Origin of the sequence: Novosphingobium sp. CCH12-A3 (assembly GCF_001556015.1) — a bacterium.
Classification (GTDB): domain Bacteria; phylum Pseudomonadota; class Alphaproteobacteria; order Sphingomonadales; family Sphingomonadaceae; genus Novosphingobium; species Novosphingobium subterraneum.
On sequence record NZ_LSIA01000285.1, the window covers coordinates 1 to 44,705 of the forward strand.

Here is a 44,705-nt window from a genome sequence, read left to right on the forward strand (position 1 = left end):
AGCAAGATCAACTATCCATGATAGCACTCCTTAATTTCCGCCGTTACGGCGCACCGTTGAACACGGTGAAGCGTTTGAGGAACGGCACCGCGCGGGCTTCGCCGCCGGTCTGGCGCGCGCGTTCCTTCTCGGCTTCGGGGGTGAAGCGGTCGGCATAGACAACCCTTGTCCCGCGCTCGCCTTTCCTGACATTGCCGCCCGCCTCCAAGGCTTGGCGGAAGGTCAGCCACGATTGCGACGGATAGCCGTTCTCGATCACTGCTCCCCACAGGATCAGGACATTGACGCCGCTGTAATTGCGGCTGGTGAGCCCGTTGCGCGGGAGGCCGGGGGCGGCGGAGAAGCCTTGACCATTGGGGCGGCCCCAAGGCTGGACCCAAGGGAAGCGGCCCGCCTCAAGTTCGGAAACAATGCGGCCCGTCACCTCGTCGTAAAGATTGGCGCGCTCCGCCGGGGGCTGGCGTTTGCTGCCCTCTGCGCGCGCGCGTTGGCTGCCGGTCTGGTGCATGGCTATCCTCCAATGCCGCCCCAAAAACCCCAGGGCCTCCCCCGGAGCGGGGGTGGGCGGCGAATTGCGACCTGCCGGGCGCGGCCAGGAGGCGGTCCGCACCCGCAGGGCCGAAATGCAATGGAGGAGCCGGACCCGAGCGCAGTCGAAGGCCGGCTTGCGGGACGCCGGGCCGGGCCCAGAAGGGAGCGCCGCCCACCCGCGCGACGAGGGGAAGGCCCAACGAAAAATGCCGCCGCGCCGGTCAGGCGCGGCGACGACAGGCCGGAGCAAGGCTCCGGCATCCCGCCAGTCCGATCGTCACCTTTGGCCGGGACGCGCGAAGCGTGGCCCGGTGGAGCTTGGCGAACGGATGTGAGCCTAGCGGAATAGAGCGGCGGTCGCGCCGCAGGCGCGAGGCGCCTGAAAACCCGGATGCGTCAGGTCAGACCCTGCCGTCTTGAAGCACTCTCGTCGTGGTCGCCATGCGCGCGGTGACACGAGGAGCGAGCACTCGGCCCACTGGCCCCAACAGATCAACCGTGCAGCGGGGATCCGTTCGAACCGGTGCAAGCGGTCATCGCGGGCAACAGGCTCATCATGGCGGCACCGGCGATGATGATCGCGCCGACCGCCGCGGCGATGCCGGTCGCGGTCGGCCCCGCACCGCCGAGCTGCATCAGGCTGGAGACGACACTGCCGCCGGCGATCCCGGCGGGCACGGCGAAGAGAAGCGCGATCGCTCCGCGAAGCGGAACGGGCAACCGCGACGCGATGAGCATGCGTCCGATCAGCAAGACCGCGACGCCGACGACGAGGCCGAGAAGCAGACCGAGCAACGGCCCCAGTTCGCCACCCCCCGCCCACAGAAATGCGGCCGCACCGAGCCCGACCGGGAGTGCGAAGACGGCGAGCCGGAACATCGCCCAGGCGAAGAGGACGATGCCGGTGGCGGACAGGATCAGACCGAGCAACATCACGACCAACTCCATAGGCTCGGAACATAGCAGAAACACGATTCGGCATGAAGCCCCGATCGGCTCGCACTATGGGCGGTCTGGCGCGTTCTTCTCGGGCGACGTCGATCGCAGCGCGACGAACAGCGTGGCCGCACCGGCTTCGCTCCGGCCGGCAGGGGGCCGGTCGCCGATCGCGAAGAAGATGGCATTGACGGTACGCGGCGTTGCACTGGCGGCCGTGACAGCCGACCGGGAATTGACGGGCACTCCGGCGACGCTCGCGAGATAGGCGCGGGTCTCACCGGGCAGCGCGCGGCCGGTCCGCACGTGCTCGGCATAGCGTGCCGGTCCCGCGTTATAGGCTGCGAACAGTCCGGGATAACCGAAGCGGTCATACATCAGACGAAGATAGAGCGTCCCCGCCAATATGTTGTCGCGCGGGCTATGGGGATCACGTCCGAGCCCGAGCCGCGCGCGCATTTCGGACCAGGTGCCGGGCATGAGCTGCATCAGTCCCATCGCGCCGGCGTGGCTGGTAATCGGGCGCCCGTCCAGCACCGTGCGCCCGCCGCTCTCGGCGCGCATGACGCGCTCGATCCATTCTACCGGCACGCCGAAACGCGCCGAGGCTGCCTCGATATAGGGCCGCCAGTGAACGACCGACTGCGCGTCAGCCGGTGCCGCCGCCAGCAGCGCCAGGGCGGTGATGGCGACCCTCAGCCCAGCCACAGCAGTCGCACCTCGCCGATGACGTCGCCGCGCGATGTCGGTCCGAAATAACGCCCATCGAACGAATCCGGGCTGTCCATCAGCAGGAACAATGCGCCCGAACGCAACATCACGCAGCCATTCCACCACGGCATCGGACGGTCGCGGCCATCGGCTTCGCGGCGTTCGGCCACCGGGTGGCCGTTGACATAGATCTCCCGCCCGCGCGCACAGACGCGATCGCCGGGCGCGGCCGCGACGCGCTTGACCAGCGGGATATTGATCGGAATGTAGCGCCGCTCGGCGGCGAGCCGGCGCCAGCGGTCGGGCACCCGGACCAGCACCATGTCGCCCGATGCGATGTCCTGCCGTCCGCTGACGGCATAGAGACCGATCGGCGCGCTGGCCGATGCGTTCCAGACCAGCCACGGCGTTGGCGGCAGCGCGATCGTGGTCGCCAGCGCGGCCGCGCCGAGACCGATCAGCGCGGTGGGTTTAGCCGGCAGACGGGAGGGTAGCAGCCTAGCCATTGCCTCCCTCCCGCATGTTCGCGCGCGACCAGGCCTCGATATCGTCGATATGGTAGCGCCAGACGGTGCCATGCTTTCGGCACGGCGGGCCGCGCCGCTCCCGGCGCATCTTCTTGAGCGTGTCCCCCGCGAGACCGAGATGGAACGCGGCCTGCTTGGTTGTCAGAAACGGGCAATGCTCGCGTGCCCGCCGAGCGCGCTCCGCGGCCGACGACGCCGTGGCTCCACCGTCCACAGCGGATGAATCCGCCTCGATCCGTGTTCGCGCGCCGCCGCCTGCTTCGGGGTTTGGATCGTGTGTCATGAGTGCAGCGCCCGGTCCGACGAACCCGCGTTACCCGCCGATCAGGCCCGCACGCGCGGCTTCCTGTTCGGCGACATAGGCATCCAGCATGTCGGCCTGGCCGGGGAGCAGCGCGTCGATCGCAGGGAGGCCGTCGATATCGTCCCGGTGAAGCAGCACGGACGGGCACTGGCCTTCGACATTGCCGAGATTGGGGCGATGCTGGGCATAGCCGATGAGCGCGGCCAGATCGGGATCGAACGCTCGAGCGATGGCGGGCGGATAGACGAGATACTGATTCTCGAACGTCCGCAGCCATCCGAGGCAATAGGAGGTGATGACCGCGCGGCGCACATGATCGGACTGGTTAGCGCCGGCACCATGCAGGATCGATCCGAGGAACAGCAGCGCGGAGCCGGGTGGCATTTCGGCGGCGACCGGACGTGCATCGCCCGGTTGCGATGCCGCATCGTGATGGCTGCCCGGCCAGACCAGCGTCGCGCCACTCTCCAGCGTGAACGGATCGATCGGCCAGATGACGTTGATCTGATAGTGCATCCCGGTCTTGACGCCGCCCCAGAGATCCTGGTCGCGGTGCGGCACCTGCGCGAGCGCGCCGGGATGGATTTCGATCGCCTGGGTGAGGTTGAGAACGATACGATCGCACCATTCCCCGAGCACCGTTTCGGCGATACCGCGGATGATCGGGTGCAGCACAAGGCCGGCGATATGCCGTGAACGCCGCAACAACGCGCCAAAGCGCTTGGTGCGGGCTCCGTAGAATCCGCCTTCGCAAAAGGGCGTGGCGACGAAGCGCGGTGCGAGTTCGGCTTCGAGCGCGGTGATTAGCTCGGTCGGCACGGCGTTATCGACAATGACATAACCGTCGGCGAGCAGCATCGCGGCGAGGCGGGCGGGGTCGTGCATCGCCATTCCCTTCACGCGGCTCTTGCCGCCGCATCGGGAGTGATCGCACCCGGTACATAGATGCCGTTCGACGCCAGCAGCGCAGGCGTACCGGCGCAGATCTCGATGCGGAACGCTCCAAGGAACGCGCCATCGATGCGGCGCGCGGGGCCGAGCGGCGCTGCGCGCCAGCCCATCGCCAAAACCTCCTCGCGAAAAGCAGCGGTCACGACGCCGGTTAGCATGGTGATTCCGCTGCCGAGCGCATGATCGACCATCGCCGAGATGAGCCGGTTGCGGACACGCAGGCGTCCGGGGGCGCCCAATCGTTGCGGCAGGCAAAGTCGCGTAATCTCGCGAACCTGCTCCCCCCGGGGCGCATCGCACTCGCAGAGCGACGCGAAACGATCGGCGAGAAGATGTGCGCCCTCTGTCGATAGCAGCCGCATCGACCCCTGGTGAATGCAGCCATCGTCGGTGGCGATCAGATAGACCGCCTTGTCGCCGTCATAGCTGTCGATTTCATAGCGGCCGCCGACGACCGGAACATCCCAGCCCAGCAGATCGACGAACAGGGTCTTGCGGTCCTCGAACATCGAGGCGGCGCGCGCATCGGTAAGCGAGCACCCTTTGACAATATGGATCATGGCAGTAGCTCCCGTTCAAATTGAACAGTCGCGAAGGGAGCAGAGATGAAGGGCTCAAACAGTCGTCAATATTGAGGATGCGGCGATCCCGCTCAGAACCGCGGGACGATCTCCTCGATGCAGACGATTCCGCAGGCGAGCGCGATCGCCGGGAGCTGCGCGCGGGAATAGATTCCGAAATGTTCGCGCAGGTCACGCATGTAGGTGCGCACTGTCGTCGGGGCGATGTTCATCATGATCCCGATCTCGACGTCGCTCTTGCCCATCGCCGCCAAGCGAAAGCATTCGAGCCGCTTTGGGCTGAGATGGGGTAATTTCAGCGGGCGCGCCGGAAAGCCGTGCAAGCGCCGCGCCTCGGTAAACGCCTCGCTCGCCATCAGCGTCGCGATCCGGCAGATATGCGATGGCGGCAATTGCCCGTCGCGCGTTGCGAACGTACAGCATCCGGGCGGCTCGCCGGCGACGCCAATCGGAACGGTGAGGCCGTTGCGCAGGCCATGACGCGCGGCTTCGCGCACGATGCGCGCCTGTCGCCGCGTGAAGCCGCCCAGCAGTCGCTCCATTTCGTGCCAGCAGAACGCCCGGCTTGTCGAGCGCGCCGCGAGCAAGGCGGGATCGTCGCGGTAATAGCCTTCGGCGACGAAAACGTCGCCCCAGCTCTGGAAATTGTCCATGCGGAAATATCGCCCACCGGGCTGAAAGAAGGCCATGCTCTGGACGATCGCGAGCCATGGGAGGCCGAGCTGGCGTGCGGCGGCCTCGCTGCAACTGAACAGCTCGCGATCACTGTTCGCGCGCCTGGCCTGCTTAATATAGGCATCGAGGTCGCGAAACGGCACCGAGGGGCACTCCTTTCGACGCGCGCGTTGCGGGCGCGTCTATCGGGCGCGTGGTTCCAGCCCACGCGCGTGCAGCCCCCGATGATTTACTTGGTCTTGCTCGGCCGCCCCGTCGGCTTGTGCGGATGGCGCCGGAGCGTCACCGCCGGGCGCGCCAGTATCGCGCCGATTTCCAGTTCGTCGTCCGAAACGATCGAGATCGATATCCGGCCGGACAAGAGATAGACGGCATTAACGCCGAGTGCCTTCGCGAGCCGCTCCATTGCTTTCAGCGTCGGGCTCGACCGGCCATTTTCGATCGCACTCAGATAAGAGCTGCTCGTGCCCGCATCATGGGCGAGCGCTTCTTGCGTGATGCGCATCGCAAGCCGCAATTTCCTGAGATTCAAACTGAAGGACTTCGACGCATCCATAAGGGCGTAAGTTCACGCCCTGCGACCATTACTCCACACTGGATACAGGTTGGAGTTATTATCTATATTATTACGTTTTTACAAATATTTAAATGAGATTCCCGAACAACGCGCACTCAACTCTGATGCGGATTCTCAGGCGCGCCAAAAGACCGCATTCGGACGGTCGAATCGGTCGATGACCGAAGCCCTCACGCCAGGACATTGGCCGTGGACGCCGCAGTGGAAATCCCATCGGCGTCGTCACATCCGGGGCGAGCATTGATTTCAAGCGCCGAGCGAATCACGATGCGAACAACGTCCCGTGGACACGTCCGCAATCGCCGTTCCGGCGTGGCGTACAGGAATCATCGGATAGTTTGACGTGCCTGTGTGTCGTTGTCTCCTTTGATTTGAATGCAGCGCAGCGAAGCGGAGCGTCGCATTGGTTCATAGTTATGAAATCACCGTTCGTGTCGGGCCGCTGGCCGCCCACCATGCCAACCGACTACTCGCAACAGTCGGTTCTGGCGGTAATCCCGCAGCGGTCCGGTTTGCTCCAGCCCCGCCGAATTGTACTCGGATCTTCATGATGCAGCGGGATCGGTCCGGGGATCGGTAGTGACGAGCCCGAAAAACGTGGCGCCGGCATTGCCTGGAGGATATTGTCGATCTCCCGATAGACGCCTCGCGCTGCCATATGAGGATGGCGCGCCGCTTCGTCCGGATCAAGCACGGGGGCAAAGCAGGCATCGCTGCCTTCCAGCAGTGTGCGCCATTCTTCCCGTGTCCGCATGGCGAATATCTCGCTAAAACGCTGCTTGAGCTCGGGCCAGGCATCACGATCATAGCCGTCGTCAAAACTGCTATCGCCGGCCAACCCCAGCTTTTTGCAAAGCAGCGCATAGAACTTGGGCTCGAGTGATCCGACTGAGATGAAATTCCCGTCGGCGCACCGATAGGTCGAGTACCAGTGAGGGCCGTCAAGGATGCTGCAGCCGCGTATGCTGGCAACCTGGCCGGCGGCCTTCAGGCTCAGGAGCAAGTTCATCATGTGAGCGCTCCCATCGACGATCGCGGCGTCAACCACTTGCCCATTCCCGGTATCCCGCGCGTGCATTGCCGCTGCGAGGACGCCGATGGCCAAATAGAGCGCTCCACCCCCAATATCGCCTACCAGGCTTGGCGGCGCCATTGGCGGTTCACCGGGATGCCCAGCATACCAAAGGGCTCCTGACAGCGCGATATAGTTGATGTCATGGCCGGCCGCTTGGGCGAGAGGTCCCTGCTGCCCCCAACCCGTCATGCGACCGAATACAAGGCGGGGGTTACGCGCTAGGCAAACCTCGGGACCAAGGCCGAGCCTCTCCATCACCCCAGGCCGCATGCCTTCGATCAGTACATCGCCCCTTTGGACGAGATCCAGGACATGCGCGACGCCTTCGGGGGACTTCAGATCCAAGGCAATTACACGTTTCCCGCGGTTCACAATGGCGCCGCTGCCAAGATCGATATTTTCGGAGTTAGGGCTTACGCGTTCAATGACGACGACATCGGCGCCAAGGTCGGCCAACAGCATTCCGCAAAACGGCGCCGGGCCGATGCCCGCAATTTCGAGTATTTTGAGGCCTGCAAGCGGACCAGTTTTCGTCATTCAGGCATACCTGCGTCTGAGACCTTGGCGCTTTGATCCAGGCCGTTTCGCCGCTCCAGATTTCGAGACGGGTTGCAGTCGTGCTGGGCGGCAGTGTCGAAAGTAAGATTGGCAAAATGACCTTGATTCGCCTAATTCATTCTCTGGAGCAATTATTCCTGTGGGGCATGTCCATGCTCGATTCTCGCCTCAAGCATGCCGTCGCGGTTGGTCAGCTTCGTTCCTTCTCCAGGGCAGCGGATGCGGTTGGTGTCACGCAGTCGGCGGTGACCAAGAGTGTCGCTGAACTCGAACGGCATCTTGGCTATTCCCTTTTCCATCGGACCTCACGGGGCGCGATGCCGACAGAGGAGGGACGCGAATTTATTGATCGCGCAGCGCGCTTGCTTGCCGACGCAGCTGAACTACTCGGAGATACAGCCCGCCGCGCCGACGCCTATGCGGGCCCGCTTCGAATCGGACTGTTCCCAGGGTCAATCGACTGGTTGCTCACCCAACCTCTGGTTTCTTTGCTGCGGCGCCATCCGGCAGTGCGCGTCGAAGTCGTTTCGGGCAACAGCGAAAGGGGCGTGCGACTCCTGTCGCGCGGCGATATCGATGTCGCCTTTGGACTTGAAGCGGCCTTTGCACGCTGGCCGGAATTCAAGTGCGAGCGGGTCGCCTCGATCGAAATACTGCCTTTTGTGCGGAACAATCATCCCATTCTGGGGATAAACCCGACCAGCAAGGAGCCGCTGGTCCAGTTCGAATTCGTAGTGCCCTCATCTTCCGAACCCTACACATCGATCATTCAGCAGATGTACGAAAAAAGCGGTAAGCGTCCCGCTGACTGGATCCACATGACAGACTATTTTCAATTGGTTCGACGGATCGTTGCCACATCCGATGCTATCGGGATGGTTGCAAAACAGTTCACCGAGAACTCATGGTTTCGCGCCAATTTCGTGGCCTTGGAGGGAATCGGTTTATTCGATCCATTGACGCTTTGTTATGCTGTGCGTAGCCGCTGGCAGGTAAAACCGGCTGGCCGTGCGCTCGTCAGCCTTGTTCGTCAGGCATGGCGCACCGCATCATCGGATTAACGGCAAGGGGGCGGGGTGCGATCGGAAATCCGCTGCATCCGTCGCGATCAGCTAGAGCATTTCGCGCAGAAGTGGGAACCGGCTTTCCGGCAGGAAATGCTCTAGCAAATTGATCTTGGGCATTTTCCGAGTTGGCGGGTGATTCCACTCGCCTCGAAAATGGCCTAGAAGCTAATCGCCACTTCTCCGCCGATGACGCGCCCCCTGTTTAGCGGTGAAAGGCTTGCACCCGTGCCCCCGAAGGCCGCCGGCAAAGGTGTATCGCCGCCAATCGTCACCTCATTCAGGAGGTTTCGGCCATAGATGGAGAAGCGCCAGTGCTTGTTGTCGGTCGCCAATGTGAGGCTCGCATCGAGCATATCGGCGCCCTGAAGGAAGCCGACGTTGTTGTCGGTGAATGCCGCCTTGTCGCGATGCGTGAAGCTGACACGCGCCGTTGCTGTCCCCAATTCGCCAAGCTGCTGATCATAAGTCAGCCCCACGCCATAGGTCCATGGCGACAGCCTTGGCAATTTGAGCGCACGATCCACATCGTTGATGACGCCATCACCGCTGAGGTCGAACTGGACGTTGCGATACTGGCCATTCACGTAGCCGAGCTGACCCGAAATCACGAGGTTGGACAAAAGAAAAAACTGCCCCTCGGCCTCGACGCCTTTGATTGTGGCGTCGGCGGTGTTCCGTATGACCTGGCTGACGCCAAGCGGTCCGGGCAGGTTGATCTCGCGCTGCAGGTCCTTCATGCGATTGTAGAAGGCCGCCAGGTTGATCCGGTGGCGCCCGAATTGCTTCTTGGCGCCGAGTTCGAAACTGTCCTGGGTCTCTTGATTGAATGGCCCCGGCGGCACAGCGGGATCGGTGTTGCGCAAATTATATCCGCCGCTGCGGAACCCGCGCGTGTAAAGGCCATAAATCTGCGTGTCGTCATCCGGCTTCCACTGAAGGCCGATTTTCGGCGTAAACCCTCGCCATTTTGCCGCGTCGGCGAAATTGGTTGCACAGATCAGCGTGTCTAGATTGCAACCATTTGCGCGTAAGGCCGAGACCCGAACGGCTTTGCGTTCCCAACTATACCGCGCGCCGAGATTCAAGGTCAGCGTATCGGTGAAATGCCAGTCGGTCGAAGCAAAAATGCCCCATGTTGTCTGGTCTTGCGTACCCCCACCGGAAACGATCCGAGCACCGCCCAAAAGATTCCGCAGCTCGGCGTAACGAAGATCCTGGGAAAAATAGTATAGACCGGTTGTCAATTCGACGTCACCGAACCTTCCGGCATAACGAAGTTCGTCGCTGAGTTGATCCTGGTCGATTTCGAAAAAGGCATGAAAGAAGGACTGTGGTGTTCCATCGATATCAGCGCCCGCGGAGGATCGGAATTTCCGATAGCCAGCGATGTTGGTGAAGACGCCTTCGCCCAGACCAACATCGATGTTGGTTTCCACGATCGCCTGGTCCCATTTGGCATCATAGAAACCTGGGAAATTGATCGAAAACCTGAAGCTGTCGCGGGGAAACAGCGCGTGACTCTGGACAGGGGCTCCATCGCTTTCGACATCGCCATGCTCATAGCGGAGATCCATTCGGAAGCGGTCGCCACCCTTGAGCGAAAGTGCCGGGCGAATGATAAGGTCATGTGATTTACCGAAGCTGCGATTGTCGAAGCGGTTGCGAAACCAGCCATTGTCGTCGCTGTAGTAGACGGCCAATTTGGCAGCCAAAACGTCATCGACGATAGGTCCGGTAACCGTGCCGCTTACGGTCTTTTTCAGTCCCGTTTCAATGGATAGCTTGGCTTTGGCTCCAAAATCGAAGCTGGGCCGCGTGGTCCGCACAACCACGGCACCGCCGGTAACGTTGCGACCGAAAAGCAAGCCTTGCGGTCCACGCAGAACTTCGATCCCCTCAAGGTCGAAGTTGTCCAGCACGACACCAGCGTTGATGCCGAGGTAAATACCGTCAGTGAAAACGCCTACGGTGGGGTCGATCGATGGGATCGTGCTGTTGATGCCGAGGCCCCGGATAGTGAAATTGGCATAGCCCGGTGCCGTACCCACATCCTCGAGCTGGACGTTGGGAACGTCGTAGCTCAGACTTTGAAGATTCTGGACGAACTTGGCATCCAGCTGCGCTTCACCAAAAGCCGTGACCGCCATCGGTACTTTCTGCACGCTTTCGCCATAGCCCTTTTTGGTGGCGGTAACGACAATGTCCTCAGCCAGCGCTTCCGTGGCGCTCCCGGTTTGGTCGTTCGCCTAGGGCGTTGCTTCCTGGGCAAATGCTGTTCCCGAGCACAACAACGCGGCAGAAGCCAATAGACATCCTCTCATGGCTGATCCTCTCTTCCCAGGAGATATTGTGTAGTTCATGCCGTTTGGCGGCATTTGAGGGCCGTCGTCCAATTCAATTCGCTGCAGAACTATTCCTGCTGCTCATCGATATCTGGCGGCAGCACGACGCCATCGGCAGCCCGACGGCCGCTCAAAAATATCATGGTAATTCATCGGGTTGATTACGCTCTCAGCGCCCGTTCTACCGCCTCAAGGCTGTCATTCAGCCCGAGCGGGTGCTCGGCATCCGTGAAGTCGACAATTCTACCCCAGTGCCGGGCGACATCATCGAGCGTGAACGCCCTGTCCGCTCCGAAGGCGTGCCCAAGCGCGCGCTCCCACCTAAGCTTGGCGATATAGCCGGCTCCAACTTCAAAAAGCCCTTTGGTTTCGCTGCAATTCTCGTGCGCAAGCCAACCGACCAATGGACTGATCGCTTCCGCTCTGAGATTGGCGAGAAACTCTTGTGGAAAGGCAGTCGCGGTCATACGCGATGCGGCGATTGGGGCGATCGTATTAACCTGGATGTTTCTGGACCGCCCCTCCTCCGCCAGCGCGTTCGCAAGCCCCAATATTCCGAGCTTGGCTGCGGCATAGTTGGCCTGACCGAAGTTGCCGTAGATTGCGGCTGCAGACGTGGTCATGACGATGCGGCCATAGCCCTTGTCGCGCAGTATCGGCCATGCTGCCTGCGTCACTGCCCGCGTCCCATTCAGATGGACCCGCTGAAGCAGTGTCCAGTCTTCGTCGGTCATTTTGTGGAAGCTCACATCGCGCAGGATGCCGGCATTGTTGATGACGACGTCAACGGTTCCGAAGTTGTCAACCGCGGCTTGGATGATCAGCGCGCCCTCCTCGACCGACGCATAATTTGCCACCGCCTGACCGCCCGTGGCTCGAATTTCGTCGACCACATTGTCAGCGGCTGTGGAGCAGCTGCCGCTCCCTTTCTCGTCGCCACCCAGATCATTCACCACCACCTTGGCTCCGCGCCCGCCAAACATCAGCGCGTACTGGCGCCCAAGTCCGCCTCCGGCTCCGGTCACAACCACTACCCTGCCATCGAAACGAAGCTCTTCGTCCATCGCTTGTCTGCCTCTTTTACCTGAGCGACGCATCTGCGCATTTGATCCTGTGCGAGTCAGGCACGCGGCTCCATTTCCGTCGACGCTGTCGTTTTCGTCTGAGCCTTACCGAAAGGCTTGAATGCCGGTCAGGGCGCGCGAAACAACAAGCTTTTGAATCTCCGTCGTGCCATCGGGGATGGGGCAAATGATCGCCTCACGCACCAGCCGCTCAACGATGAATTCGCGGGTGACGCCGTTGCCGCCATGGATCTGAAGCGCATCGCGCGTCGCTTCGATCGCCATTTCGGTGGCGTACCACTTGGCCATCGAGCATTCCGTCTCTGCGCGCGTGCCCGCCTGGACGAGGGATATTGCCCGGTGCGTCAACAGACGGGCTGCGTCGATCTTGGTCGCCATGATGGCGATCTTGTCGGCGATCAGCTGATGGCCGGCGATCTTCTTGCCATGCTGCGCGCGATCGCGAGCGTACGCGATCGCCTCATCCATTGCTCGCCGTGCGATGCCGATACTCCACATCGCCATATGGCAGCGGGCAATCTCGAACACTTGCAACGTATTGCGCAATCCATCGCCGACCCGGCCGATCGTGTTTGCCACCGGTACGCGGCAATCGGACAGGAATATCTGTGCAGTCGATTGGCCGTTGAGCGCCATCTTCTGGATATCGCGCACCTCATACTCACTCTCGTCACGATCGACCAGGATGTGAGTGACTTCATTTTCGCCAGTCTTGCACGTACAGATGAAGATGTCCGAGTAGGCTCCGTTGGTGATCCAGGTCTTTTCGCCATTGATGACCCAGAAATCGCCGTCTCGTACGGCGCGTGTCTTGATGGCGGCGACGTCCGAGCCGACATCGGGCTCCGAGATGCCGAGCGAAACGAACTTCTCGGCCGCGACGAGGTCGGCAAGATAGCGTTGCTTGATCGTCTCCGGGGCGAAGCGGCGGATGAGTTCTGCGCCAACCGCGTTGATGAAGCCGGGTATGGCCACATCGAGCGAGGAATAGGCGATCTCCTCGAAAATGAGCAGATGAGTGAGCCATCCCATATCAAGCCCGCCCCATTGCTCCTGATGCGGTGCGGTAATATGGCCATAGCCGGTCAGTGCTTGAGTCCATTCCTTCATGAGCGGTTTGGGGATGAATCGCTCCCCATGCCGGCGGATTTCCGGCTCAAGCTTGTTGTCGAGAAAGCGGCGGACGGTTTCCACCGCCATGCGTTGTTCATCGGACAGCTCAAAGTTCATATCGTGACCCCGTGTTTCCCTAGGCGCGCTCTGACAACTACCGGCCCAGGATCGTGACGGCGACCACCGCCTCTTCCACCCCGATGACACCTCCGCCGTTCTGCGCGATCGCGAACCGGGCATTCGGAACCTGTCGATCTTCCGCCTCGCCGCGCAATTGCAGCGCAAGCTCGTAGATTTGGCCGAGCCCGGTGGCGCCGATCGGATGTCCCTTGCATTCAAGCCCGCCCGACGTGTTTACCGGAATACGCCCACCCAGCGCCGTCTCACCGCGCTCTGCCGCGAGTCCGCCCTCGCCAGGCGGCGTCAGGCCGAGCGCCTCGATTTCAATGATCTCGCCAACCGCCGTGGCGTCATGCACCTCCGCGACGCCAATATCTTCTGGCCCCACGCCGGCCATCGCATAGGCCCGGTTCGCCGCAAGGCGGCTGACATGGTGGTCATAATCAAAGGGATCGCGCGCGGCGCCGGTTTGCAGCACAGACGCCAGGATTCTTAGCGCCCTGTCCGGGGCTGCCGACAGTTTGCGCCGACCGGCTTCGCTGCAGATGATCGCAGCGGCGGCGCCGTCGCTGATCGGGGAGCACATCGGCAGTGTGAACGGGTAAACGATCGGAGGCGCAGCGAGTACACTTTCGACGGTATATGGGAGGCGATACTGGGCAAGCAGATTGCGCGTCGAATGCATGTGATTTTTCGCCGAGACGGCCGCGATTTGCGCTTGCGTCGAGCCGTAGGTCTTCATGTGCGCGCGTGCCATCGCGGCGTATACATCCATGAAAACGCTGTAAGGCTGACTCGATGTCGTTCCTTCCGGAACATCGACGCCATTGCCCATGGCCAGCAGCTGCGCGCGGCCCGACTCGGTTTCATGCACGTCCCAAGCGCCATCGAATGCACTGAACATGAGCGCCTTGTCGGGCGAGTACATCTTCTCCGCGCCGAGCGCGAGTACGACATCCGCTGCCCCCGATCGAACATAGGCGGCGGCCATGTGCAAGGCCGTGGAAGCCGTCGCACATGCGTTTTCGACATTCACCACGGGAACGCTTGAGATGCCCATCGCTCGCGCCACGATTTCGCCGCGGATCATGTCCTGGCCCTCCATATGCCCCTGGACGCAATTGCCGAAGAAGATGGCTTCGACATCGCCGGCGGTGCATCCTGCGTCGGAAAAGGCCTGCGACGAAGCTTCGGCGCAGAGCATTTTCAGGCTCTTGTCGAACTGTTTTCCGAACGGGGTCATCCCAACCCCCATGACGAATATGTCGGTCATTCGTTGATCCATTCTTCCAATGTGTTCCGCATCCGATCAGGTCTCACCGGTCGGAAAAATCGGGCTTCCGCTTCTCCCGGAATGCCGCCAGTCCTTCGACAATGTCGTTGGACAAGGCGTAAGCAGCCATGGTTTCGAGTTCCTGACGCAGCCCGACTTCGAGCGAGCTATCCTGCGCAGCGCGGACTAGCTGCTTCATGTAGGCGAGCCCTGGCCGGCTCTTTTCTGCAAGAGATTCTACCAGCGCTTGCGCTGCCGCAATGAGATCCTCGGGAGCAACCAGTTGGGTCACGAGTCCGGCTTCCTTCATCTCGGCAGCCGAGATGGTCCCGCCGGTCATCATCAGATGTTTCGCACGCGCTTCGCCGATCTTCCTAGGGAGTCGAACCGACCCTCCACCGCCGGGCAACAGGCCGTAATTTGCATGGGCGTCGCCAAATCTGGCCGGGTGCGCGGCAATGACGAGATCACAGCACAACACCAGTTCCAAGCCGCCGGCGAGCGTAAGGCCGTTGACCGCCGCAATTATCGGAAGGCGCGACGTCTCGATCCTGTTAAAAGCCTGACCGAGCGGCGGCAGAAACAGATTTAAGCGTTCGGCGAGAGTTTGTCCGCCTGTTCCATCGCCAATTGCGAGCAGATCCGCGCCAGCGCAAAACGCCCGTCCGGCGCCGGTAAGAATGCAAGCGCGCACCGTCGCATCTGCTTCCGCTGCCTCGATCGCTGCGGCGAGTTCCTCGGCCAAAGCCAACGACAGACTGTTCAACGCTGCCGGCCGGTTGAGGGTCACCCAAAGCGCTGGGCCGCGTTGCTCAACCAGGATGTATTCATAGTCCATTGCAGTCTCCCGCGCGCCGGCAGGCGGTCACCGGAATAGAGGATGTGGCTAGGATGGCTGCGTCGGTCATGCCCCCGAAATGCGCCGGTCCTGGCCCGCCCAATAGGGCTCTCGAAGCTTTGAACGAAGCACCTTTCCGACATTGCTCAACGGCAGTGGCTCGGCGGTAAAAACGACCTTGCTTGGCTTTTTTGCGGAGCCCAGACGCTGGCGCACCAAATCTATTATCTCGGTCTCCGTGATTTGTGCTCCGGGCTTGACACGCACCATTGCAAGCGGCGTTTCACCCCATTTTTCATGGGGCACGCCAAAGACCGCGACCTCGAGTACACCGGGATGGTCGGCAATTACGTTTTCGATTTCGGTGGGATAGATATTGAAGCCGCCTGACACGATCATGTCGTTGTTGCGATCGAGCAGATACAAAAATCCGTTTGTGTCGATCATGCCGACATCGCCGGTTTTGACCCAGCCATCTTCCATGCGCCGGGCGGTTTCCTCCGGATCGTTCCAGAATTCCTCCATCTGGCCATTTTCGAACCGTGCGACGATCTCGCCGGGCTCGTTTGGTCCCAGCACCTTTCCGTCCTCGTTACGGATTTCGATATCGGCGCCACTCATGGGACGTCCGACCGCCCGAATTGGGGCAGAACCTTCAAATTCGCCGAACCACTCGTTGGGCCCCATAGACGCGATGGGCAGGATTTCGGTCTGTCCATAGCCCGAATGAAGAACATGATTCCCGAATATCTGGCACGACTTGCGAAGCGTCGGCTCGGAGATCGGCGCTGAAGCACTCAGCAGAAACTTCAAATTCGGAAAGTGGCGGCCATATGCCCCGTCGTGATGCACTATGGCATTGAGCATGGTGGGGGCTACAAAGGCATGGCTGATCCGTTCCTGCTCGAGAGTGTCAAGAAAGGACGCTGGATCGAAGCCGTCCATCATCACGTTGCGGGCGCCGCAATACCAGGCCGGCACGAACAGGAAGCCCGATGCATGGGACAACGGGCCGACATGCAGAATGGCATCCCCTGGGGCCACTTGGGGGCCGATGCTGAAAAATGCGGCGGAGATCGTCATCCATGAACGGTGCCGATAGGCAACGCCCTTGGGTTTGCCCGTCGTGCCGCCGGTGTGGCGGATGACACAATAGTCCTCCGGCGCGACGACGGGATCAGGATCCCGGTCCGAGGCTGTCGCCAACCAATTCTCATAGTTGTGATCGCGGATAATGATCCGCTCAAGCGTCGGAGCTTGGGCATCCAGCCCCGCCAACTCCGAAGCCAATGCCTCATCGACCAGCGCCAACCGAGATCCGGTACTCGCGATCATATGGGCGTGCGCTTCACATCGGTTGCGCGCATAGAGAGGAACACGCGTATAGTTTCCAATGGCAGCCGCCAGTATGATGTCGGCGGCCTCGATGGAGTTCTTCTCCAGCGTAGCAATCCGGTCACCCGGTTGAAGGCCGCACTCCGCAAGAGCATTTGCGAGCTTCACGCCGCGCAACCAGGCTTCCGAGAAAGTCAACCGCCTGTGGCCGTGAACGAGAGCCTCTTGCTGGGCGAAATAACGTGCGGCGCGACGTATTTGCGTACGGACGTCCATCAGCCGCGCTCCTCTAAGGCGCTCGCCCACAATGGCGCAGTCGACACATAATAAACTGACATGCGATAGGCCTCTCCGGACTTCTTTTCGTAAGCATCTGTGTCTGCAGCATTGATCCAATCGTCCAATTCAATATTCTGCGATGCTATTCTTGCTGCTCATATTATCGTGCCGGATCATGTCGGCGGCTTTCTCGCCGATCATGATGCAGGTTGCATTGGTGTTGCCGTTGACGATTGATGGCATGATCGAGGCATCGGCCACGCGGATATTTGCGAGGCCGTGAACGCGCAGGCGGTTGTCGACCACCGCCATCTCGTCGGTGCCCATCTTGCATGTTCCCACCGGATGATAAGCATGATTGGCTTCTGCCCGGATATAGGCGTCGATCTCTTCATCAGTTTCAAGGTAGCGGTCAGGATAGAGAGGCCGTTTCATCATCGCCTTCATGCGATCCGAATGCAGGATCTCCTGCACGACACGGAAGGCATTGCGCAACGTCTTGAGGTCGTCGGGATGACTCAAGAGATTGAGGTCCATCTTGGGATCGGATTCGGGGTTTGAGTCATGTAAGGCAACCCAGCCGCGGCTCTTTGGGCGCCCAATATTGAGAATGATCGTATAGCCCCATTTCGTCATCAGCTTGTAGTCGCGCGCATGGTCGCGATAGGCGAGCGGCACGACATGGACCTGGCAGTCCGCCCGGTTCTGCCCCGGCGCGGATCGCAAGAAACCGCCTGCAGCCGTGGGCGGCGATGCCAGCCAGCTTTTCCTTTGCGTGAGATACTGGAATAGGTCTCGCACGGTCTTGAGCGCGCCAACGACATTGAGTGCGATCCCGAGCCGCTTCTTCGACTGGTAGATCAGCATCAGGTCAGGATGGTCGTGAAGATTCTGGCCGACACCGGGAATATCATGAATCACTTCGATTCCATGCTTCTCCAACTCATCACGCGGTCCGATACCGGAAAGCATCAACAGTTGGGGCGAATTATAGGCGCCGCCGCTGACAATGACTTCCTTTTCGCACGGGATCGTCTTCAACTGCCCGTCCTGGGAATACTCGACTGCCACCGCGCGGTTGCCCTCAAACCTGATACGATGGACGCGGGCATGTACTTCGACGCGGAGGTTGCCGCGCCTGCCCATCACCGGATCAAGGTAACACGCCTTCACGCTGGCGCGCTTCCCGTCCTTCACGGTAAACTGATAGATGCCGACACCTTCCTGGCTGGCACCATTGAAGTCCGGATTGGCTTGATGGTCCAGTCCAGTCGCCGCCTCGATGAAAGCATCATAGACATCGAATTCGCGCTTGCCGTTGGATACGTGAAGCGGTCCCGACGAGCCGTGAAACTCATCCTCACCGCGCTCATTATTCTCAGCCTTGCGGAAATAGGACAGGACATCGTTGTAACCCCAGCCGTCGTTGCCGAGTTCGGCCCAGTGGTCGAAATCCGACCGGTCGCCGCGGATATAGACCATCCCGTTCATACCGCTCGATCCACCCAGCATCTTCCCGCGCGGATTGTAGAGGCGGCGGTCGTTGAGCGCCTTTGAAGGGTCGGTGTTGAACCGCCAGTTGAGCGTATTGATCCGATAGTCTTGGATCAGCGCCCCAAAAGCGCCGGGCGTGGACACAAGCGGCGAGGTGCCTGGGCCGCCTGCCTCGAGCAGGCAAACGGTGACATCGGGGTCCTCGGACAACCGGCTGGCGATAACGCCGCCCGACGACCCACCTCCAATAATTACATAGTCAGCCATTTGCTTCCCTTGTCATTCGACCCATGCTGGCGACCCGGCGTCATGCAACATGCCAGCATCAACCGCCGCAGCCACGTCAGAGGATCTTTTCGAAGATGTTGAGTAGTCCTTCGGTCTTGCTCGAATAGGGTGGCAGAAGTTGACCAAGCAGGCTGAGTTTCGGCTGAGAGAACACCGGCTTGTAATGAGTGAAGCGCTCGAAACTGGCGACGCCGGTATAGGCACCGATGCCGCTCTGTCCGATGCCACCGAAAGGCAGCCGGCGCTGGAAGACGTGCATGACCGTGCCGTTGAGAGTCACGCCGCCAGCGTGCGTTTCGGAAATGATCTTGCGCCGTTCCTCACTTTCGTCGCCAAAATAATAGAGCGCCAGCGGGCGCTCATGCCGGTTTACGTAGCGAATGAGCTCGTCTTCGGAGCGATATGGCATGATCGGCAGGATCGGTCCGAAAATCTCCTCCTGCATCATCGCCATGTCATCGGTAACGTCGAGAACCGCCAACGGCACGATCCGATGCCGTTCAGGAAGCGTTCCATCGCCGTTGTCCGAGAGGTTGAGCACCGTCGCGCCCTTGGCTTCGGCATCATCGAGCAAACCTTGGAGCCGCGCGAACTGTCGGTCATTGATGATACTGGTGAAATCGGGGTTGCTTGCCGCGTTGGGGTAGCATTTGGCAACCTGAGCGCGGAGTGCGGCGACGAAGCTTTCCATCTGATCGACATGGACGAAGGCATAGTCAGCGGCGATGCAGGTCTGGCCGGCGTTGAGCAGCTTGCCGAACACTAAGCTTTCACAGACTTGTGCAAGCGATGCACCCTTGCCCACGATGGCAGGGCATTTGCCGCCAAGTTCCAGAGTAACAGGTGTAAGGTTGGCAGCCGCCGCTTCATAGACTTTGCGGCCAACCGCGGGTGAACCGGTGAAGAGAATATGGTCGAAAGGTAGGGCCGTCATCGCCTGTGCCATGTCGGGCCCGCCCTGGACAATCGCGAATTCCTCTTCGGCGAAATACCGGCGCACAAGCCGCTCGCTGGCTTCGGCGGCGTTGGCGGAAACTTCGCTCGGCTTTGCGATCACGCGGTTGCCGGCCGCCAATGCACCGGCCGCGCCAACGAATATGGTGCCGAGCGGATAGTTCCACGTGCCGAGAACGCCCACCACACCTAGGGGCTGGGGGACCAGGCGCGATGAACCGGGAAGGCCGAAGATGTCAGTCTTCACCCGCCGCGGCCTCAGCCACGTCTTCAGATTGCGGCGCGCAAATTTAATTTCCGATATGCCAAGCATCAGGTCGAGCAGGATAGTCTCGTAGCGGGATCGAATGCCGAAATCGGCGGCAACGGCATCGACCAATTCGTCTCTGTGCTGCTCAAATATCCGGCCAAGGCGCCCGAGCAGGTCCATGCGTTCTTCGTAGCTGCGCGAAACCTGCTCACGCGTCCCTTCGCGTTGGGTCGCGAAAATTCGTTCCAGCTCAGTTCTGTTCCGAGACGCATCCACGTTAAATCGTCCGGAGGCGCGCTGGCCGCTCGGCGCTGCTCGCCTGGGCGGTGCTTTCAGCTGCGCCGATCTCAGTGATCACAGCGCGCTCGATTCTGTACGCCGTGCCGATGAATGAGGGACCGTTGCCGGTGGAACGTATCATGGATGCTCCTCGGTCTGAAAGTCAGGTCGAAAAAATCGGGGGCAGCGGGCGGGAGAGGATGCCCGCCGCCCCCGTCGCAGCAGCGATCAGAACTTGACTGTCGCTTCGACGCCATAAGTGCGCGGCATGCCGCGGTTCAGATAATCGTAGCCGAACACGTTGATGTTGAGGCCGTAGGTGTAGTAATATTTGTCGAACAGATTCTTCGCCCACAAGCTAACCGACATATTGTCGTGCGCATAGGTTAATCGCGCATTGGCGAGCCAGTAGCCCGGATTTGCGCATGTAATCGCCTTACCCGCGAGCGTTATGTTCGATCCCGCTGGGGGTGTATCGCACGGTGTCTGCCCATAATTCTTGAACGGATCAAAATAGTACTTGCCCATGTAGGACGCATCACCGCGCAAGGTCAGCTTGTTGGTGCCGTCATCGATCATATCCCAGTCGAATCCGGCCTGGAACGTAACCTCCGGCGCGTTCGGGAAGGGATTGCCGTTGACGTTCAATGTCGGGCTGGCCGGGTTTGCCGGATCGATCACATTGCCTTTGTACTTGCTGTTGAGATAGCCCAGCGAAGCATCGAAACGCAACGTATCGGCCACCTGCCAGGCGAGTTCGGCCTCGCCACCGAACAGGCGACCATTGGCGCTGCGCGTGAAGGTTGTAGCGCCGACCACCTGCGTTACTTGGTGATTCGAATACTCGTAGTAGAAGCCCGCGAGGTTAAGTTGGACGCGGCGATCGAACAGCCGGGTTTTGAGCCCCGCCTCATATGCATTCACCTTTTCAGGCTGGATATAATAGACTTGATTGACGCCCTGATAGGCAAGCCCGTTGAAGCTGCCGCTGCGGTAACCGCGACTGTACTGGAGATAGCCCATGATATCATCGGCGAACTCATAGCTGACATTGATACGGCCGGTTAGCCTGTTTGCCTTTTCGCGCTGCTCAAGCGGCGCGAGATTGGGGTTGTATGGATTGCTGTAGGGGATCAGGTTGACAACCGGCGTCGTACCGTCGAGCGCATAGAGGAAAGTGCTGCCGTTAAGGTAATTGACCTTATCCTGGGTGTAGCGTGCACCCACCGCCACGGTCAGCCGCTCGGTCGCTTTCCAGGTTACGTCGCCGTAGATCGCCTTCGAGGGGCGCGACACGTCAAAACGCTGTTCGCCGAGGATCGGGGTGAACGGAGGCGCGCCTGCCCCGGCGCAGCCCGCCGAAAAGCTACCCCCCATGCCGCCATTGCCCGTATTATTGATCGCGATGTCGGTCTGGAGTGCAATCAGCGAGCGTGCATCAAGGAAGCCGTTGGGATTGATCTCGATCGCGTCGCAGAATCCGGCATCGCCAGGCCCCAACGCCGGATTGGCGGCAAAGGCTGGGATATAGCGGATCGCGTCGGGCGTTCCGATTGCGGCGTTATTGTAGCTGCCCGGAAGACCGGCGCCAAGCAGCAGCGGCCTCAGCGCCCCGAAAAAGTCCGGGTAGTTGACCGTCTTGACCTTGTCCCTGCCATAATAAAGGCCGGCAATGATATCGAGGCGGTCGTTCGAATAGCTGAAACGCAGGTCCTGGTTGAAATTCTTGCTCGTCGACGTGAGGCCGATCGAGCAGAGATCGGCTGGGCCGCCATCGCAATCATCAGGATTGTTGATATAGTCGCCGGTGTCGTAGCCGGTAATCGAGGTGACGGAGAATTGGTCGCTGACATCCCATTTGATGTTGAGGGCTATCCCTTTCGACTTGCTGATGTTCTTACCTACCCGATCAACTGCGACCTCATTGTCACGCAGCAACCGCCCGCCTAGGAAAGGTTGCGGATCGTAACGCGAATAGCCGAGCGCATCCTGCCCGCCCGCGAGTTGACCACCTGCATAGGGCGCGGTGCCCCATGGATCGTCCTTCGCGGCATAGAGCTTCAAATTGATGTCGAGATCGGGATCGGGCCGGAAGCGGATCGAGATGCGACCGCCGATCGTATCGGTGGTCCCTAGGTCGCGCTCATTCCCAGGCAGTACATTGCGCTGCCAACCATCCCCTTTTGCAAAAGTACCGGCGACGCGGACGCCCAAGATGTCGGGAACCAGCGTCGCTTCAGCGGCGCCCTGCACCGTGAAAGTGTCGTAATTGGCATAGCCGGCGGTCAGATAGCCATTGGCCTCTCCCAGATCCGGCTTGCGCGTGAAGAAGCTGATCGCGCCACCCGTGGTGTTGCGACCGTAGAGTGTTCCTTGCGGTCCGCGCAGTACCTCGACCCGGTCGATGTCATAGAGTTGCAGGCCATGGCTCGCCCGGAAGCTCTGATAGACTTCATCGACATAGACGCCAACCGGCGACGCAGTGGAGGCGGAAAATTCGTTCGCCACTGAAATCCCGCGCAGCGAGAAATTCGGTTGGGTGCGACCATAGGGAGTGGTGACTTGCAGGCTGGGGATCGCGCCCATCAAGTCTGAGGTCTCCGTGATGCCGCGCGTGCGCAGCGTCTCGCCGCCTATGGCGGAAACGGCGGCTGGAACATCCTGCAAATTCTGTTCGCGCTTCTGCGCCGTGACGACGATTGTCTCAAGGCCACCTTCCTGCGCCTCGGGCTTTTCGCCCTGCGATGCAGCGTCCTGGGCATGTGCCGGCACTGCAAGCGCACACGCGATCGATAGCGCGGTGGCACAAAGCAAATTTGTCCTAAAGGCTGTGACCATGACTGTCCTCCCCACGGCATTTTTTGATTTGGCGCCATTTGCCGCGCCTTGGGGCTCATCGTCCAATTCAATTTGTTGGCGAACTATTCCTCCCACTCATTGATTAAGGACTGATGAGCCTGCACCGCTGACGCTTCGTGGCGACGCAAATAACCCCATATATTTCATTGAATTAGTCACGCTGAGCGCGTCCATCGGGACGGATGCGCGCGTTCTGCTCGCCCCAATCGAGCCCTTCCAGACGATGTATCGGCGTAATTGGCGGTCCCGGCGGTTTCCCTTGTCGAGTTGCAAGGGGAATCAGCTATGATGAGATGTAGTGAGATACGGTTTCTTGGAGTTCATTCTACTATTCGCGGATGCATCTAAGTAGCTGATATTTCTAACAACTATGGCAGAAAACCGCGCCTCTAAATCGGCGGTTCTGACTTTTGAGGCTCATCGCGAAGCCGCCCGAAGGGGGCGTTGCCAATACGGCTGTCTCTGGTCGCTTGGTGGCAGGTGCTGGATGGGAGCGGAACAGCGCATGAATTGTGAGAACTCGATAGGATTCTTCTCGACATTCGACACTGCGGTTGCCGCGTCGATCACGTCGGCCCAGTCTTGGAGCATCCGCCTTCGCGGTGTGAGATAGAGCGCACTGTTGTAAGCGCCGCGCACCTCATCCTCGTCCTCGTGAGCGAGCGCCATCTCGATCCAATCCGGCTTGTAGCGTTCGGCTTCGTTCGCCCAGGTCGAGCCGAGCCCCCTAAACCCATGTACCGTCTGCCGATGGAGATACCCCATCCGATAACAGGCATAGATCATGGTGTTCTCGGAAATAGACTTTCCAGGCTTGGCTCCGGGAAAGAGGAACGCATCGTTCGTCGCCTGCAAGCGGCGCTGAACGATCATTGCGGCCTGGCGGGACAGCGGAACAAGATGCTCACGTTCCATCTTCATGCGCTCCGGCGACAGACGCCATAGCGGGTTCGGTCCATAGAGATCCTCGAACTCGTCCCTGGCCGCGAAGCGGGTTTCGCTGGTTCGGACCCATGTGAGCAAGGTGAACAGCAGCGCGTCACGGGTGATCTCGCGGCGGCGCGGCGTGTCCTCGCCGTCATAGGCGAAGATCGCTCGCACCAGCTTCGGAAACTCCGCGAGCGGCACGCGCGCCATGTGCCTGACGGGCGGCTTGGGCTTGAGCGCATCGTTGAGGCCGAGCGTCGGATCGATGGTCGCCCAGCCGCTCGCGATCGCGAAGCGATAGATCTGGCTGACGTTCTGCTTGAGGCGACGGGCGATATCGAGGGCGCCGCGCGCTTCGACCGCGCGGATCATCTCGAGAATCTCGGGCGGGTCGATTTCCGTGATCGGACGCTTCCCGATGACCGGAAAGACGTCGCGCTCCATCCGGTTGATGACGCGCAGGGCATGGGCCGAGTCCAGCCCTTCAATACGATTGGCGTGCCAGGCCCGCGCAATCTCTTCGAACAGCTTGAGCGCGGCCCTCTGCTTCTTCGCCCGCTTCCTGGCCTCGGCGGGGTCCTCACCCTGATCGAGCAGCCGCTTGGCTTCGGTCCGCTTCTCGCGGGCGATCGCCAGCGTGACGGTCGGATATTTGCCGAAGCTCAGCAGTTTTTCCTTGCCGTCGAAGCGGTATTTCAGGCGCCAGAGCTTCGATCCGTTCGGCTGGACGAGCAGGTGCAGGCCTTCTCCATCGGACAGCTTGTAGGGGCGCTGCCGCTTGGTGGCGTATTTGACCTCAAGTTCTTTCAAAGCCATCTGGGGGTATCGCCTGTTTTGGGGACAGCCGAAAAATACCCCCAAAATACCCCCAATCCAAATCGCCGTGGGTGGCCGCAGCCGGTCGCACCGGGACGCCGGCGTACGCAACGGGACGCGAAAAATATTTGATTTTCCTCGAAAAATGTCTGCCAGTGGCCTCAGTGGGTCACTGGTGGACAATCCGGGTTGGTAGCGGAGGAGGGACTCGAACCCCCGACACGCGGATTATGATTCCGCTGCTCTAACCTGCTGAGCTACTCCGCCCCGGTGTGCGAAACTGAAGTCCGCTGGGCAGGTCGGGCCTCTAGCTGTGGCTGCCTGTCCGGTCAACCGGGTAAGCAGGATTTTTTACAGCCCTTGTGGCTGCGCTCCTCCGACCGGCGCCGACGTGGCTAAACCACTCCATTGCTGCCCGTTTGCGCATTGGCGCGCCGTGACTGCCACGCCTTGAACAGCGGTACGAAGGGGAAGACCCACTGCTCGCGGATAGACAGCCGCCTGCGATCATCCTGCCCGACCACACTGGCCTCGCCCTCCTTGTAGGTGCCGAACATCCGGTCGCACAGGATCAGCGAATTGCCATAGTTGCAGCGCGTGTCCTCGTAAGGCACCGAGTGGTGCAGGCTGTGGTGGCGGATCGTGGTGAAGAAGAACGAGTAGAACTTCGGCGGGTCCGACCGGACATTGGCGTGCGCAAAGGTGGAGATCACCCCCGTTGCGCCGAATGCGCCCAGCACTGCTGCCTGGGAGACGTCGAACAGCACGACGATGCTGAGGCTGATCAGCACCAGCTCGATCGGGTTGCCCACCGCGCCTTTCATTGCGTTGAGCTGCGTGATGTGGTGGTGCGGCGCATGGGTCAGCCAGAACGGCGTCGAATTGTGCATCAGGCGATGCATCCAGTACTGGCCAAACTCATAGACGAACAAGACCAGCGCCACTTGCGCCAGAAACGGCATCTCTGCCGCCCAAGGCGTCTCGATGCCCGCTGCCTTCTTGAAAGCCATCAGCGGGGCTTCGCCAACAAGCTGCGAAACCTTCGAGATCAGCGTGGCGTTCAACACCATGTAGAACAGGTCGGTGAAGAACTCCTGGCGATTCATCCGCCACCCGGCATGACGCTCGAACACCATCTCGAGTCCCAGCACCCATGTCGTCACAAGCGCGGTCATGATGATTGCGGTCCAGGTGTTTTCCACCCAGGCTTTCGGAGCAAGTCCCCAGAAGGAAACGACAATCGCCAGCGTCACCGGCGGCAGCATATCGACTGCAAATTTCCTGATGTTCATGTCGCTTGCCCGCAAAACCCCTGAACGAAGCAGATATAACGCACTTAGGCCCAACCCGCCAAACCGGGCGCTACGTCAATCGACGTATCCGCACTTTCGGCCGGGCGGGTATTACCAAAGCAGCTGATCGTAATACCAGGGACCAGCCGGTTCGGGGCTGCGACAACGCTTCACTCCATCAAGGGGAATGGCTGGTGCTACATGCCTTCGCGACGCGCTTGCGGACTCATATCGGAAAAGTCGGCAAGACCGCGCTGATCGGTGCGGCACTCGCCCTCGCCTCGTGCTCGGGCGGTGAGAAGGCCGCCGAAAAGCGCACCGAATTCAGCATCGGCTGGTCGATCTATGCGGGCTGGATGCCATGGCCCTATGCCCAGCAGGCCGGCATCGTGAAGAAGTGGGCCGACAAGTACCACATCAAGATCAACGTGGTGCAGGTGAACGACTACGTCGAGTCTGTGAACCAGTACACGGCCGGCAAGTTCGACGGCGTGACGGTTGCCAACATGGATGCGCTCACCATCCCCGCCGCCGGCGGCAAGGACACCAGCGCGATCATCGTCGGCGATTACTCCAACGGCAATGACGGCATCCTGCTCAAAGGCGCAAACGCTCTGGCCGCGATCAAGGGCCGCCAGGTCTACCTCGCCGAACTCTCTGTCTCGCATTACCTGCTCGCCCGCGCGCTCGGCAAAAACGGCATGGCGCTGACTGACGTCAAGACAATCAACACGTCCGATGCGGACATCGTTGCCGCCTTCGCTTCGCCCGATGCAACGGCCGCTGTCGCCTGGAACCCGCAGCTCTCGGTCATGGCCGCGCAGCCCGGCGTGTCGAAGGTCTTCACCTCGGCGGACATCCCGGGTGAGATCCTCGACCTCCTCGTCGTGGATACCGCAACGCTCAAGGCCAACCCCGATCTCGGCAAGGCCCTCGCCGGCATCTGGTACGATACGATGAAGGTGATGACTGCGCAGGATGAGCAGGGCAGGCAGGCCCGCGCCGCGATGGCAAAGCTCGCCGGGACGACGCCGGACGTCTTCGAAGCCCAGCTCAAGACCACTTACCTCTACGCCCAGGCCAAGGACGCGGTAGCCGCCACGCAGGACGCAAAGCTCATCGAGACGATGACCCGCGTGCGCGACTTCAGCTTCTCAAAGGGCCTCTTCCCCGGCGCATCCTCCGCCGATGCAGTGGGCATGGCCTTCCCCGGCGGCAAGACACTGGGCGATCCGGCTCGCGTCACCCTGCGCTTCGACGACAGCTTCATGAAGCTTGCCGCCGACGGAAAGCTCTGATCTCCTAGATAGTTCGGGACAACTCCTCATGCGCTGGGTAAACCGCGAACCGGACCGCAGACAGCGCCTCGCGCTCGGCGCCGTGCCGATCCTGCTGCTGGTCATCGTCTACCTCTTCGCTGCCTATGGCCGACATGCGGGGAACCCGGCAGACAAGATCCTGCCGCTGCCTTCGGGCATGGCGACGGCGCTCTGGGCGCAGATGACCAAGGTCGACGTGCTAACGGGCAGCGTGGTGTTCTGGGCCGATACCCTCGCCAGCCTCCAGCGTCTGGGCCTTGGCCTTGCCATCGCCACGCTCATGGCCCTGCTGGTCGGCCTTGTCCTGGGCGGGCTGCCCCCGGTGCGCGCCACCTTCGGACCACTCGTAACAGGCATTGCGGTGATCCCGCCGATCGCGCTCCTGCCCATCCTGTTCGTCGCGCTGGGCCTCGGTGAAACGGCCAAGGTCGCCCTGATCGTCATCGGCATCGCGCCGGTGATGATCCGCGATGTCGCCGGCCATGTCGGCACCCTCCCGCGCGAAATGCTGGCCAAGGCACAGACGTTGGGCGCAGGCTCATGGCAAATCCTCATCCGCGTCGCTCTGCCTCAGGCGATGCCGCGCCTAATCCTTGCGCTGCGCCTTGCACTCGGCCCGGCTTGGGTATTCCTGATCTCGGCAGAGGCCATCGCGTCCGATGTCGGCCTTGGCTACCGCATCTTCCTCGTCCGCCGCTACCTCGCGATGGACGTGATCATCCCCTACGTCGCATGGATTGCCCTGCTCGCCATCGCCATGGACTGGGGCCTCAAGACCCTGAGCCAGAAGGCGTTCCCGTGGGCACATGGAGCAAGCCATTGAGCGCGCTCCTTTCTCTCCGCAACGTCTGGGTCGAATACGGCGACCGGGTCGTCCTCGAAAAGGTCGATCTCGACGTCGCAGAAGGCTCGTTCGTCTCGGTCGTCGGTCCGTCCGGCGCGGGCAAGAGCACGTTCCTGCGCGTGGTTCTCGGCCAGGAAGTGCCCACTTCCGGCACGATCACCCTAGATGGACAGCCCCTCGCCCGCGAATGCGGCCCCGATCGCGGCGTGGTGTTCCAGCGCTACTCGGTCTTCCCGCACCTCACCGTCCTTCAGAACGTGATGTTCGGCCTCGAATGCACCAAGGCCCCGCTGCTCGCGCGTCTCTTCGGCGATGCAAAGAAGCGTGCCGCAGAGGAAGCCACGGCGATGCTGCAGGCGGTCGGCCTTGGCGACAGCCTGGACCTTTATCCCAGCCAGATGTCGGGCGGCATGCAGCAGCGCCTGGCCATCGCGCAGGCCCTGATCATGCGCCCGCGCATCCTCCTGCTCGATGAACCCTTCGGCGCGCTCGATCCCGGCATCCGTGCCGACATGCACGTGCTGATCCGCCAGCTCTGGAAGGACTTCGGCCTGACCATCATCATGGTCACGCACGACATCAAGGAAGCCTTCTCGCTCGGCACCCGCGTTCTCGCGCTAGACAAGCGCCGCCACGATCCCCATGCCCCGCACCGCTTCGGCGCGACGGCGGTCTACGATCTAGAACTGCGCAAGGACGAGCCTGCGCCTGAACCAGAACCGGAAGCGGCGTGATGTCCAGCGAACCCGCCAGCCTCGCCCGACTCAGCATGAGCCTGCCGGCCGACCTGTTCCGCAAGCTCGACATGATGGTCGAGGAGCGCCAACTCCCCTCGCGCTCGCAACTGATCGCCGAGCTGATCCGCCACGCCCTTGCCGCGCACGAGGCCCTGACCCGCCCGGACGAGATCCTCGCCGGCACCATCACCCTCGTCTACCGTGGCGACCGGGGCCGAGTCCGCCAGCAACTCGCAGGCACGCAGGCCGATTTCCAGACCGAAGTGATCTCCACCCAGCACGTCTTTCTCAAGGACGACCAGTCGCTGGAAGTCCTGTTGGTGCAAGGCCCCGCCGCCCGGCTCAAAGGTCTTGCCGATGCCTTGCGCCGTGTGCGCGGGGTCCAGCAACTCCAGCTTGTCACCACCACCGCCCTGCTGCCGCCTCTGTCCGAGGCCGGCCCCGGATCGAAGAAAGGAGCGGCCGCATGACCGACGCCCCAACCAGCACACTGGCAAACCCCAACGCCGCCCGCGATCACGCCCGCTCGATGGCGGGAACGGTCGTGGAAGCCATGCCGATCCTTCCCCCAATCGCGGCAGACCTTCCCGATGGCGTCAGCGATGACGACCTGCTCTGGGAAGAAACCGTTGCCCCCGGCGGGTACGCCACGCGCCGCATCGCTCGCGGCACCCGTCTGCGGCTGATCGACGTAAAGGGCGATGCCTGCGCCTCGCTCAACATCTTCAACGCCGAAATGCCGACGGAGCGGCTGAACTTCGCCGATACAGTGAAGGTGCAGTGGAATGCCTACCTTGGCACCGGCAAGCTTCTCCTGTCCGACATGGGGCGGGTGCTGATGAGCATCGAGGCGGATGATGCCGGCACGCATGATTGCTTCTGCGGCACCTCGAATGCCGCCACCAACGCCGCCAAATACGGCGAAGGCCGCAATAGCGGCAGCTATCCCAACGGGCGCGACCGTTTCCTGCTGGGCGCGGCCAAGCACGGCCTCGGCCGCCGTGATGTTCACCCCTGCGTCACCCTGTTCAAGGGCACCCGCATTGAGGATGACGGCACGATCACGCCGCAGGTTGGCCCCTATGCGCCCGGACGCAGCGTGGTTTTACGCGCAGAGATGGACATCATCGTTGTTGTCACGAACTGCCCGCATGTCCTTGATCCAAGGCCGGAATACAGTGTCACTCCGCTGCGTCTCACCGCATGGCGCGGACTTGTGACAACCCAGAGCGACCCCATCCGCAACGCGACGCCGGAGGGCCAGCGGGCCTTCCTCAATGTCGAAGACTACTACCGCCGCTGAAAAGGACAGGACCGATGACCGATCCCCACATCTCCGGCCTTTCCGGCAAGATCGTCCACGACGAGATCGTCCCCGCCCGCGCGCCGTGGGCGCACCACGTGAAGCAGGGCGAGACGCTGCGCATCGTCGATCTCGAAGGCAACCAGGCGGTCGACTTCCTGATCTACAGCGCCGCCGATGATTCCGAACGCTACAGCGCGCAGGATACTGTCGCCGCACAGGGGAACCTGTTCCTGCGCGAAGGCACCGTGCTGCTTTCCAACGAAGGCCGCCCGCTGATGACCATCACCGGCAGCGCGGTCGAGTATCACGACACAATCGGCGGCGCGTGTTCGTGCGAATCCAATACCTTGCGCTATGGACATCACACCAAGTCGCAACATGCCTGCGTCGAGAACTTTCTTGAGGCCAACCTCTGGGAAGGCCGCGGCAAGCGCGACATTGTCTCCAACATCAACTTCTTCATGAACGTGCCGGTCGAGGCGGATGGTGCGCTTGGCATCGTTGATGGCATTTCCGCCCCCGGCCTCACAGTGGACCTGCGCGCAGAGATGGACGTGATCGTCGTCGTTTCCAACTGCCCGCAGATCAACAACCCCTGCAACGCCTTCAACCCCACCCCCGTCCGCATGATCGTTGCAGCATGAGCATGGCCCCCGCATTCGACACGGTACTGATCGCCAATCGCGGCGCCATCGCCACACGCATCATCCGCACCTTGCGAAAGATGGGCCTGCGCTCGGTCGCGGTCTATTCCGAGGCCGACGAAGCCTCTCTCCACGTTGCGCAGGCCGATGAAGCCGTGGGCATTGGCGGTGCGCGGCCTTCGGAAAGCTACCTCAATATCGCCGCGATCATCGAAGCGGCCAAGCGCACCGGCGCCGGTGCAATCCATCCGGGCTACGGCTTCCTCTCCGAAAACACCGAGTTTGCCGCCGCCTGTGCCGAAGCCGGCATCGTCTTCATCGGCCCCACGCCCGACAACATCCGCACTTTCGGCCTAAAGCACAGCGCCCGCGAGCTTGCCGCTGCCCATGGCGTCCCCCTTGCGCCGGGCAGCGACCTGCTGACCAGCGAGGACGAAGCGCTCGCCGCAGCAGACGCCATCGGTTTCCCGATCATGCTCAAGGCCACGGCAGGCGGTGGCGGCATCGGCATGCGCGTGTGCGAAACCGCTGACGGCATCCGCGAAGGCTTTGCCGCCGTTGCCCGCCTCGGCCAAAGCAATTTTGGCGACGCCGGTGTCTTCCTCGAACGCTTCGTCCGCCGCGCGCGCCATGTCGAAGTTCAGATCTTCGGCGATGGCGAGGGCCGCGTTGTCGCCTTGGGCGAGCGTGACTGCTCGCTCCAGCGCCGCAACCAGAAGGTGGTCGAGGAAGCCCCCGCCCCGCTCCTGTCCGAAGAGGTCCGTCAGGCGCTTTACGCCGCCGCGATCCGCCTCGGCGAGGCCGCCCGATATCGTTCGGCGGGAACCGTAGAATTCCTCTACGATTCCGAGCGCAAGGAATTCTTTTTCCTCGAAATGAACACCCGGCTACAGGTCGAACACGGCGTGACCGAAATGGTCATGGGCGTCGATCTGGTGGAATGGATGATCCGCGGCGCGGCCGGGGACTACAGCTTCCTCGATAGCGCCCCCACCACCCCCAGCGGCCATTCGGTTCAGATCCGCCTCTACGCCGAAGACCCCGCGCTCGATTATCGCCCTACCTCGGGCACCCTAACTTGCGTCGAATTCCCCGACGACATCCGCGCCGAAACCTGGGTCATGGCGGGCACCGAGGTCAGCGCCTGGTACGATCCCATGCTGGCCAAGCTGATCGTCCACGCGCCCACTCGCGATCTCGCCGTCACCGCCATGCAGGAAGCGCTCGCCCACTCCCGCGTCGATGGCATCGAAACCAACCTGCGCTGGCTGCGCAGCGTCGTCGCCGCGCCTGCCTTCACTTCAGGTGAAGTCTCAACACGCGCACTCGAAGACGTTGTTTTCAATAGTCAATCAATCCGCGTCCTGAGTGGCGGAACGGCCACCACCGTGCAGGACTGGCCCGGCCGCCAGCACCTCTGGGCCGTGGGCGTGCCGCCCTCTGGCCCGATGGACGACCAGTCCTTCCGCCTCGGCAACCGCCTGCTCGGCAATCCTGAAGGTACCGCCGGGCTGGAAATGACCGTCACCGGCCCCACGCTCCAGTTCGGCGCCGATGCAACCCTGTGCCTCACCGGTGCGGACTTCGGCGCAACTCTCGAAGGCAAACCGGTAACTCCAGGGCAACTCTTCGAGGCAAAGGCAGGGCAAACGCTGGTCGTCGGCAGGGCAAAGGGTGGCGGCATGCGCGGCTACCTGCTCGTTGCCGGAGGGCTCGACATCGCCCCCTACCTCGGCAGCCGCAGCACCTTCGAACTCGGCCAGTTCGGCGGCCACGCCGCGCGCCGCCTCGTCGCCGGGGACGTCCTTCACCTCGCTCATGAACCGACTGGCAATCCACTCCCTCCAGCCGCGCTCCCCGCTCTCCCGAGTGAATGGTGCGTGCGCGTGCTGTACGGTCCCCATGGCGCGCCGGACTTCTTCACCGAAGCCGACATCGACATGGTGGTCACTGCAGAATGGCAGGTCCACTACAATTCCAACCGCACCGGCGTGCGCCTTGTCGGCCCCAAGCCCGAATGGGCGCGGCGCGATGGCGGGGAAGCGGGCCTGCACCCGTCCAATATCCACGACAACGCCTATGCCATTGGCGCGGTGGACTTTACCGGCGACATGCCGATCATCCTCGGCCCCGATGGTCCCTCGCTTGGTGGCTTCGTCTGCCCCTTCGTGGTGATCGCGGCGGATCGGTGGAAGATTGGCCAGTTCGTTCCGGGTGACAGGGTGCGCTTCGTGCCCGTCACAATGGACGAAGCTACCGCCGCCGACCGTGCCCAGCAGGAATACCTCGCAACTGGCGCCAAGCCCGCCTCCAGTCGCCCCTGCGATGCCGCCACCCAGACGCCGATCCTCGGGGCAATCGAGGCCGCGCCCGGACGTCCCCGCGTCGTCTATCGCCAGCAGGGCGACCGCAACATCCTCGTCGAATACGGCCCGCTCGTCCTCGATCTGGAACTGCGCATCCGCGTCCATGCGCTGATGACGGAGCTGGAGCGCATGGCCCTGCCCGGCGTGATCGACGTCGTCCCCGGCATCCGCTCGCTCCAGCTGCATTTCGACGGTCGCAACCTGACGCAATCCGCCGCGCTTGCCGCGCTCATGGCAGCAGAGCAGCGCCTCGGCGATCTCGAGGACTTCGCCATCCCCTCGCGCATTGTCCACCTGCCGCTCAGCTGGCGCGATCCCGCCACGATCGAGACCATTGAGAAGTACATGAGCGCCGTGCGCGACGATGCGCCATGGTGCCCGGACAACATCGAGTTCATCCGCCGCATCAACGGCCTGCCCGACGTGGCGGCGGTGGAGAACCTGATCTTCGAAGCGAGCTACCTCGTCATGGGCCTGGGCGATGTCTACCTCGGCGCGCCGGTTGCCACGCCGGTCGATCCGCGCCACCGCCTTGTCACCACCAAGTACAACCCCGCGCGCACCTGGACGCCGCCCAATGTCGTCGGCATCGGCGGCGCCTACATGTGCATCTACGGCATGGAGGGACCCGGCGGCTACCAGTTGTTCGGTCGCACCGTGCAGGTGTGGAACACGCACCGGCAGACGGCAGACTTCATCGAGGGCAAGCCCTGGCTCCTGCGCTTCTTCGACCAGATCCGCTTCTATCCGGTCAGCGCCGAGGAACTGGCCGAGTGGCGCCGCGATTTCCCCAGCGGCAAGCGCTCCCTGAAGATCGAACCGTCGGAATTTCGCCTGTCAGACTACCGCAAGTTCCTGTCCGGCAACGCCGATGACATCGCCGCGTTCGAAGCGCGCCGCACGGCCGCCTTCGATGCCGAGCGCGCCGAGTGGGAGCGCCGGGGCGAGTTCGACCGGGTCAGTGCGCTTGCCGAGAGCGAGGCTCCGGCAGAAAACGCGGTGGACGTGCCCGAGGGCGCGGACCTGATCGAAGCACCCTTCGGCGGCAGCGTGTGGAAGCTGCTCGTTCAGCCCGGCGACACGGTTCAGGCGGGCGAGACCATCGCGGTGATCGAGGCAATGAAGATGGAATGCCCGGTCGAAAGCCCTAGCGCCGGCACGGTGGCTGCGCTCTACATCAAGGAACGACAGCCGCTACAGCCCGGCACGCCGATGCTGGCCCTGCGGAGGAGCGCATGACCGTGCTCGACCGCCGCAGCGCCGCAGCCATCGCTGCCGGCGTCAATGCCGGCACGACGCCCGCCGTCTCCGTCATGGAGGAAACGCTCGCCCGCATTGCCACCTACGATGCGATCCAGCCGCAAGTGTGGATCAGCCGCGCCACGGCGGAGGACTTGCTTGCGCAGGCCCGAGCAGTCGACGCCCGGATTGCAGCCGGCGAAGTCCTCCCCCTCGCCGGTGTGCCCTATGCCGCGAAGGACAACATCGACGTGGCGGGGCTCCAGACCACCGCCGCTTGCCCCGCCTTCGCCTATGCGCCCGCGGAAGACGCCACGGTCATTGCCAGGCTCAAGGCCGCAGGCGCCATCTGCGTGGGCAAGACCAACCTCGATCAATTCGCCACCGGCCTTGTCGGTACGCGCAGCCCCTATGGCATTCCGCGCAATGCCTATAACCGGGATTATGTCAGCGGTGGGTCCAGCTCCGGCTCGGCCATCGCGGTTGCCGCTGGCCTGGTGCCCATCGCGCTTGGCACCGATACCGCAGGTTCGGGCCGCGTGCCCGCCGCGTTCAACCACTTGATCGGCTTCAAGCCGACCAAGGGCCGCTGGAGCACCAGGGGCCTTGTTCCGGCCTGCCGCTCGATCGACTGCATCACCGTGTTCGCCTGCGACACCATCGACGCGCGTCTCGTCGAGCATGCGCTGGCCGGATTTGACGTTGGCGATCCATGGTCGCGCCAACTCACCGAAGCCCCGCTCAACCCCAGGCGCATCGGCGTGCCTCGCCGCGATCAGCGGGCATTCTTTGGCGATGGCGAGTCCGAGTTCTTCTATGATCAGGCCCTCGCCACGCTGGCGCAAGGTGCAGAAGTGGTCGAGATCGATATCGCCCCGCTGCTCGAAGCCGCGCAACTGCTCTATGGCGGACCGTGGGTGGCCGAACGCACCGCTGCCATCGCCGCGCTGCTCAAGGACAACCCCGAAGCTGTCGACCCCACCGTCCGCACCGTGGTCGAGGCAGGGTGGGACAAGACCGCCGTCGAACTGTGGAACGGCGTGTACCGCATGGCCGAGCTGAAACGCCATGCGGATCAGTTGTGGCAAAGCGTCGATATGTTGGCCTTCCCCACGACCGGCACGACCTATCGCGTGGCCGAACTGGCGGTCGCCCCTGTCGCCTTGAACAGCAACCTCGGGTTCTACACCAACTTCGTGAACCTGCTCGACATGGCCGCCGTCGCCGTGCCGGCCGGCACCCGCCACAACGGCACCGGCTTTGGCATCACCCTGATCGGCCAGGCCGCCACAGATCGCGCCCTGCTCGATGCCGCCGATGCGTGGCTCGCTGCCGCCAACCTTTCTCCCCCACCCCCGCTCGATCTGGAGGGCAAGATGCAGACCGTGAAACTGGCCGTTGTTGGCGCACACCTCGAAGGCATGCCGCTGCACTGGCAGTTGACCTCCCGGAATGCGAGGTTCGTCGGCGCCTTTGAAACCGCACCGACGTACAGGCTCTACGCGATCGCCAACAGCGTGCCGCCGAAGCCCGCGCTAGTATTCGATGAAGGTGGGGCAGCAATCAAGTTGGAGGTCTACGAGTTGGGCGTCGCCGAGTTCGGCAGCTTCACCGTCGAGGTTCCGCCGCCGCTCGCCATCGGCACCGTCACGCTGGCGGACGGCAGCAGCGTAAAGGGCTTCGTCGCCGAACCGCGCGCCCTTACCGGAGCCGAAGACATTACGCACCTTGGCGGATGGCGCGCCTATATCGCCTCGCGTAGCTAAGCCCCAAAGTCCACGTCGTTTGCCAAAACAGGCGTCGTAAACCCACCCCCACCCCTCCCTTGAGGGAGGGGAGCGAGACTTATTGAGCCAAAGGCGAAATTAGTCGCAGCGGGGAGGGTTTCCGGAGCTGTCAGGAAGAAAACAGATGCTTCGCAAACTGCTTCTCGCCGCCGCCGCCCTCGTCCCCACCCTCGCCCACGCGCAGGTCGAACAGGCGCAGACCGTTCCCGGTTTCGCCGATTTCCTCGCCGTCGATGGCGACGCTGTGTGGGCGACCAATCGCGGCAAGGTCGAGAAGTGGTCACGCAATGGCAAGCTCGCGGAAGTTGCGATTGCCCGCCCCTGCGGTGCGCTGACCGTGGCGTTCGGTTCACTGTGGGTCGCCAACTGCGGCGATGGCTCGCTGGTGCGGATCGATCTCGAAACCGCGAAGATCACCGCCACGATCCCCACCGGAATTTCCAACCAGAAGCAGGGCGAGCTGATCGTCGCCAATGGTGCCGGCTCGATCTGGCTGGCGAGCAAGCCCGAAGGCGCGGTCGCTCGCGTCGATCCCGAGACCAACACCGTCGTCGCCTCCATCCCGGTCGATCCTGATACCTGGTACGTGACCTTCGGTTATGATGCCGTCTGGGCGGTCAGCGCCACGAAACAGACGCTGCAGAAGATCGATCCCGCCACCAACACCGTCGTCGCCCGCGCCGCGCTCGGCACGATGCCGGGCTTCCTCGCTGCGGGCGAAGGTGGCGTGTGGGTGCAGGAACAGGGTGATGGCACGCTCGTTCGCGCCGATCCGGCCACGGGCCGGGTCGTCGGACGGGTCAAGGTCGGGGCCAACCTCAAATGGGGTGATATCGACACCGGCGGCGGCAAGGTCTGGCTGCGCACCACCGACGATCAGGTCTGGGCGGCAATCGATCCGGTGACCATGACCGTCGCCCAGCGTGGTGGAAAGCCAGCGGGCAGCGGCGCACTGCGTTATACGCCCAAGGGCATCTGGACCTCGGCGCACGATGTGCACACGCTGTCTTGGTGGCCTGCAAACGGATTGGCGACCGCGGCCAAGCCATGACCTGTCGCAGCTCATCGCAGGTTCGCTAACCTATGTTGTGACATGCGCGCCAGCCGCGTTTCACTTTGCCATAATTGACGCTTTTTCAAGGGTTCAGCATCGCGCAGGGATTGCCACGCAGGCAAACTCGGGCAAGATGAGCATACGCAGTCATCCGGCTGCGCGTGCACCTGCCGAAAGGGTGATGGGGGATGCAATCGGGTCGCCAGCAAGGCGAAGCGCACCTGTTTGGTCGATGGCCGTTCTCACTGTGCCATGTTTTTCTCGGCCGCCCCGTTCCTGGCGTACTGTCCGCCATCGGCGTGATCGCATTCGCTCTCGTGGTTCGGCTCGCCATGGGCACGCCGCCACCTGCGCCGCTTCTGCCCTTCTATCCGTCAATTGTCATCGCGACTTTTCTCGGAGGCCGCTTACCAGGCTATATCGCGGCGACTCTGGCATGGATATGCGCTGGCTATCTGTTCCTGAATTCCGGGACGGGCCTTGGCATGCAGCCGGGCGCGCCGGTGGCCATGCTGGTCTATATTCCCAGCACCATAATCGTGCTCGAAGTCGTCCACTCGCTCTGCACCAGCGCGATGAACCTCATCGCCGCAAAAGAGGCGCTTGAACGCGAAGGCCGCGATCAGGCCGAACAGAAAGCCCATCTTCTTGGCGTGATCGACGAGTTGCAGGCAATCTATGACGAGGCTCCTGTCGGCCTTGGCCTGCTCGATGGCGATCTCAAATTCGCGCGCATCAACGCGGCACTTGCGGATATGAACGGGTTTTCAGCCGAGGATCATCTAGGGCAAAGCGTGTGGGATCTTCTCCCCGACTTGCGCTCCTCGGCGGAACCGCTCTTGCGCAAGGTCCTGGAAAGCGGCGAAGTGCTGCGCGGGGTGGAGATCACCGGCGAGACACCGGCAAAGCCAGGCGTGAAGCGCACTTGGTCGGAAGTGTTCTACCCCGTTCACGGCCCGGACGGATTTCGGCGGGGCGTAGGTATTTTCTGCGTCGAGATCACCGACCTCAAGCAAGCGCGCGAACGTGAGGATCTGCTCACGCGTGAAGTCGATCACCGCGCCAAGAACCTGCTCGCCGTGGTCCAGTCGATCGTCCAGATGATGAAAGCGCAGGGCACAGTCAGCGAATTCAAGGATGCCCTGATCGGTCGCATTTCCGCCATCAGCCGCGCCCACAGTCACCTGTCGGAAAACCGCTGGAACGGCGTGCCATTGCAGGCGCTCATCTCAGACGAACTGACGCCTTACGGAATCGAGTTTGCACTTGGGGACGAAACTTCCAACCTCATTCTGACGTCTGCCACGGCCCAGGCGCTGGGCATGGTTCTGCACGAATTGGCGACGAACTCGGCGAAGTATGGCGCGCTCTCGACCGAGGGCAGCGTCGAGGTTACCTGCAGCAGCTCGTCCGAGGACGACGCGGCGCTGGTGCTGAGATGGGCAGAAGCGGGCGGCCCCGCCGTTGCAGAGCCTTCCGCAAAAGGCTTTGGTACAAGGCTGATAGAACGGTCGGTCACCCACGGCATCGGGGGTAAACTGGACTACCAGTTCCGCCCCGAAGGTGTAGTCTGCGCCATCAGCATTCCGCGTACGGCACTGCGTTAAGCTCAGATCATCCGTGGCGTGGTCGCGTTGTGGCCGCCATTGCGGTGCAGGATTTCCGTTACTTGATTACTGTCGGCGAAGTCGTCCTCGACCGTCACAAGAACGGCTCCGTCCTTCATCCGGTCATTGTAGTAGGTCGCGTCGGCCTCATCGATGCCGTGCTTGGTCAGCACCTCGTTCAACGAACCGCCAATCGCGCCAAGCGCCGCGCCGATGCCGATAGCCTCGGGTACCGCCGAAGCCGCGATCGCGCCAGCCGCAGCCAAGGGTCCCACGCCGGGTATTGCCAAGGCTGCAACGCCCAACCCTGCGCCCAATGCGCCGCCGCCGATTATGCCGCGCAACACATTGCGGTGATGTTCGTCCGTCACCTCGCCATCGCCAGAGCGTGTCGTGGTCGTGCCTCCGTGGTGCGCGATGACTGACATCTGGCTGTCGCGCACGCCAAGGCCGCGGAGATCTCCGACGGCGCGTTCCGCTTGTGCGTGGTTGTCGAAAATGGCGGATGCGGGCATTGCTGTCTCTCCTCAGGGTTTGAGCCGAGAGAAGCTTCTGTTCATCCACCAGTTCCGCCCCGAAGGACCAAGCGGTCACCCTGTGCGATGGCCATGCTGGCAAGCACGCCGCAAGCCAACATGGATCAATGGTTGGAGATGTGCGAACCGAGATGCTTGCCCGCCAGATAGCCGAAGGTCAGCCCCGGCCCCAGCGTACCGCCGGCACCGCCGTAGACCTCGCCCAGCACGGCCGCCATGGCATTGCCCGCCGCGTATAGTCCGGGAATGGGATTGCCGCTCCAGTCCAACACTTGCGCATCGGCGTTGGTCTTCGGGCCGCCTGCCGTACCCAAAGCTCCCGCCTCCATCTTCACCGCATAGAACGGTCCCTGATCGATCACCCCAAGCGTGCGGTAGGGAGGGTCGAACGCCATGTCGCCCCACATGTAGAAGTTGTCATAGGTGGTATCGCCGCGGTTGAAATCGTCGTCATGACCGTTGCGAACCATCTGATTGAAGCGCGCAACTTCGGCCTCCAGCCCTGCCGGATCGATGCCGGCCTTCTCCGCCAGTTCGGCCAGCGTTGCCGCCTCGATGGCGTAGCTCGGTGTCGGGCTTCCCGGCTGCGAATTGAACAGCGGGTACTTGTCGCGATAACGCTGGTCGATGATCAGCCAGTAAGGCAGGTTGGCATACTCATGCGTGCCGCCCTCGAAGGCATGGAGCGACTTGCCCAGCGCGTTGTAATTCGCCGCCTCGTTGACAAAGCGCTTGCCCTTGCGGTTGACGAGGATCGCCCCGGGACGGGCGCGCTCGTCCGAGCCAAGCATGTAGTTTGGCTTGGCGTTGCGGTGCTGCGGCTTGAACTCCAGTACGCTCTGCATCCAGAACGCGTTCTGCATGTTGCCAAGCTGCGCGCCAGCCTCGATCGCCATGAGCAGCCCATCGCCTTCGTTCTCGGGCACGCTCACCGGGCCGGTGAGTGGTCCGCGGATGAAGGCCTTGACCAGCGTCTCGTTCCACTCGAACCCGCCGGTGGCGATCACCACGCCGCGCCGCGCCCGCACGCGGAAGTCCTTGCCGTTCTCGTCCTCGGCCACGACGCCGATGATGCGGTCACCGTCCTTGACCAGCTTGCGCGCGCGCTTCTCGAATTCGACCGGAATGCCGCGCTCGATCACGCCGAGGAACAGCGCGCCGACCAGCGCCTGTCCCAGCCCGCGATAGTCGCCTGCCTCGCGCTCGGCCAGCGTCGCCTCGTCGAGCGTGCCGCGCGTCGCCTCGATCAGGCTGCCGCGCAAGGGGTAGGCCATCTTGCTCGGGTTGACCCGCGCCGCCCACTTCCCCAGCCGCGCAAAGCTGAACGCCTCGTTGTCGAGCGAGCGTCCGCCATCGGGCTTCGCGCCCGGGGAATAGGGCTGATAGTCCGGGAAGTCTGAAAAGGAACACATCCGCACTGGCGTATTCTCTTCCAGATAGCGCAACATCTCAGGCCCGCCCTGCATGAATGCCCATAGGGTTTCGGGGTCAAGCGCCCCCGGCGCAAGACCGTCAAGGTAGGCAACGACGTCCTCGTCCGAATCTTCGATCCCTGCGGCGAGCTGGTGATGATTGCCCGGAATCCACAGCATACCACCGGACATCGCAGTGGTGCCACCGACCATTCCGGAGCGCTCGAGGATCACCACCTCCTTCGCGCCGTGGTCATGCGCCGCAATCGCCGCCGTCAGTGCTGCACCGCCCGAACCGAGCACGACAACATCGGCCTCGCGATCCCACGTCATCTCATCGCCACTCATCGGGTCTCTCTCCGGGAAATTCTTCTTTGCTTGATGGTGTCAGCGACCTTGCCGCCCTTCGATCCAGTCGTTCAGCACTTCGTGGAAGAACCGGATGCGCGTCTCCTGATCGGAGAGATAGGCGTCGGTGTACCCACGCGAGTACATCCCCGCCTGCATTGCCTCGGCCAGTTCCATATCCTGATAGACGATCTGCCCGGCAAGTTCCGGAACCCCGCGCCCGCCATCGAACACGCGGTGCTCGCACTCGGCCACCTCACGCAAGGGCTTCATGCCGGCCATGATCGACTGCACCTCGGTCTGCCCCTCCACCGGAAAGGCCATGCACCACAGGTCGAAGTAGCACTTCTCCGGATCGGTCGCGTGCGGTTCGCTGCGGAACAGGATCAGGTTGTCGGGCAGGAAGCTGATCGTCACGTTGGGGAACATCACCGTGTGCGGACTGTCGGTGATCTCCTCGTCGTCCATGTGCTCGTAGTGGAGATAGCCCTTCTCTCGCCACAGCCTTTGCTTGGCCGCCTTGAGATCGAGCCAGCCCTGCAGCGCAAAGTCCTCGTAGGTCGCGTAAGCCGCCGGATCGATGTCCCACTTCGCCAGCTCTGCCTCGAACATCGCATTGCCGCCGCCCTCGGGCCGGTCGGTGAGCGAGGGACGCATGGGCTGAACCGTGCGGCCATGGCCCTTGGGCCACATCTCGTGCCGCGCCGAATCCACGTCCTGATCGATCCACGGCGGCACCTGCGGGTGCGCGGTACGGGTGTGATAGCTTTCCGAGAAGTTGTCGGTAACGAACTTCCAGTTGGCGTTGATCTCGATCCGGTACCACGCCACCCGCACGGCCTTGTCCATCGGGTAGTTGCGATAAAGCTCCGGCATCGGCTCGAGGAAGTCCATCAGCGACGGGCTGTCGTCCGCCATCGAATACCACACGAACCCGCCCCAGATGTCGCAGCGCAGTTCCTTCAGCTTCAGCTTTCCGCAGGGGTTGCCCGCCTTGAAATCGACGTCGGCGTCCTGCGCGTGCCTGAGCACGCCGTCGATGCCCCACTTCCAGCCGTGGTAGGGGCAGTGGAACGCCTCGACCGAGCTTGAATCATGGACCATCCGCATCCCGCGATGGCCGCAGGAATTGTAGAAGGCCCGGACCGTGCCATCTTCCTGGCGAACCGCGATCACCGATTCCTTCATGAAGTTGTGGACGAGGAAATCCCCGGCTTCGGGAATGTCAGCGGTGCGCCCGGCAATATGCCAGATGCGCGTCCACATGTGGTCCCATTCCTTCTTCGCAAACTCGGCGGAGAAGTAGCGCTCACCGGTGATCGGATCGCCGCGCAGGTGCGAAGGATCGCGCCCGTCCATCGGCAGGGGAACGTGTCCGCGAATGCTCATGCGTGCCCTCCTTCAAGCCGCCCAGTGGGCGTAGACCGGGTCCTGCCGACCGAAGCAGCCCCGGTTGGTCAGCGCCTCGTAGAAGCCGTCGCGCTGCATCGTGGATTCGTGCGAATGGCTCCAGTCGGCCACGAAAGTCCGGCTCTGGATCAGCCAGCGCCCGTCGCGGCGGACATAGCGGTCGATGTAGCGCCCGCCGGTCAGCACCTCGGTCCCGGCCTGGACCATTTGCGCGATGACGTAGTGCTCGCCCACCGCCTCGTCGCCGCGCACCTCGACCCATTCGTTCGCCACCGAATGGAAGCACATCTCGAGATTGGCAGAGACGAACGCGGTGATCTCGCGGGCAAAGTCCTTACCAGAACCGTTGACCACGCCTGAAATCACCGTCGAATCCTCGGTGAAGATTGAGGCGAGCAGTTCGGCATCGGCCCGGTCCACCCCCCGCGCATAGGCCATGCACAGATCGTGGATCTCGGCGCGGGCGAGCGCTGCCTCCAGCGCGGCTTCCTTGTTCGGTGACGTGGACATCGTTGTATTCCTTGCACTTGCGGCGTGGAAGGCGAGCAGCGCCCGGCCCGGATCGGCGGCACCCTTGCCGCCAGCGGGGACGAAATGTTCAAAGCCTGTAGGCGGGTCGGAGCGCACGGCGCTGTTCGGGCGGTTGACGTTGCCGTCGAGCACATAGGTCCGATGGCTCAGCCGCCATTCCCCGTCGCGGCACTCCAGCCGGTCAAGATAACGCCCCAGCACGAAGCGCTGCAGTTCCGCTTCCTCGACATAGGCAATAACATAGGACTCCGCTGTGGCCCGCTCACCCCGGACCCTGGTCCAGCAGTTGGACGTGCGATGCAGCGTCGGCAGCGCCCCCTTCTGCGCGCCCGCCAGTATCTCCACCAGCGTCGCGGCAGGCCCTGCATAGAACCCGTAGTCCACAGTGGCATCGGCATGATAGGCAGACCCCAGCAGGTTCGCATCCGCCCGGTCGACGCCCCGGCTGTGATTGGCCAGCGCATTGAGAATGCCATGGCGCGCAATCAGATCATCGGCAGTCAACACCCGGCCCTATTCCCCGCTCTCCCGGCCCTGCAAAAACAAGACCTTGCGTGATGACCGCCTGTAAATCCGGCAGCCTTGCCGGTTTCATCGCAGAGTGGCGTGCACGATGCCTACTGGCCCTTTTGGCAGGATGGGATGAAGCGAGATCGGATCCTCCGCTAAATCCTTCCCATTTGTGCTCCGCAAAAACAGGGAGGATCAGCGGCGGCTTCCGGGCAATCTGATCCATAAAGCAGTCAGTCAGGACACGACGCCATTGCGGACATTGTTCAACCCACGAAATTGGTGATTAGGTTTTGATTTTTATGGCGTTGTGACCGAATATGAGTTTACGCAAGTCTCAGTCTCAGCCTCGCTAAATGCTGCAAATCCTAAGCGAGTTCTGGTGGGAACGAACTTATCATTGTAAAAAGACCAAACAGCGCGTCTGCTGCCCTCGTAGGTATTGTGACTTTGCGGATTGTCGTTTGCCAACTCTAATGCGAAGTTTGCAGTAAGACCTTGGCAGATACCGTCAAACTTACGATCCCAAGCGATCTGCTTGGACGCCTCGAAGTCCCAATCTTTCATTGACTTGATTAATTTTAGGCGGGCTCGGCCACTTTTACATTCAACTGCGAAAAGGCAGGCACCGTTGCCCGGTGCGCGGTTCGCGATATACGAGTTCGCGGATTGGATGAGTTTATCTTTGGAAAGCTGAGACCAGCTTTGGTAGCGCAGCCCCCAATTAACTGGTCCAGCTATTAACAGCAAAATCGCAAATGGAAGGGCAAGAGCCAGCATGTATCCGTGTTGCGTGACGTTGAAGCGCATATTCTCAAAAACCATGCTTATTGTCGGCGCACAAGGAGATTGGAGCGTATACTGGCAGCTAACCACCCCAAACCAGCCATTCAGCCCGCAACAGTGAGTACCGAAAACCCGTCGTCCCGGACTTGATCCGGGACTTGGCTTTTCTCGCGTCCGCGCGCCCGCTCAAATCGCAAGCGCGCCTCCCGCGTTACCAAAGGCCACCCTCACC

At 62.0% G+C, this 44,705-nt stretch carries 37 protein-coding genes, 1 tRNA gene and 1 pseudogene; 12 read left to right on the forward strand and 27 right to left on the reverse strand.

What is annotated here, in order from left to right; genetic code table 11:
* Nucleotides 1–49: 49 nt before the first annotated feature.
* The 10 genes and pseudogenes from AX703_RS22580 to AX703_RS22625 form a co-directional block, all read right to left on the reverse strand.
* Nucleotides 50–508, reverse strand: a pseudogene (locus AX703_RS22580) (ArdC-like ssDNA-binding domain-containing protein); the annotation flags it as partial.
* A 515-nt stretch (nt 509–1,023) separates the two neighbouring features.
* Nucleotides 1,024–1,464 carry a hypothetical protein gene (locus AX703_RS22585; RefSeq protein WP_155644762.1) on the reverse strand — a complete coding sequence of 147 codons (441 nt, stop codon included), beginning with the start codon at nt 1,462–1,464 and terminating at the stop codon, nt 1,024–1,026.
* A 69-nt stretch (nt 1,465–1,533) separates the two neighbouring features.
* Complete coding sequence (locus AX703_RS22590; RefSeq protein WP_017499957.1) at nt 1,534–2,175, reverse strand: lytic transglycosylase domain-containing protein; 642 nt, start codon at nt 2,173–2,175, stop codon at nt 1,534–1,536.
* Nucleotides 2,163–2,684, reverse strand: coding sequence for a S26 family signal peptidase (locus AX703_RS22595; RefSeq protein WP_017499958.1), 522 nt, complete (start codon nt 2,682–2,684; stop codon nt 2,163–2,165). Before AX703_RS22595 ends, AX703_RS22590 begins: the two co-directional genes overlap by 13 nt.
* Nucleotides 2,677–2,988 carry a helix-turn-helix domain-containing protein gene (locus tag AX703_RS22600; protein ID WP_081095412.1) on the reverse strand — a complete coding sequence of 104 codons (312 nt, stop codon included), beginning with the start codon at nt 2,986–2,988 and terminating at the stop codon, nt 2,677–2,679. Before AX703_RS22600 ends, AX703_RS22595 begins: the two co-directional genes overlap by 8 nt.
* A 30-nt stretch (nt 2,989–3,018) precedes the next feature.
* Entirely contained in the window at nt 3,019–3,900 is an 882-nt protein-coding gene (locus AX703_RS22605; RefSeq protein WP_017499960.1) for a phytanoyl-CoA dioxygenase family protein, read from the reverse strand.
* A 5-nt stretch (nt 3,901–3,905) separates the two neighbouring features.
* On the reverse strand, nt 3,906–4,520 hold the full coding sequence (locus AX703_RS22610) for an acyl-homoserine-lactone synthase (protein ID WP_017499961.1): 615 nt from the start codon (nt 4,518–4,520) through the stop codon (nt 3,906–3,908).
* A gap of 92 nt (nt 4,521–4,612) precedes the next feature.
* Nucleotides 4,613–5,359, reverse strand: a complete 747-nt coding sequence (locus AX703_RS22615; protein ID WP_017499962.1) for a LuxR family transcriptional regulator — start codon at nt 5,357–5,359, stop codon at nt 4,613–4,615.
* An 86-nt stretch (nt 5,360–5,445) separates the two neighbouring features.
* Entirely contained in the window at nt 5,446–5,772 is a 327-nt protein-coding gene (locus AX703_RS26985; RefSeq protein WP_017499963.1) for a helix-turn-helix domain-containing protein, read from the reverse strand.
* Between the two features lie 487 nt (nt 5,773–6,259).
* Nucleotides 6,260–7,405, reverse strand: a complete 1,146-nt coding sequence (locus tag AX703_RS22625; protein ID WP_026108913.1) for a CaiB/BaiF CoA-transferase family protein — start codon at nt 7,403–7,405, stop codon at nt 6,260–6,262.
* A 32-nt stretch (nt 7,406–7,437) separates the two neighbouring features.
* Between AX703_RS22625 and AX703_RS22630 the strand changes: the two genes are divergently transcribed.
* Nucleotides 7,438–8,487: a LysR family transcriptional regulator gene (locus AX703_RS22630; protein WP_026108914.1), complete on the forward strand. Its 1,050-nt coding sequence runs from the start codon at nt 7,438–7,440 to the stop codon at nt 8,485–8,487.
* Nucleotides 8,488–8,651: 164 nt separating this feature from the next.
* On the opposite strand, the gene AX703_RS22635 is transcribed toward AX703_RS22630, so the two are convergent.
* Nucleotides 8,652–10,655: a TonB-dependent receptor gene (locus AX703_RS22635; RefSeq protein WP_231735665.1), complete on the reverse strand. Its 2,004-nt coding sequence runs from the start codon at nt 10,653–10,655 to the stop codon at nt 8,652–8,654.
* A 107-nt stretch (nt 10,656–10,762) separates the two neighbouring features.
* Between AX703_RS22635 and AX703_RS26990 the strand changes: the two genes are divergently transcribed.
* On the forward strand, nt 10,763–10,996 hold the full coding sequence (locus AX703_RS26990; protein ID WP_082734761.1) for a hypothetical protein: 234 nt from the start codon (nt 10,763–10,765) through the stop codon (nt 10,994–10,996).
* Here the strand turns inward: AX703_RS26990 and AX703_RS22640 are convergent, their stop codons facing one another.
* The 11 genes from AX703_RS22640 to AX703_RS22690 all read right to left on the reverse strand — a co-directional run bounded on the left by AX703_RS22640 (nt 10,997) and on the right by AX703_RS22690 (nt 26,037).
* Entirely contained in the window at nt 10,997–11,899 is a 903-nt protein-coding gene (locus AX703_RS22640) for an SDR family oxidoreductase (protein WP_011415065.1), read from the reverse strand. It abuts the gene before it with no gap.
* Nucleotides 11,900–12,004: 105 nt separating this feature from the next.
* On the reverse strand, nt 12,005–13,150 hold the full coding sequence (locus AX703_RS22645; RefSeq protein ID WP_017499968.1) for an acyl-CoA dehydrogenase family protein: 1,146 nt from the start codon (nt 13,148–13,150) through the stop codon (nt 12,005–12,007).
* A 37-nt stretch (nt 13,151–13,187) separates the two neighbouring features.
* Nucleotides 13,188–14,426: a thiolase family protein gene (locus AX703_RS22650; protein ID WP_011415063.1), complete on the reverse strand. Its 1,239-nt coding sequence runs from the start codon at nt 14,424–14,426 to the stop codon at nt 13,188–13,190.
* Between the two features lie 43 nt (nt 14,427–14,469).
* Nucleotides 14,470–15,264, reverse strand: a complete 795-nt coding sequence (locus AX703_RS22655; protein WP_011415062.1) for an enoyl-CoA hydratase/isomerase family protein — start codon at nt 15,262–15,264, stop codon at nt 14,470–14,472.
* Nucleotides 15,265–15,330: 66 nt separating this feature from the next.
* A complete protein-coding gene (locus tag AX703_RS22660) occupies nt 15,331–16,875 on the reverse strand; it encodes a class I adenylate-forming enzyme family protein (RefSeq protein WP_026108915.1) in 1,545 nt (514 codons plus the stop codon).
* Between the two features lie 129 nt (nt 16,876–17,004).
* A complete protein-coding gene (locus tag AX703_RS22665; RefSeq protein WP_082734762.1) occupies nt 17,005–18,639 on the reverse strand; it encodes a GMC family oxidoreductase in 1,635 nt (544 codons plus the stop codon).
* A 76-nt stretch (nt 18,640–18,715) separates the two neighbouring features.
* Nucleotides 18,716–20,140, reverse strand: coding sequence for an aldehyde dehydrogenase family protein (locus AX703_RS22670; RefSeq protein WP_157228455.1), 1,425 nt, complete (start codon nt 20,138–20,140; stop codon nt 18,716–18,718).
* A 231-nt stretch (nt 20,141–20,371) separates the two neighbouring features.
* The gene (locus AX703_RS22675; protein WP_060978502.1) at nt 20,372–22,915 is read right to left on the reverse strand and encodes a TonB-dependent receptor; all 2,544 of its coding nucleotides are present in this window, start codon (nt 22,913–22,915) and stop codon (nt 20,372–20,374) included.
* Nucleotides 22,916–23,419: 504 nt separating this feature from the next.
* Nucleotides 23,420–24,856 (reverse strand): integrase arm-type DNA-binding domain-containing protein, encoded by a 1,437-nt coding sequence (locus tag AX703_RS22680; RefSeq protein WP_254895206.1) that lies wholly within the window; start codon nt 24,854–24,856, stop codon nt 23,420–23,422.
* A 79-nt stretch (nt 24,857–24,935) separates the two neighbouring features.
* Nucleotides 24,936–25,012, reverse strand: a tRNA-Met gene (locus AX703_RS22685).
* Nucleotides 25,013–25,140: 128 nt separating this feature from the next.
* Nucleotides 25,141–26,037 carry a sterol desaturase family protein gene (locus AX703_RS22690; RefSeq protein WP_082734763.1) on the reverse strand — a complete coding sequence of 299 codons (897 nt, stop codon included), beginning with the start codon at nt 26,035–26,037 and terminating at the stop codon, nt 25,141–25,143.
* A gap of 218 nt (nt 26,038–26,255) precedes the next feature.
* Between AX703_RS22690 and AX703_RS22695 the strand changes: the two genes are divergently transcribed.
* The 10 genes from AX703_RS22695 to AX703_RS22740 all read left to right on the forward strand — a co-directional run bounded on the left by AX703_RS22695 (nt 26,256) and on the right by AX703_RS22740 (nt 38,940).
* The gene (locus tag AX703_RS22695) at nt 26,256–27,335 is read left to right on the forward strand and encodes a putative urea ABC transporter substrate-binding protein (protein WP_062347469.1); all 1,080 of its coding nucleotides are present in this window, start codon (nt 26,256–26,258) and stop codon (nt 27,333–27,335) included.
* Nucleotides 27,336–27,363: 28 nt separating this feature from the next.
* Complete coding sequence (locus tag AX703_RS22700; RefSeq protein ID WP_062347443.1) at nt 27,364–28,179, forward strand: ABC transporter permease; 816 nt, start codon at nt 27,364–27,366, stop codon at nt 28,177–28,179.
* On the forward strand, nt 28,176–28,934 hold the full coding sequence (locus tag AX703_RS22705; protein WP_062347445.1) for an ABC transporter ATP-binding protein: 759 nt from the start codon (nt 28,176–28,178) through the stop codon (nt 28,932–28,934). The genes AX703_RS22700 and AX703_RS22705 overlap by 4 nt, the downstream gene beginning before the upstream one ends.
* Nucleotides 28,934–29,407, forward strand: a complete 474-nt coding sequence (locus AX703_RS22710) for a CopG family ribbon-helix-helix protein (RefSeq protein WP_062347447.1) — start codon at nt 28,934–28,936, stop codon at nt 29,405–29,407. Before AX703_RS22705 ends, AX703_RS22710 begins: the two co-directional genes overlap by 1 nt.
* Entirely contained in the window at nt 29,404–30,240 is an 837-nt protein-coding gene (locus AX703_RS22715; protein ID WP_062347449.1) for an urea amidolyase associated protein UAAP1, read from the forward strand. Before AX703_RS22710 ends, AX703_RS22715 begins: the two co-directional genes overlap by 4 nt.
* 14 nt (nt 30,241–30,254) lie before the next feature.
* Nucleotides 30,255–30,887: an urea amidolyase associated protein UAAP2 gene (locus AX703_RS22720; protein WP_062347451.1), complete on the forward strand. Its 633-nt coding sequence runs from the start codon at nt 30,255–30,257 to the stop codon at nt 30,885–30,887.
* Nucleotides 30,884–34,492, forward strand: coding sequence for an urea carboxylase (gene uca, locus AX703_RS22725; protein ID WP_231735666.1), 3,609 nt, complete (start codon nt 30,884–30,886; stop codon nt 34,490–34,492). The genes AX703_RS22720 and uca overlap by 4 nt, the downstream gene beginning before the upstream one ends.
* The gene (atzF, locus tag AX703_RS22730; RefSeq protein WP_062347453.1) at nt 34,489–36,258 is read left to right on the forward strand and encodes an allophanate hydrolase; all 1,770 of its coding nucleotides are present in this window, start codon (nt 34,489–34,491) and stop codon (nt 36,256–36,258) included. The genes uca and atzF overlap by 4 nt, the downstream gene beginning before the upstream one ends.
* Nucleotides 36,259–36,403: 145 nt before the next feature.
* Complete coding sequence (locus tag AX703_RS22735; protein ID WP_062347455.1) at nt 36,404–37,330, forward strand: hypothetical protein; 927 nt, start codon at nt 36,404–36,406, stop codon at nt 37,328–37,330.
* Nucleotides 37,331–37,521: 191 nt separating this feature from the next.
* Nucleotides 37,522–38,940 (forward strand): sensor histidine kinase, encoded by a 1,419-nt coding sequence (locus tag AX703_RS22740; RefSeq protein ID WP_062347457.1) that lies wholly within the window; start codon nt 37,522–37,524, stop codon nt 38,938–38,940.
* 2 nt (nt 38,941–38,942) lie between these two features.
* Here AX703_RS22740 and AX703_RS22745 read toward each other — a convergent pair whose 3' ends face one another.
* The 5 genes from AX703_RS22745 to AX703_RS27615 all read right to left on the reverse strand — a co-directional run bounded on the left by AX703_RS22745 (nt 38,943) and on the right by AX703_RS27615 (nt 44,467).
* A complete protein-coding gene (locus AX703_RS22745; RefSeq protein ID WP_039334890.1) occupies nt 38,943–39,455 on the reverse strand; it encodes a hypothetical protein in 513 nt (170 codons plus the stop codon).
* Nucleotides 39,456–39,580: 125 nt separating this feature from the next.
* Nucleotides 39,581–41,236, reverse strand: a complete 1,656-nt coding sequence (locus tag AX703_RS22750) for an FAD-dependent oxidoreductase (protein WP_062347460.1) — start codon at nt 41,234–41,236, stop codon at nt 39,581–39,583.
* A 39-nt stretch (nt 41,237–41,275) separates the two neighbouring features.
* Nucleotides 41,276–42,625: an SRPBCC family protein gene (locus AX703_RS22755; protein WP_062347462.1), complete on the reverse strand. Its 1,350-nt coding sequence runs from the start codon at nt 42,623–42,625 to the stop codon at nt 41,276–41,278.
* A gap of 12 nt (nt 42,626–42,637) precedes the next feature.
* Nucleotides 42,638–43,684 carry a nuclear transport factor 2 family protein gene (locus AX703_RS22760; RefSeq protein WP_082734764.1) on the reverse strand — a complete coding sequence of 349 codons (1,047 nt, stop codon included), beginning with the start codon at nt 43,682–43,684 and terminating at the stop codon, nt 42,638–42,640.
* A gap of 303 nt (nt 43,685–43,987) precedes the next feature.
* Nucleotides 43,988–44,467 (reverse strand): hypothetical protein, encoded by a 480-nt coding sequence (locus tag AX703_RS27615; protein WP_156452186.1) that lies wholly within the window; start codon nt 44,465–44,467, stop codon nt 43,988–43,990.
* Nucleotides 44,468–44,705: the final 238 nt, after the last annotated feature.

Excerpts from the sequence above, each read along its gene's own strand:
- AX703_RS22585 (WP_155644762.1), bottom strand. The coding sequence starts at position 1,464 with ATGTTGCTCGGTCTGATCCTGTCCGCCACCGGCATCGTCCTCTTCGCC.
- AX703_RS22595 (WP_017499958.1), bottom strand. The coding sequence starts at position 2,684 with ATGGCTAGGCTGCTACCCTCCCGTCTGCCGGCTAAACCCACCGCGCTG.
- AX703_RS22600 (WP_081095412.1), bottom strand. The coding sequence starts at position 2,988 with ATGACACACGATCCAAACCCCGAAGCAGGCGGCGGCGCGCGAACACGG.
- AX703_RS22605 (WP_017499960.1), bottom strand. The coding sequence starts at position 3,900 with ATGGCGATGCACGACCCCGCCCGCCTCGCCGCGATGCTGCTCGCCGAC.
- AX703_RS22610 (WP_017499961.1), bottom strand. The coding sequence starts at position 4,520 with ATGATCCATATTGTCAAAGGGTGCTCGCTTACCGATGCGCGCGCCGCC.
- AX703_RS26985 (WP_017499963.1), bottom strand. The coding sequence starts at position 5,772 with ATGGATGCGTCGAAGTCCTTCAGTTTGAATCTCAGGAAATTGCGGCTT.
- AX703_RS22625 (WP_026108913.1), bottom strand. The coding sequence starts at position 7,405 with ATGACGAAAACTGGTCCGCTTGCAGGCCTCAAAATACTCGAAATTGCG.
- AX703_RS26990 (WP_082734761.1), top strand. The coding sequence starts at position 10,763 with ATGCTGTTCCCGAGCACAACAACGCGGCAGAAGCCAATAGACATCCTC.
- AX703_RS22640 (WP_011415065.1), bottom strand. The coding sequence starts at position 11,899 with ATGGACGAAGAGCTTCGTTTCGATGGCAGGGTAGTGGTTGTGACCGGA.
- AX703_RS22645 (WP_017499968.1), bottom strand. The coding sequence starts at position 13,150 with ATGAACTTTGAGCTGTCCGATGAACAACGCATGGCGGTGGAAACCGTC.
- AX703_RS22650 (WP_011415063.1), bottom strand. The coding sequence starts at position 14,426 with ATGACCGACATATTCGTCATGGGGGTTGGGATGACCCCGTTCGGAAAA.
- AX703_RS22655 (WP_011415062.1), bottom strand. The coding sequence starts at position 15,264 with ATGGACTATGAATACATCCTGGTTGAGCAACGCGGCCCAGCGCTTTGG.
- AX703_RS22660 (WP_026108915.1), bottom strand. The coding sequence starts at position 16,875 with ATGGACGTCCGTACGCAAATACGTCGCGCCGCACGTTATTTCGCCCAG.
- AX703_RS22665 (WP_082734762.1), bottom strand. The coding sequence starts at position 18,639 with ATGGCTGACTATGTAATTATTGGAGGTGGGTCGTCGGGCGGCGTTATC.
- AX703_RS22690 (WP_082734763.1), bottom strand. The coding sequence starts at position 26,037 with ATGAACATCAGGAAATTTGCAGTCGATATGCTGCCGCCGGTGACGCTG.
- AX703_RS22700 (WP_062347443.1), top strand. The coding sequence starts at position 27,364 with ATGCGCTGGGTAAACCGCGAACCGGACCGCAGACAGCGCCTCGCGCTC.
- AX703_RS22710 (WP_062347447.1), top strand. The coding sequence starts at position 28,934 with ATGTCCAGCGAACCCGCCAGCCTCGCCCGACTCAGCATGAGCCTGCCG.
- AX703_RS22715 (WP_062347449.1), top strand. The coding sequence starts at position 29,404 with ATGACCGACGCCCCAACCAGCACACTGGCAAACCCCAACGCCGCCCGC.
- AX703_RS22720 (WP_062347451.1), top strand. The coding sequence starts at position 30,255 with ATGACCGATCCCCACATCTCCGGCCTTTCCGGCAAGATCGTCCACGAC.
- uca (WP_231735666.1), top strand. The coding sequence starts at position 30,884 with ATGAGCATGGCCCCCGCATTCGACACGGTACTGATCGCCAATCGCGGC.
- atzF (WP_062347453.1), top strand. The coding sequence starts at position 34,489 with ATGACCGTGCTCGACCGCCGCAGCGCCGCAGCCATCGCTGCCGGCGTC.
- AX703_RS22735 (WP_062347455.1), top strand. The coding sequence starts at position 36,404 with ATGCTTCGCAAACTGCTTCTCGCCGCCGCCGCCCTCGTCCCCACCCTC.
- AX703_RS22740 (WP_062347457.1), top strand. The coding sequence starts at position 37,522 with ATGCAATCGGGTCGCCAGCAAGGCGAAGCGCACCTGTTTGGTCGATGG.
- AX703_RS22745 (WP_039334890.1), bottom strand. The coding sequence starts at position 39,455 with ATGCCCGCATCCGCCATTTTCGACAACCACGCACAAGCGGAACGCGCC.
- AX703_RS22750 (WP_062347460.1), bottom strand. The coding sequence starts at position 41,236 with ATGAGTGGCGATGAGATGACGTGGGATCGCGAGGCCGATGTTGTCGTG.
- AX703_RS22755 (WP_062347462.1), bottom strand. The coding sequence starts at position 42,625 with ATGAGCATTCGCGGACACGTTCCCCTGCCGATGGACGGGCGCGATCCT.
- AX703_RS27615 (WP_156452186.1), bottom strand. The coding sequence starts at position 44,467 with ATGCTGGCTCTTGCCCTTCCATTTGCGATTTTGCTGTTAATAGCTGGA.